Source organism: Paenibacillus sp. FSL R10-2788 (assembly GCF_038003885.1).
Classification (GTDB): Bacteria; Bacillota; Bacilli; order Paenibacillales; family Paenibacillaceae; genus Paenibacillus_AQ; species Paenibacillus_AQ odorifer.
This window is the reverse complement of record NZ_JBBOQA010000001.1, coordinates 6,803,675-6,861,345: the sequence shown is the minus strand read 5'-3', so window position 1 is coordinate 6,861,345 and position 57,671 is coordinate 6,803,675. Positions and strand designations below refer to the sequence as shown.

At 42.3% G+C, this 57,671-nt stretch carries 56 protein-coding genes, 1 pseudogene and 1 riboswitch (1 of these 58 cut by a window edge); of the genes and pseudogenes, 36 read left to right on the top strand and 21 right to left on the bottom strand.

What is annotated here, in order from left to right:
• Positions 1-4: 4 nt before the first annotated feature.
• Positions 5-1,369, top strand: a complete 1,365-nt coding sequence (locus tag NSQ50_RS30480; RefSeq protein WP_076222408.1) for an MATE family efflux transporter — start codon at positions 5-7, stop codon at positions 1,367-1,369.
• Positions 1,370-1,640: 271 nt separating this feature from the next.
• Here NSQ50_RS30480 and NSQ50_RS30475 read toward each other — a convergent pair whose 3' ends face one another.
• Together NSQ50_RS30475 and pdxR are read right to left on the bottom strand one after the other, a co-directional pair.
• Positions 1,641-2,213 (bottom strand): DUF4352 domain-containing protein, encoded by a 573-nt coding sequence (locus NSQ50_RS30475; protein WP_076222407.1) that lies wholly within the window; start codon positions 2,211-2,213, stop codon positions 1,641-1,643.
• 457 nt (positions 2,214-2,670) lie between these two features.
• Positions 2,671-4,101 (bottom strand): MocR-like pyridoxine biosynthesis transcription factor PdxR, encoded by a 1,431-nt coding sequence (pdxR, locus tag NSQ50_RS30470; protein WP_036682366.1) that lies wholly within the window; start codon positions 4,099-4,101, stop codon positions 2,671-2,673.
• A 153-nt stretch (positions 4,102-4,254) separates the two neighbouring features.
• Here pdxR and NSQ50_RS30465 point away from each other — a divergent pair, with 153 nt between their 5' ends.
• Positions 4,255-4,803 (top strand): pyridoxamine 5'-phosphate oxidase family protein, encoded by a 549-nt coding sequence (locus tag NSQ50_RS30465; protein ID WP_076222406.1) that lies wholly within the window; start codon positions 4,255-4,257, stop codon positions 4,801-4,803.
• A 153-nt stretch (positions 4,804-4,956) separates the two neighbouring features.
• On the opposite strand, the gene NSQ50_RS30460 is transcribed toward NSQ50_RS30465, so the two are convergent.
• The 3 genes from NSQ50_RS30460 to NSQ50_RS30450 form a co-directional block, all read right to left on the bottom strand.
• Entirely contained in the window at positions 4,957-5,616 is a 660-nt protein-coding gene (locus NSQ50_RS30460; protein WP_076222405.1) for a hypothetical protein, read from the bottom strand.
• A 135-nt stretch (positions 5,617-5,751) separates the two neighbouring features.
• Complete coding sequence (locus tag NSQ50_RS30455) at positions 5,752-6,327, bottom strand: C39 family peptidase (protein WP_076105127.1); 576 nt, start codon at positions 6,325-6,327, stop codon at positions 5,752-5,754.
• A 267-nt stretch (positions 6,328-6,594) separates the two neighbouring features.
• Positions 6,595-8,070 (bottom strand): DHA2 family efflux MFS transporter permease subunit, encoded by a 1,476-nt coding sequence (locus tag NSQ50_RS30450; RefSeq protein WP_076222404.1) that lies wholly within the window; start codon positions 8,068-8,070, stop codon positions 6,595-6,597.
• A gap of 166 nt (positions 8,071-8,236) precedes the next feature.
• Between NSQ50_RS30450 and NSQ50_RS30445 the strand changes: the two genes are divergently transcribed.
• The 4 genes from NSQ50_RS30445 (at position 8,237) to NSQ50_RS30430 (ending at position 12,965) form a co-directional block, all read left to right on the top strand.
• Positions 8,237-8,791, top strand: coding sequence for a TetR/AcrR family transcriptional regulator (locus NSQ50_RS30445; protein WP_036682356.1), 555 nt, complete (start codon positions 8,237-8,239; stop codon positions 8,789-8,791).
• 70 nt (positions 8,792-8,861) lie between these two features.
• The gene (locus NSQ50_RS30440; RefSeq protein ID WP_076222403.1) at positions 8,862-9,569 is read left to right on the top strand and encodes a DNA alkylation repair protein; all 708 of its coding nucleotides are present in this window, start codon (positions 8,862-8,864) and stop codon (positions 9,567-9,569) included.
• 244 nt (positions 9,570-9,813) lie between these two features.
• Positions 9,814-9,896: riboswitch (glycine riboswitch) on the top strand.
• Positions 9,897-10,043: 147 nt separating this feature from the next.
• The gene (locus tag NSQ50_RS30435; RefSeq protein ID WP_036682353.1) at positions 10,044-11,426 is read left to right on the top strand and encodes an amino acid permease; all 1,383 of its coding nucleotides are present in this window, start codon (positions 10,044-10,046) and stop codon (positions 11,424-11,426) included.
• Positions 11,427-11,801: 375 nt separating this feature from the next.
• Entirely contained in the window at positions 11,802-12,965 is a 1,164-nt protein-coding gene (locus tag NSQ50_RS30430; RefSeq protein WP_256719411.1) for a sensor histidine kinase, read from the top strand.
• 105 nt (positions 12,966-13,070) lie between these two features.
• Here the strand turns inward: NSQ50_RS30430 and NSQ50_RS30425 are convergent, their stop codons facing one another.
• From NSQ50_RS30425 to NSQ50_RS30400, 6 genes are all read right to left on the bottom strand, one after another.
• Complete coding sequence (locus NSQ50_RS30425; RefSeq protein ID WP_076222402.1) at positions 13,071-13,976, bottom strand: DUF5643 domain-containing protein; 906 nt, start codon at positions 13,974-13,976, stop codon at positions 13,071-13,073.
• 23 nt (positions 13,977-13,999) lie between these two features.
• Entirely contained in the window at positions 14,000-15,160 is a 1,161-nt protein-coding gene (locus tag NSQ50_RS30420) for a DUF4179 domain-containing protein (protein WP_076222401.1), read from the bottom strand.
• Positions 15,153-15,695: a sigma-70 family RNA polymerase sigma factor gene (locus NSQ50_RS30415; RefSeq protein ID WP_235219471.1), complete on the bottom strand. Its 543-nt coding sequence runs from the start codon at positions 15,693-15,695 to the stop codon at positions 15,153-15,155. Before NSQ50_RS30415 ends, NSQ50_RS30420 begins: the two co-directional genes overlap by 8 nt.
• Before the next feature lie 224 nt (positions 15,696-15,919).
• The gene (locus NSQ50_RS30410; protein ID WP_076222400.1) at positions 15,920-16,507 is read right to left on the bottom strand and encodes a class I SAM-dependent methyltransferase; all 588 of its coding nucleotides are present in this window, start codon (positions 16,505-16,507) and stop codon (positions 15,920-15,922) included.
• A 37-nt stretch (positions 16,508-16,544) separates the two neighbouring features.
• Positions 16,545-16,823, bottom strand: coding sequence for a hypothetical protein (locus NSQ50_RS30405; protein WP_036682344.1), 279 nt, complete (start codon positions 16,821-16,823; stop codon positions 16,545-16,547).
• 70 nt (positions 16,824-16,893) lie between these two features.
• Positions 16,894-17,358, bottom strand: coding sequence for a VOC family protein (locus NSQ50_RS30400; RefSeq protein WP_036682343.1), 465 nt, complete (start codon positions 17,356-17,358; stop codon positions 16,894-16,896).
• A gap of 158 nt (positions 17,359-17,516) precedes the next feature.
• Between NSQ50_RS30400 and NSQ50_RS30395 the strand changes: the two genes are divergently transcribed.
• From NSQ50_RS30395 to NSQ50_RS30360, 8 genes are all read left to right on the top strand, one after another.
• Positions 17,517-17,951 (top strand): Lrp/AsnC family transcriptional regulator, encoded by a 435-nt coding sequence (locus tag NSQ50_RS30395; protein ID WP_076222399.1) that lies wholly within the window; start codon positions 17,517-17,519, stop codon positions 17,949-17,951.
• Positions 17,952-18,051: 100 nt separating this feature from the next.
• Entirely contained in the window at positions 18,052-19,788 is a 1,737-nt protein-coding gene (locus NSQ50_RS30390) for a sensor histidine kinase (RefSeq protein WP_076222398.1), read from the top strand.
• Between the two features lie 5 nt (positions 19,789-19,793).
• Positions 19,794-21,374 carry a response regulator gene (locus tag NSQ50_RS30385; RefSeq protein WP_306018805.1) on the top strand — a complete coding sequence of 527 codons (1,581 nt, stop codon included), beginning with the start codon at positions 19,794-19,796 and terminating at the stop codon, positions 21,372-21,374.
• Between the two features lie 195 nt (positions 21,375-21,569).
• Positions 21,570-22,490: an ABC transporter permease gene (locus NSQ50_RS30380; protein ID WP_036682339.1), complete on the top strand. Its 921-nt coding sequence runs from the start codon at positions 21,570-21,572 to the stop codon at positions 22,488-22,490.
• 40 nt (positions 22,491-22,530) lie between these two features.
• Positions 22,531-23,412, top strand: a complete 882-nt coding sequence (locus tag NSQ50_RS30375) for a carbohydrate ABC transporter permease (RefSeq protein WP_036682338.1) — start codon at positions 22,531-22,533, stop codon at positions 23,410-23,412.
• 54 nt (positions 23,413-23,466) lie between these two features.
• The gene (locus tag NSQ50_RS30370; RefSeq protein WP_036682336.1) at positions 23,467-25,053 is read left to right on the top strand and encodes an ABC transporter substrate-binding protein; all 1,587 of its coding nucleotides are present in this window, start codon (positions 23,467-23,469) and stop codon (positions 25,051-25,053) included.
• 459 nt (positions 25,054-25,512) lie between these two features.
• The gene (helD, locus tag NSQ50_RS30365) at positions 25,513-27,939 is read left to right on the top strand and encodes an RNA polymerase recycling motor HelD (RefSeq protein ID WP_076140596.1); all 2,427 of its coding nucleotides are present in this window, start codon (positions 25,513-25,515) and stop codon (positions 27,937-27,939) included.
• Positions 27,940-27,953: 14 nt separating this feature from the next.
• Complete coding sequence (locus NSQ50_RS30360) at positions 27,954-28,538, top strand: Crp/Fnr family transcriptional regulator (protein ID WP_036682333.1); 585 nt, start codon at positions 27,954-27,956, stop codon at positions 28,536-28,538.
• Between the two features lie 8 nt (positions 28,539-28,546).
• On the opposite strand, the gene NSQ50_RS30355 is transcribed toward NSQ50_RS30360, so the two are convergent.
• Together NSQ50_RS30355 and NSQ50_RS30350 are read right to left on the bottom strand one after the other, a co-directional pair.
• On the bottom strand, positions 28,547-29,266 hold the full coding sequence (locus NSQ50_RS30355; protein ID WP_076222397.1) for a DUF4386 domain-containing protein: 720 nt from the start codon (positions 29,264-29,266) through the stop codon (positions 28,547-28,549).
• An 80-nt stretch (positions 29,267-29,346) separates the two neighbouring features.
• A complete protein-coding gene (locus tag NSQ50_RS30350; protein ID WP_036682330.1) occupies positions 29,347-29,928 on the bottom strand; it encodes a TetR/AcrR family transcriptional regulator in 582 nt (193 codons plus the stop codon).
• Between the two features lie 293 nt (positions 29,929-30,221).
• On the opposite strand from NSQ50_RS30350, the gene NSQ50_RS30345 reads away from it, so the two are divergent.
• The 7 genes and pseudogenes from NSQ50_RS30345 to NSQ50_RS30315 all read left to right on the top strand — a co-directional run bounded on the left by NSQ50_RS30345 (position 30,222) and on the right by NSQ50_RS30315 (position 35,940).
• A complete protein-coding gene (locus tag NSQ50_RS30345) occupies positions 30,222-31,409 on the top strand; it encodes an MFS transporter (RefSeq protein ID WP_076222437.1) in 1,188 nt (395 codons plus the stop codon).
• A 75-nt stretch (positions 31,410-31,484) separates the two neighbouring features.
• Positions 31,485-31,769: an alpha/beta-type small acid-soluble spore protein gene (locus NSQ50_RS30340; RefSeq protein WP_036682328.1), complete on the top strand. Its 285-nt coding sequence runs from the start codon at positions 31,485-31,487 to the stop codon at positions 31,767-31,769.
• 229 nt (positions 31,770-31,998) lie between these two features.
• Positions 31,999-32,181: pseudogene (locus NSQ50_RS30335) on the top strand (YiaA/YiaB family inner membrane protein); the annotation flags it as partial.
• A gap of 57 nt (positions 32,182-32,238) precedes the next feature.
• On the top strand, positions 32,239-32,475 hold the full coding sequence (locus NSQ50_RS30330) for a YiaA/YiaB family inner membrane protein (protein WP_305953524.1): 237 nt from the start codon (positions 32,239-32,241) through the stop codon (positions 32,473-32,475).
• Between the two features lie 248 nt (positions 32,476-32,723).
• A complete protein-coding gene (locus tag NSQ50_RS30325) occupies positions 32,724-33,800 on the top strand; it encodes an ankyrin repeat domain-containing protein (protein WP_076222396.1) in 1,077 nt (358 codons plus the stop codon).
• Between the two features lie 118 nt (positions 33,801-33,918).
• A complete protein-coding gene (gene hprK / locus NSQ50_RS30320) occupies positions 33,919-34,836 on the top strand; it encodes an HPr(Ser) kinase/phosphatase (RefSeq protein WP_076140599.1) in 918 nt (305 codons plus the stop codon).
• A gap of 222 nt (positions 34,837-35,058) precedes the next feature.
• Positions 35,059-35,940, top strand: a complete 882-nt coding sequence (locus NSQ50_RS30315) for an SMI1/KNR4 family protein (protein WP_036682322.1) — start codon at positions 35,059-35,061, stop codon at positions 35,938-35,940.
• 447 nt (positions 35,941-36,387) lie between these two features.
• Here the strand turns inward: NSQ50_RS30315 and NSQ50_RS30310 are convergent, their stop codons facing one another.
• Positions 36,388-36,825, bottom strand: a complete 438-nt coding sequence (locus NSQ50_RS30310; RefSeq protein ID WP_076105115.1) for a MarR family winged helix-turn-helix transcriptional regulator — start codon at positions 36,823-36,825, stop codon at positions 36,388-36,390.
• Between the two features lie 121 nt (positions 36,826-36,946).
• Between NSQ50_RS30310 and NSQ50_RS30305 the strand changes: the two genes are divergently transcribed.
• Together NSQ50_RS30305 and NSQ50_RS30300 are read left to right on the top strand one after the other, a co-directional pair.
• Positions 36,947-37,534 (top strand): NAD(P)H-dependent oxidoreductase, encoded by a 588-nt coding sequence (locus NSQ50_RS30305; protein ID WP_036682318.1) that lies wholly within the window; start codon positions 36,947-36,949, stop codon positions 37,532-37,534.
• Positions 37,535-37,912: 378 nt separating this feature from the next.
• A complete protein-coding gene (locus NSQ50_RS30300; RefSeq protein WP_036682317.1) occupies positions 37,913-39,325 on the top strand; it encodes an alanine/glycine:cation symporter family protein in 1,413 nt (470 codons plus the stop codon).
• Between the two features lie 137 nt (positions 39,326-39,462).
• Here the strand turns inward: NSQ50_RS30300 and NSQ50_RS30295 are convergent, their stop codons facing one another.
• On the bottom strand, positions 39,463-39,864 hold the full coding sequence (locus NSQ50_RS30295; RefSeq protein ID WP_036682315.1) for a RidA family protein: 402 nt from the start codon (positions 39,862-39,864) through the stop codon (positions 39,463-39,465).
• A gap of 414 nt (positions 39,865-40,278) precedes the next feature.
• On the opposite strand from NSQ50_RS30295, the gene NSQ50_RS30290 reads away from it, so the two are divergent.
• From NSQ50_RS30290 to NSQ50_RS30280, 3 genes are all read left to right on the top strand, one after another.
• The gene (locus NSQ50_RS30290; protein WP_076222395.1) at positions 40,279-40,845 is read left to right on the top strand and encodes a TetR/AcrR family transcriptional regulator; all 567 of its coding nucleotides are present in this window, start codon (positions 40,279-40,281) and stop codon (positions 40,843-40,845) included.
• On the top strand, positions 40,842-41,378 hold the full coding sequence (locus NSQ50_RS30285; protein ID WP_036682312.1) for a DUF2798 domain-containing protein: 537 nt from the start codon (positions 40,842-40,844) through the stop codon (positions 41,376-41,378). The genes NSQ50_RS30290 and NSQ50_RS30285 overlap by 4 nt, the downstream gene beginning before the upstream one ends.
• Positions 41,379-41,650: 272 nt before the next feature.
• A complete protein-coding gene (locus tag NSQ50_RS30280) occupies positions 41,651-42,832 on the top strand; it encodes a multidrug effflux MFS transporter (protein WP_076143902.1) in 1,182 nt (393 codons plus the stop codon).
• A 106-nt stretch (positions 42,833-42,938) separates the two neighbouring features.
• Here NSQ50_RS30280 and NSQ50_RS30275 read toward each other — a convergent pair whose 3' ends face one another.
• The 3 genes from NSQ50_RS30275 to NSQ50_RS30265 form a co-directional block, all read right to left on the bottom strand.
• A complete protein-coding gene (locus NSQ50_RS30275; RefSeq protein WP_036682309.1) occupies positions 42,939-43,829 on the bottom strand; it encodes a diacylglycerol/lipid kinase family protein in 891 nt (296 codons plus the stop codon).
• Between the two features lie 135 nt (positions 43,830-43,964).
• Positions 43,965-44,948 carry a GMP reductase gene (gene guaC / locus NSQ50_RS30270; protein ID WP_036682307.1) on the bottom strand — a complete coding sequence of 328 codons (984 nt, stop codon included), beginning with the start codon at positions 44,946-44,948 and terminating at the stop codon, positions 43,965-43,967.
• 166 nt (positions 44,949-45,114) lie between these two features.
• The gene (locus NSQ50_RS30265; protein ID WP_036682305.1) at positions 45,115-45,723 is read right to left on the bottom strand and encodes a LysE/ArgO family amino acid transporter; all 609 of its coding nucleotides are present in this window, start codon (positions 45,721-45,723) and stop codon (positions 45,115-45,117) included.
• A 281-nt stretch (positions 45,724-46,004) separates the two neighbouring features.
• On the opposite strand from NSQ50_RS30265, the gene NSQ50_RS30260 reads away from it, so the two are divergent.
• The 6 genes from NSQ50_RS30260 to NSQ50_RS30235 all read left to right on the top strand — a co-directional run bounded on the left by NSQ50_RS30260 (position 46,005) and on the right by NSQ50_RS30235 (position 52,074).
• Complete coding sequence (locus NSQ50_RS30260) at positions 46,005-47,795, top strand: helix-turn-helix transcriptional regulator (protein ID WP_038573848.1); 1,791 nt, start codon at positions 46,005-46,007, stop codon at positions 47,793-47,795.
• Between the two features lie 189 nt (positions 47,796-47,984).
• Positions 47,985-48,581 (top strand): sensor domain-containing protein, encoded by a 597-nt coding sequence (locus tag NSQ50_RS30255; protein WP_036682302.1) that lies wholly within the window; start codon positions 47,985-47,987, stop codon positions 48,579-48,581.
• A 23-nt stretch (positions 48,582-48,604) separates the two neighbouring features.
• Positions 48,605-49,210: a YkoP family protein gene (locus NSQ50_RS30250; protein WP_038573845.1), complete on the top strand. Its 606-nt coding sequence runs from the start codon at positions 48,605-48,607 to the stop codon at positions 49,208-49,210.
• Complete coding sequence (locus NSQ50_RS30245; RefSeq protein ID WP_052097389.1) at positions 49,210-49,974, top strand: polysaccharide deacetylase family protein; 765 nt, start codon at positions 49,210-49,212, stop codon at positions 49,972-49,974. The genes NSQ50_RS30250 and NSQ50_RS30245 overlap by 1 nt, the downstream gene beginning before the upstream one ends.
• Before the next feature lie 104 nt (positions 49,975-50,078).
• Positions 50,079-51,317 carry an amidohydrolase gene (locus tag NSQ50_RS30240; RefSeq protein WP_036682298.1) on the top strand — a complete coding sequence of 413 codons (1,239 nt, stop codon included), beginning with the start codon at positions 50,079-50,081 and terminating at the stop codon, positions 51,315-51,317.
• Between the two features lie 97 nt (positions 51,318-51,414).
• On the top strand, positions 51,415-52,074 hold the full coding sequence (locus tag NSQ50_RS30235) for a uracil-DNA glycosylase family protein (RefSeq protein ID WP_235219470.1): 660 nt from the start codon (positions 51,415-51,417) through the stop codon (positions 52,072-52,074).
• 22 nt (positions 52,075-52,096) lie between these two features.
• Here the strand turns inward: NSQ50_RS30235 and NSQ50_RS30230 are convergent, their stop codons facing one another.
• Positions 52,097-53,011 carry a phosphatidate cytidylyltransferase gene (locus NSQ50_RS30230; RefSeq protein ID WP_036682294.1) on the bottom strand — a complete coding sequence of 305 codons (915 nt, stop codon included), beginning with the start codon at positions 53,009-53,011 and terminating at the stop codon, positions 52,097-52,099.
• Between the two features lie 95 nt (positions 53,012-53,106).
• Between NSQ50_RS30230 and NSQ50_RS30225 the strand changes: the two genes are divergently transcribed.
• Both NSQ50_RS30225 and NSQ50_RS30220 read left to right on the top strand, forming a co-directional pair.
• Positions 53,107-53,667, top strand: a complete 561-nt coding sequence (locus NSQ50_RS30225; protein WP_036682293.1) for a hypothetical protein — start codon at positions 53,107-53,109, stop codon at positions 53,665-53,667.
• Complete coding sequence (locus NSQ50_RS30220; RefSeq protein ID WP_076140608.1) at positions 53,664-54,419, top strand: class I SAM-dependent methyltransferase; 756 nt, start codon at positions 53,664-53,666, stop codon at positions 54,417-54,419. The genes NSQ50_RS30225 and NSQ50_RS30220 overlap by 4 nt, the downstream gene beginning before the upstream one ends.
• 59 nt (positions 54,420-54,478) lie before the next feature.
• On the opposite strand, the gene NSQ50_RS30215 is transcribed toward NSQ50_RS30220, so the two are convergent.
• On the bottom strand, positions 54,479-55,753 hold the full coding sequence (locus NSQ50_RS30215) for a sensor histidine kinase (protein ID WP_036682290.1): 1,275 nt from the start codon (positions 55,751-55,753) through the stop codon (positions 54,479-54,481).
• Positions 55,753-56,430, bottom strand: coding sequence for a response regulator transcription factor (locus tag NSQ50_RS30210; protein WP_036682288.1), 678 nt, complete (start codon positions 56,428-56,430; stop codon positions 55,753-55,755). Before NSQ50_RS30210 ends, NSQ50_RS30215 begins: the two co-directional genes overlap by 1 nt.
• Positions 56,431-56,690: 260 nt before the next feature.
• On the opposite strand from NSQ50_RS30210, the gene NSQ50_RS30205 reads away from it, so the two are divergent.
• Both NSQ50_RS30205 and NSQ50_RS30200 read left to right on the top strand, forming a co-directional pair.
• Positions 56,691-57,434, top strand: coding sequence for a polyphosphate polymerase domain-containing protein (locus NSQ50_RS30205; protein WP_036682286.1), 744 nt, complete (start codon positions 56,691-56,693; stop codon positions 57,432-57,434).
• Positions 57,427-57,671, top strand: partial view of a DUF4956 domain-containing protein gene (locus tag NSQ50_RS30200; RefSeq protein ID WP_036682284.1) — the 5' portion only. 436 nt of this gene lie beyond the right edge of the window; the window shows 245 of its 681 coding nt (coding positions 1-245); it begins with the start codon at positions 57,427-57,429; the stop codon falls past the right edge of the window. Before NSQ50_RS30205 ends, NSQ50_RS30200 begins: the two co-directional genes overlap by 8 nt.

Below are 57,671 nucleotides of genomic sequence, written 5' to 3'. Positions count from 1 at the left end.
ATACATGTCAGAGAAAGAAGATTTCTACAAAAGTGTGTATAAAATCGCTGTGCCCGTTACGCTTCAAAGCTTGCTGATGGCATTGCTTAATTTGACGGATCAATTGATGGTTGGGCAGCTGGGAGATGTGGCAATTGCCTCGGTGGGGATGTCGACCAAAATATACGGGATCATCGCGGTTGTCTTGGCCGGTTTATCGACGGGTGTATCCATATATGCAGCCCAGTTTTGGGGAAATAAAGATTCCAAAAGCGTCTCTCAAGTACTGGGTCTCGGACTGATCACTGGCTTTGCGTTCTCGTTCCTGTTCTCTGCGGCTGTCTTTATCGATTCGCCGCTCTTTCTGAGCCTATTCACTACAGACATGAATGTAATAGAAGAGGGTTATATCTTTCTCCAGATAATGTCGATCGGTTTTGTGCCTGTCATGCTCACGATGATGTATTCCGCGATTTTACGCAGTACTGGCCATGCCAAATGGCCGATGTATGTAAGTCTAATTGCAGTTGGCTTGAATATTATACTGAATTACGTACTTATTTACGGTCATTTCGGTGCTCCTGCGCTTGGTCTGAAGGGCGCTGCCATTGCTACTCTTATCTCTAGGGTCTTCGAATGCTTGTTGATCATTGGTGCCGTGTACCGGTATCGTTTACCGGGAGCTGTCGGGTTAAAGAACTTATTCATTGTTCCTAAACCGCTCATTCGCAAGTTTTTTGGAACGACCTATCCGCTGCTACTGACTGAATTAATCTGGGTATTGGGCGAAACAGCATATGCGATTATTTATAGCCGTATGGGGACGATGGAAATGACTGCGATGACCATTACCTTCCCACTTCAGGGTCTTTGCATTGGCCTATTATCGGGTCTGGCTAGTGCAGCAGGGGTAATGGTTGGCAACCGTTTGGGTGCGAATGAATCTGATATCGCACTCGATCATGCGAAAAGGTTCATTCGTCTAGGCATCATTATCTCTCTGATCGTCGGGGTTATCATTGCGGCAGGCTCGAAGCTGTATGTCTCTGCGTTCAATATCTCCGAGGACGCTAAACAAATGAGCATGTATATCGTTATCGTGTTTGCTGGATTTCTTTGGGTCAAAGTATCCAATATGATTATAGCCGGCGGTATACTAAACAGCGGAGGAGACAGCAAGTTCGTATTCGGCATGGAGTCTACCGCAACGTGGCTGATAGGAGTCCCATCCGGGCTGTTGCTGTCATACATTTGGAAGCAACCTGTCTACCTTGTGTATCTCGTCATCTCGCTGGAGGAGGTTGTCCGCTTTGGCATCGGCTACGCCCGGATTTACTCCCGTAAGTGGATGAGAAATTTAGTTAGCGATCTGGCTGAAAAAGCTATGTAACATACGACCTGATTGAATCGATGCGGAGGATTAATCTCCCCCTAAATTGGATATCTCTTCACTTAACAATGCAAGAGGTACTGCCTCAAGGTAGTGCCTTTTGCATTGTTTTTTAAATATCCAGTTGTTAACTGCCAAATATCTTAACCACTACGTTTTAAAGCACTAGTTACTTCGTTGACGGTTATTTTGATCATAAAGTAGAATTTTTACGTCGAAGAAGTAACAAAAAACCACCAACTTACATTGGTGGTTTACGATCCATATAGTATTATTTCAATTCAATCTGTCCTTGCTCGGTTCCCCAGAACCCAGTTTGGACATTTAAAAGAAATCCAGTCATATCTTCTGGGATTTCAAATACTACATTGCCTGTTTGAGCCAATCCAGGATTGATTCCTTCATATAAAAAATAGTCTCCGGAAGAAGTAATCAACGTTGACGGGTTATACGTAACTTCATCTTTTAGGAGTTGAAAGTATGATGAGTCTGTGGTAATCATTTTTTTACCAGCATTTTTAACAGTTACATTTACTACTAGGAAAATACTTCCGTCAGCACTAGGTGAGTAGGATAAGTAATTTCCATCTTTAATTTCCTTGGTAGTAGTTACCTTGTTAACTTTAAAAACAACATCGCCAACTTGTAATTCTTCTCCTTTTTTTGCTAGTTTTTTCGCATCTTCTTTTGAGGTGCCCTTTGTTTCTACAGAGTTTGCGGTGGTATTAGATTTGCTAGTTGTGTCGTTTGAACTATCCTTATCTTTAGCAAATATACCAATGACAATGATTAGTACAATTAAAGCGATGAATCCCAGACACCCGATTTTAAAAATCTTTTTCAAATAAAACCCTCCCAATTAGGTAATTTGAACCATTATGTGTACTATAAATATATCGGAAATTCCAGAAAATTCTTTATAAGGATTATGCTTTTTTTGAAAAAATTGTTTATAAGGAAAGTTGAGTAAACCGATATGCCTTTGAGTAGTTTCTTGGTAAGTTTTTAATAGTATTAGTGCAGTGTTTGAATATTTCTCGGGAGCCGTAGATGAGAGAAAGATAGGCCGCACTCCATGAAGGAGAGCGGCCTATTTCTTTTTACATTTACTTAGGTTACTTACGTCTTCTGAGATAGGCCCAGATCACAAATACTGCTGCTAGAGCAATAATGGCGCTAATGGTGATAGACCTTGTTAGGTGATTATTATCGTCCGCGTAATACGCGGAAGCAATGGTTTCATAAATCTAAAATAGTCTATGGACTGTTCAACAAATTTTGTGAGTGCTGCGGAGATGATTTTATAGGATCAGCTCCGCAAGACGATGAATGCCCTGCTCAATCGCTGCCTCATTTACTTTTGCAAACCCTAATACCCATCCTTTTCTTTTGCTATCCAAACAATAGGGTCCAAGAGGGTACACACGTATTCCATGTTGTAGGGCTAACTTTGTCACAGCTTCTTCGTCGAATGTTTCCTCAGCTTCTAATAACATATGTAATCCAGTTTCTACTCCACTGAGCGTGAAGCGCTCCCCTAAGCGGCTAGCCATAATAGCTTTTGCCATGACCTCGTGTCTTCGACGGTACACATTTCTGACTCTTCGCATATGGCGCATAAAATGACCATTTTTAATGAAGTGGGTTAGTGTTAGCTGATCCATAATCGGAAGATGACGGTAAGTCAGCTCCTGCACCTTCGCTAGCTGAGCAATTGCCTCGACTGATCCAACAATAGCCGAAATACGAATGCCTGGTGCAATCATTTTAGAGAAACTCATGAGATACAAAGTATTATTAGATGCCTGACTAAACAGCGTTGGCAGCGGCTCCCCGCGATATCGAAATTCACTATCATAATCGTCTTCAATGATCCAAAATCGTTCTTGAACGGCCTTATGCAGCAATTGTTGCCGGCGGGGCTCCGACATAACGACCCCTACTGCGCACTGGTGGGAAGGGGTGGCAAAGACCAGTTTGGATTGCGGGTGAATATGCTCAACCACTAGACCATACTCATCAACAGGAACGGGTACCACATTCATACGGCGGTATTTCATTGCCATCCAAGCAGCTGGGAAACCTGGATCTTCTACTGAGACAGTGTTCCCATCAGCTAAAAGTGACTGTGCGATTAAGTCAATACTATGCTGAGCTCCTGAGGTCAACAGAATCTGATTGGTTTGGACATGTATGCCCCGTTCAAGTGATAAATAACGCTGTATTTGCTCACGTAATGGTGTGTACCCGTAGCAGTTACCGTAAGCCCAGCTTGATAAATCCATTTCAGCGGATGCCTGGAGCAGCGATTGCCGCCAGTTTTTTTGAAATTGTTCATCCAAATAGGGTTCATGGGGACTGAAATCAATATCCACTTCTAGCTGTTCTTTACCTCTGAACCAGTCATGTAATTGATCAACAGCTGAGTCTAGCAAGGAGAGTGACGGAGGTGTGGGGCCCTCTGTTTCTATTTCCTTCGTGGACATAGTGACTTGCTTCCACGTACTAACTCGCGTCCCTCCCCGGCGGGAGGTAACTGTATAACCTCGACTTAACAATTCCTCATAGACGATCTGTATAGTTGAGCGGGAGACACCTACGATGTGCGCAAGTTCGCGGGTAGGAATCAGTAATTCTCCTGGTGCCCAGACTCCGCTAGTAATATTATGAATCGCTTGATCAAGCAATTGCTGCCAGATCGGTCTCTTATCATTGCGAATTACTTTCATCATCGTACATACCTCCAAATAGAAACTCCAATCATAAAAAACGAATTATGGATTGCTCTAAACAGCGAATTTTGGATATTTTAATGCAATCCATTCATTGATATACTACCGTAACAACGCTGGTATCCGCAATTTAAATAAAAGGAGAGATTCGATATGAATTCGGTTCGTTACAAGACCAGGGAATGCTTAGATCAAGAGAAGATTGAAAGGTTCCTTCACCAAACGAGATTAGGTTATCTGGGGTTGGTTGATGGGAACCTCCCTTATGTTGTGCCACTTAATTATGTATGGACTGAAGGGAAACTGTATATTCATGGGGCTGGAGATGGAAGACGTAATCAGGTCATGCGTGATAATCCGGAGGTATGTTTTACGGTATGTGAGGAATACGGAACTATTACAGACCCGGTACCAGCCAAAATGGATACAGCTTATATGAGCGTAATGATTTTTGGACAAGCAGAACCGATTTCAGATTTGGATGAAGCCACACACGTACTTCAGGAATTGATCAATAAATACGTACCGGGTTATTATAATCGCCCCTTGTCCAAGCAGCATGTGGAAAAGTATAGATCGGCTGTATTTGGCGGTCCGGTTCAAGTTTATCGGGTAATTCCGTATCATATCACGGCAAAAGAAAGTCCTATTGAAGCAGAAAAAATGTATAAAAGGGGCATGGGTACTGGACGAGATGTTTAGCCGCAAGATACCATTACAAATGGTGTTATGCTAACGAGGTCTTTGGCAGCCTTTATGTCCTAATCATATGGGGAGAGGGAGGCTTTTTAGAGGTACTATCTATCAAAGTAGGCCGCAATCCAATGAAGGAGGGCGGCCTACTTATTTTTACATTTATTTAGGTTGTTTACGTCTTCTGAGATAGGCCCAGAACACAAATACCGTTACTAGAGCAATAATGGCGCTAATGGTGATAGACCTTGTTAGATGATTATTATCGTCCGCATAATATGCGGAAGCAATGGTTCCCGACCCATCCTGCTCGTCATCGGAAGAATCGTTCTGCATCGTTTGTAACACATCAATTAAATGCCCGGGTGCTTGAGGCTCCGAAATATTGCTTAGTCCTTTTGTTTCTGCTGATGAGGCTCGTTGTGGGGCGATGATTAGTTCCTGATTGTCTTTCTTGAAGGCAGCTATATATTCGTCCCGCTCACGGATAAGTGTAGGCTCACTCACTTCACCCTCAGCTTCTAGTGAATGAATAGCATAGGCCAAAGTATCAGGATTTCCTCCAAACTCAGTAACTTGATAGGACCCGTTTGAATCCTTTTGAATGATCATTTTAGATTTGGGTATTCCGCCCGATAAAATAAGAAACTCCCAGTTGTCTTGGGGTGTGACCGTTTCAATCAGACTATCGGAAGCCGCCCTAAGCTTAGCACCATCAATAAAATGAATCTGCATTCCTTGACCTACGGTAATTTCACTAATCTCTGCTTCATTGTTGTAACCATACCCTTCAGGATCTTTAGATAGCCCTTCTTTAATCAATGTTAATCCTTCTGTATTTGCAAAAGAAACAACATCTTCAGTTACGGTCTGAGCCCATACAGGTGAGAAAAAAGTCAGAAATAAAACGAATGAAGTTACAGTTAACAGCAGCGTTTTCTTAATGGGAAGCCCTCCTTAAATATATTTGTTGAAGCCATGAAGTCCCCATCTCCAGGTTCTATCGTAGCTGGAGCCACCTTTAATGTTGGTGTATAACATGGAGGTTTTTGTGCCCCCACTCGGGTTCATGTGTTGAATCCAATCATTTCCACTATATGTGTCGTACCCATAGATAACTACTGCGTGCCCGCCACCGGTAGCACTATTCCATTTCCAGCTTACATATATAGGACTGCCAACATTATCAATCTGGTTTTTTACATCGCTGTAAGATAGTGCTCCTGTATGATTCCAACTGGAGACACCATAATCATGAATGCCTTCTTGAACAGTTCCATAAGATTCACTCTCGTCTGTTGTACAGCCGGAGGTTCCCTTCACATGATCATAAAAAGAACATTGGCTTACAGAGATTCCGTAATATTGAAGTATGGTAACGCTAGTCGCAGCCCAGCACCAATTATTCTTAGCTTGTGTAGCTGTAGGGTAGCCAATTAAATTAGTCGCATATGCTTGGGAAACAAAAGAAAAAAGAAAGACTGAAACAAAGGTTCCAACAAGCATCAATCTCTTTTTTAAAGATAGTTTCATGAATGGAATCAGCTCCTTATTATGGATTAATATTCCTTTTAATAACACTATTAAAATACCATATATTAACTTATGTGTAAAGTTTAAATATTTTTTCGTTTTTATAATAGATTCTACACATTTGATATGGAGAGGGGGATACTGATATGGATAAGGAAATATTGATGCTCGTAGGAATACGTGCTCCAATGATCCAAAGCAAGCCATTCATAACAAAAGCCACTCCGCTAAGGAATGGCTTTTCTTCATATACACTGCAATTACTAGTTACAACGGAGGTTCTTCTTTGCTAACTAGGTTTGCTTTCTTTTCAATCATGAGCTTGTTTTTCGTGGGCATAAATAATGTTATAACAAATGCGGCAATGGATAAAATCATCATGAAGTAGTAGGCGTCACTTGCCCCAAGAATCGATGTAAGGGATTTAAAGATCTCAGGAGTAGCGGAGGGATTATTCTGCATCAGTGTAGTTGCATGACTGGTTGCCTGCACTGTATAAATTGTAATTACGACAGCAGTACCAATGGCCCCGGCAATTTGGCGAACGGTATTATTCACAGCTGTACCATGAGTGCCGAGTTGTTTGGGCAACGCATTTAGTCCGGCTGTATTGAGTGGCATAGTAATGAAGCTTAATCCAATTCGCAGGCCTATGGTACGAATCATTAGATAAGTATACGTGGTCGATTCAGATAAATCTGTTACCGCCCACATAGATGGAATAATAAACAATAGGCCAATGATGAACAGCGGTTTCGCACCGAAACGGTCGTATAATTTACCGGTGACGGGTGACATGAACGCATTTACGAGTGCGCCCGGCAACAATAGTAGTCCTGCATCAAATGCTGTAAACCCGCGACCATTCTGCAGATAAATAGGCAATAAGATCATATCTGCGTACATCATCATTGTGATTAATACGTTAATAAGAGATGTCATCGTAAACACTTTATTTTTGAAGACCGACAGGTTTAGCAGTGGATCATCCGATTTGATTTGTCGAAGACAGAATACGGCTGTTACCACGACCCCAATCCCTAAGGTTAGGATCACGATTACATCATCCCAGCCTTTACTTCCTGCACTACTGAAGCCGTATAAAATTAAGCCGAATCCGACGGTTGATAAAAGAACACTTACCACATCAAGCTTCGACTTAGACGTCTCAGATACATTCACTAAATACTTGAACGCCAACGCTATAACAATGAGGACAAGTGGAATAAGCCCGATAAATAACCAGCGCCAAGAGTGGTATTCGACAACAAAACCCGCGAGCGTTGGCCCAATAGCAGGAGCGAATATCATCGCCAGCCCAAGCAGTCCCATAGCGCTGCCACGTTTTTCAACGGGGAAGATGGCGAGCACAACACTCATCATGAGCGGCATTATAATCCCTGCACCGGCAGCTTGGATCATCCGTCCGATTAAGAGTAGACTAAAGCTCGGCGCTGCTGCACAAATTATAGAACCGATTAATAAAAATGACATGGCACTTATAAATAATTGCCGTGTTGTAAAACGTTTCATTAAATAGGCCGTAATCGGAATCAAAATCCCGTTGATCAGCATAAATCCTGTTGAAATCCATTGTACGGTTGTTGCTGTGACATCAAAAACATCCATCAAACTACTTAAGGCGACATTTAAAAGCGTCTGATTGAGTGTGGATAAGAAACAACCAAGGATTAAGATGGTTAATAAGATCCCTTTATTTATGTTCTTAGTGTCTTCTTGCATGTTGCAGTCCTCTCTTCATTGCTTTTTCGACATAGTGTCAATAAAATAAATCATATCAGGATTTAAAAAGTATTCCTATTTGCAATTTTATTGAAAATGTCGACTAATCGACAGAATAGGCAAATTAGTTGATGAAAGGCCATTTAAACGATAATAGAGGGATGAAATGACTGAACATAAAAGAGTTGACCCACGAGCCATTCGCTCAAAAAAGATGTTGAAAAACGCTGTTTTTTCATTATTGTCCGACAATGTGGAGATTTCGCAATTGACCGTCCAAAAAATCGCCAACCGCGCGGAACTAAATCGCGCAACGTTTTATTTGCATTATGAGGATATTAACGATTTATTGCGCCAGATCGTACATGAAATCTTCGATGACCTATCCATGAAGGTTGAACCGCTATTACAAATGAAGAGCAACAACGAACAGGAGCAGCTGATCACCTTTTTAAATTATTTTTTTGAATACCGGAAAGTTTTTGCTGTATTGATTGAGCATAAAGGCTTCAAAAACCACTTGACCAACCTGTTAAAAAATACTGTCGAAAAACGAAGAAACGCGAGGAACATTGACTCTACTAAGGAGGTAGTCTCCGTTGATATTATTGCAGCCTCACTACTGGGGATTATTATGTGGTGGATTAAGGATGGCAACCAATATAGCGCTGAATACATAGCGGGGCAAATTACCTTGATGTATAAAAGAAGATATTTATAAGGGCATTTATGATATATTCAAGTAAAGTTTGAGTCCCTAGCCAATATTCATAAAAAAGGAAGTGCGAACAATGGATTTAGAAACGGTCATGCAAGAGCTTGAAGCTCTCGGCAAGGAACGCACCAAGAAAATATATCTATCCAATGGCGCGCACGAACCGCTTTTTGGTGTGGCCACAGGCCAGATGAAGCCTATCTTCAGAAAAATAAAACATAATCAACCCTTGGCCGAGCAGCTTTATGCTACGGGAAATTACGACGCTATGTATTTTGCCGGGGTGATCGCGGAGCCTAAAGCAATGTCAGAGTCGGATTTTGAGCGGTGGATTGCTGGGGCTTATTTCTATATGCTATCGGACTTTGTGGTGGCAGTAACGTTGGCGGAGACGGATATTGCGCAAGAGGTTTCTGATAAATGGATTGCAAGTGATATAGAGTTGAAAATGTCGGCGGGCTGGAACTGTTACTGCTGGCTGCTCGGAAATCGCCCGGACAGTGAATTTTCCGCAGAAAAATTGGCCGCTATGTTGGAGCTTGCTAAAAATACGATTCATGATGCCCCTGAACGAACGAAATACGCAATGAACAATTTCATCTACACTGTGGGCGTATCCTATCTGCCGCTTCATGATAAAGCGGTTGAGATTGCAAAGGAAGTTGGCCCGGTGGAAGTCCATACCGGTAGTGCAAAAAGCAAGATTTTGAATGCTTCAATTAATATTCAAAAGGCAGTTGATAAATCGAAGCTGGGCTTCAAACGAAAACATGTAAGGTGTTAGTCAGTCATGGAGTGCTAAGGAGAGCGTATTGAAGGTTGTGCCTGCAGACAGAAGAATTGGCGGCTTGGCTGACAAGCCCTTAATTGTGTGCAATAAAAGTTAATGGAACAATAATAAAGCGGTAATTAATGTTATTGACAAAATATTTGACAATGATTAGTATTGAAAAATATTAAAAATGAAGTTAGCGACATAAAAATTAAATAATTCGCAAGCTATGATTGCTATGGATCACACTATAGCAGGAGCAGCTTCTGGAGAGACCGTGGGGGAATCCCCCGGCGCCGAAGGGTTCACAATCTCAGGCAAAAGGACAGAAGAGTACTAGATAATTCATTTGTTATTCTGATCATCGTCAGAATAAATAAATGTATTTTATTTATTATTCTTATACCTAAGAGATTGGAGCGTATCCAATCTCTTTTTTGTTATCATTTTCACTTGTTATTTTTTTCACATAAGGGGGGGTTCGAAATGGCAGCACAAGAATTAAAGAGAGATTTAGAGAATCGACATGTTCAGCTCATTGCGATTGGTGGAACCATCGGTACCGGATTATTTTTAGGATCTGGAAAAGCTATACAGCTGGCAGGACCATCGATCATTTTTGCTTATTTAATCGTGGGTATCGCTATTTTCTTTGTGATGAGGGCATTGGGAGAACTTCTGTTGTCAAAAGCAGGTTATCAATCTTTTACAGACATTGCCGAAGACTATCTTGGACCGCGGGCGGCGTTTGTAACTGGATGGACCTATTGGTTTTGCTGGATCATGACGGCTATGGCCGATATTATAGCTGTTGGGGTCTATGTACAATATTGGTTTGATATCCCGCAATGGATACCCGCAGTCATTTGTTTAATTATTTTATTAGGACTCAATTTATTAACTGTAAAAAGCTTTGGCGAATTGGAATTTTGGTTTGCTTTAATTAAGGTAATCACTATTCTCGCGTTAATTGCCATAGGGGTAGTTTTACTGGTGATTGGATTCAAAACAACTACCGGAACGGTTGCGCTCAGTAATATTTGGGCACATGGGGGAGTATTTCCAAACGGGATTTCCGGGTTCTTACTTTCATTTCAAATGGTTGTGTTTGCTTTTGTGGGTGTGGAATTGGTGGGGGTATCAGCAGCGGAAACATCCAATCCAGAAAAAACTATCCCATCGGCGATTAATAAAATACCTTTGCGAATTCTATTTTTCTACGTGGGTGCTATTATTGCCTTATTATGCATCAACGCTTGGACAGAACTAAACCCGGCAGAAAGTCCTTTTGTTAAAACATTTAGTTTAGTGGGGATTCCGATTGCCGCGGGGGTTATTAATTTCGTTGTATTAACTTCAGCTGCTTCCGCTTGTAACAGCGGGATGTTCTCAACAAGCCGGATTCTATACAATCTAAGCAGAAATGACCAGGCTCCAGCCAACTTTGCAAAGCTTAATAAAAATCATGTGCCAAGTAATGCTTTATTCATATCCACGCTTGTCTTATCTGTAGGGGCTTTGTTGAGTAAGCTGATTCCGGAGACGGCCTTTGGCATCGTGACAACGATTAGTGCCATTTGTTTCATCTGGGTTTGGGGCGTCGTTCTAATTTGCCATTTGCGATATAAAAAGACGAAGCCGGAATTGCAGGCCAAATCAAAATTCAAGGCACCGTTCACACCTTTTGTGAATTATGTTGTTCTAGCCTTGTTTGCAATCATACTCATAATTATGCTGTTTGCTGATGAAACTCGTCCGGCATTATTGTTGACGCCTTTATGGTTTATTTTATTATTTGTTTTGTATTCGATAAATAGAAGAAAGAGGGAAAGAGATAATAAAATAATCAGGACCGAAACACCTCTCTAGTTTATGAGGAAAGCTTTAACCGGCGCAGAAGCCGTGGTTATATTCAACCGCGACTGGGCAGGGAGCCCTTGCCGGTTTCAAGCGTTCCTACATGGACGTTTGCTTAAAGAATATGCAAAGTTAAACAGAAAACCGGAAGATACTGTTAAAATGGTATCTCCCGGTTTTTTAATTTTTTACAAACTATAATATCATCGAGTTTACAGTTTTTTTCAGTTATTGTTTATTACTATTTCAACTGATATAATTCTTATTTCGACAATAAGTTTACAAGTAAGATAACTATCGTAATGGTAAAATCAATTTAAAAGTGGTGAATTCATGAGAGAGTTCTACAGTCGGGTGAATCGAAAAACCTATTACATATTAATGTTAATGATCATCGTTCTTATGATGTTTGGATTGATACTATCTACCCTAGAGTTAGATGGGATTGATTTTGGTTATATCATTCATTTTTTATGTGTGGCGTTTCTAACGGTTTGTTTATGGATTTACCCTAAGCATGAGACACATACTTTTAGAAAGATTATCATTCTATTTGGATTTGCGTATTTTTATACGCTATTCTTTTTATATCCTCAAACATGGACTACCTATATCCTCATTTGTCTTATTCCTGCACTGTCTATTCTATTTTTTGATTTAAAATTGTTCTATTTTTCCTTCATTATAAATGGGGTACTAATGGTAATTACATTTGGCTATATCCTCTTGATTGATAGAGGGGATTTATATACATATTTACATTATGATATGCTAGGCAATTTCATTAATATAATAGCGGTTCAAGTGTTATTATTTTTCATTTTTCAAATATCATTTAAACGGATGAAAAAACAGCAGCTTTATTATGAACAATTACAGCAATCTGAGCGTTTAAAGATGGTTGGACAATTAACAGCTGCCGTTGCGCACGAAATTAGAAATCCAGTGACAGTGGTTAGAGGTTTTTTGCAGTTTTTTGATGAGGATCCTTCATTTGATGATCCTATGAAAAGAAAATTTAAATTAATGATTGATGAATTAAACACAGTAGAACAGATTATCTCGCAATTTCTAACCCTTTCAAAGCCAAATGGAGAGCAAAAATTAGAAAAAGTAGATGTGAAGGATGTACTTGAAAGTGTTACAGGATTGCTCCATTCCTACGCAATGTTATCTGATAATCAAATCGTTACCTACGTAGAAGAAGATTGCATGATTTCTATTAATAAAATTGAATTTAAGCAGCTGCTTATTAATATAATAAAAAATGCTTTAGAGGCTTCGGAAGTTGGTAAATCTGTCTCTATTATGGCGAATAGGAACAATAATTTTATTGAGATAACAATCATCGATGAAGGAAGCGGGATGTCAGAAGCAGAGGTTAAGTCGCTAGGCACTCCTTTTTATTCATTAAAAAGTAATGGAACAGGTTTAGGATTAATGATTTGCTTTAATATCGTAGAAAAATACGGCGGGGAAATTTATTATAGTAGCTCTGAAGGTAAGGGGACAACAGCTACTATCCGCTTTTTAGCTATAAATGATCAGTAATACGGAACCTTCTTTCAATTGAACAAAGGGGATTACCTCAAGCCTTCGGCGGAGAGGTAATCCCCTTTTCCTAGATATATATGTTTATGTTTGCTGCGTTAACGATTATTTTAGAGGGATTTTGATCTCCAGTTGCTTGTTATAATTTTTAACTACATTGCCTTTGGCATCTAATTTATAAGCCCCGGTGTTGCCTTTTTCAAATACGGCTTGATAAGGTCTGATAACTAGATATTCAGCGGCTGAGCGAGGTGCTTCGAACAATAAATCTTCAGAAACCGTATTTTGAGTTGCTGCAATAGAATCTCTTGCAATAGATTCTAATTTATTGCCCAGATTATCATAAATGTCATATCCTAAAGCCTGGCCTTGGGTGGCAACCCCTTTAACCGCTAAAGCGATACGCACAGAAGTCTCTCCCGCAGCAACACGGGTGGTTTTGATTTCAAATTGGTTGTCATTCTTTATAGCAGGCAGCTGAATATTACGCACTAATCCTGCTTGCTTGAGGGAAAATTTAAGTACATACGGGTTTTCGATTCCGTTAAGCTTCACATAGATACTCAATTCAGAGGAAGCCAGGCTTGCCTTTTGTTGCTCGGTTAGCCATCCGGTCTGCAATACAACAACCGCCTTGTTGGCATCTCCGTCACTGATCCAGCGTGGTGTTTTTAAATCGATGCCTCCTGGTTGAGCGAGCTTGGCGTCTATTCCCACAATAGTACCTTCTGCAAGATAGGGTTCGCCTTTATCATTTAAGGTTACTCCTGCGAGCATTCCTGAAAATAGCGATCCCTCACGGCTCAGGTCGATCTTAATATAATTACCGTCAAACTGTGCACTGCCCTTTAAAGTAAGCTGATCGTGTGAATCGGCCACTTTTGTTGTATTCAGGGAAGCTTCAACAGCGGGTTGGGCACTGGATGCTTGAGTTAAAGCTGGCATTCCCAACGCTCCTAGGCATACAGCAGCACTTAAAATTACAGACATCTTCTTAGTCATTTTTTTCATGATATTATCAAGCTCCTTAATTTTTATTTAACTAGCACGTTTATCTCTAGACCGTCAATATAATGCTTCACTGGGTTTCCAGAACTGTCTGTTTTAAATGCTCCATTCTTACTTTGTGGGTTCTCAAACTCATAAAGATAGCCACGGATTGTGAGCATATTAGGGTGTTTCTCAAATGGCTCAGTAAGCAAATCGACATTAAGTGACCTATTGGAAGTCGAGAGGACTTTCTGCGAAATATCTTTCAGCACCTGTCCTTGTTGATCCTTTACTTCAAAGCCCACTAAACTCAATGCTGTATGATCTTCGTCTGTATCCTGTTCCAGCATGAGCGACAGGCGTGTCGTTAATGGACTATATTCCAGCTTTTTCAGGATCAAACTCCATCCTCCAACTTGTGCGCGTATATCAGGTGTGGAAATTTTATTAATCGTAGCCTTCCGCGCAGGAATTTGGAGAACAAACGGTTCATCAATACCGTTTAAGTCAAGGGTTACGGTCAATACAAATCGATCAGGAAAAGGTTTGTTGGAGATCCCCGAATTCGAGGAATCCACTAGTCTAAAAATAGCTGTGTTGCTTTCAGCACCTTCTATCCAGCTTAGAAACGGCATAGCTTTCCAGAGACCTTCTGAAAATTGCTCCAGGGAAGCCCCGTCGATCAATACTTCTGCAGAGGTTATCGCACCTTCCGCTAGAAAAGGCTTCCCATCCGCTCCAATCGTTACTCCGGCTAGCTTACCTTCCAGTTCTTCTCCCTCACGCTTCACCGAGAATGCCAACCGGCTGCCATCAAATACAGCCTCTTCGGCAGACAAGGTGATCCCTTCATGCGTATCACTGCTGTTTAGACGGGAAGTCAGTCCCAGACGCTGGGCCGCTTGTAATCCTATATCTTCTGCCCGTTCAAAAATACCACCTATCAAGGGAAGCTGCTTGAGCGCATTGGCCAACGTAGGCGGATAGATAGCCGTTAGCATAACACTTAACAATATCGCCGCAGTCACAGCAGCTGTGATTTTTGGATAAATCCGCTTTTTCTTTTCCTTTTCCACAGGATCCTGGACAATGGTGGCCAGCGATGCATAAATCGAATCCTGCCGTGATCGTAGTAAAGGAGGAAGCTCCTGTATATTAGCTTTCCCTAGCTCCCTGATCTGCTTTTCTAAATTGTTATTATTCATTAGCAAGACCCTCCTCCGGCACAGGATGTATCTGTTTGGACAACAATCTCCGTGCGCGATGGAGTCGCGCCCTGACCGCTCCCTCGGAGATGTCGAGCACATCTGCAATCTGCTTAATGGATAAATCGTCATAATAAAAAAGCACGATAGCAAGCCGCAGGGATTCGTCCAACTGATTAATGAAGCTTTGCAGGTCTACGTTGCCTGAATCTTCAAAATGCACATAGGAAACGACCGGTTCCTCGGGAATTTCCGCCACAGCTATAGTTCGTTCTCGCATACGAAGTAACTGATTGCATTCATTAATCAGGATGCGTATAACCCAGGTTTTGAAAAACTTAGGCTGCTTAAGGTTGGCCAACCCTTTATACACCTTCAGTGTTGTTTCCTGAAGAGCATCCGCGCAATCTTCATCTTTTAGCAGAATGGTTTTGGCTAATCTGTACAACTGGGATTCCAGTTGCCTGAAAAGACGGGTAAACGCCTCGTGGTCGCCTTTCTGCGCTTTTTTGATATCCAGTTCGTTTTCCAGCAAATGATTTTTCCTCCTTGAGGGCCCTCTGTATAATTAGATGGAGAAGACATACAAAAAGTTATATTTAGGATAAAATTCATTCTCCTGGACAAATCACTTACCTCGGTAGTGGTATAAAGTCCGTGCAATTCATTGTTTTTGGCAAGGGGAGTTTCAAGTGGATAAACTGAAAAAAATCCAGAATTACCACCTTAACTGAAAAGAAGTAGTGGGGTAATCCTGAATTAAAAAGTGTATACATATACCTTGGTACGCAGTGTGTCCGTGCATGTTATGGTACGGACAGGCTGCATGCCTGGAAGGGCAAAACAAATGCTAATAACCACCGCACCCGGCAGTAGCTCACGCTTGAACTTTTCCGCCAGCGGTTTCATCGCTCCGGGAAATAAGTAACAAAGAACAATATCCGCATGCTCGTAAGAACTGCTATAAATATCCCCACGTACATAACGGAGCCTTCCGTGGAGTAGATTCTGGCCTTTGGCTGCTCGCAGCATACGTGTGCCGAACCTAGTAAGCAACTGGGATGTCCATAAGGGAATACTGGAATTTTCAATGCCTGTCAGCCTTTTGCCTGGACATTGGCGAATAACATCCATACCAAGTGTTCCCCAACCCGATCCCGCCTCCACAATGCTGCTATATCCCGGAATCCGATTCACCTCAACGGCAACAGCCGAGCGTACAGATTTTGACGTAGGCATCGGCGATATCCCGTTCCTCCAGCTCACCAGCACAATCGACACCATGGATAACAAGGCTGCGAAGGCGATGAGCCAAGCGATGGCTTGAATCACAATCAATACGATCATTCCTTCTTCATCTGCTAGAAGTTGGCTTCAAATTCTCTTACTTTCTCCCAGCATTTCGTTTATCAACTTGATATTTATAAAGATCCTGAATTTCCTTGCTTTCAATATCTTGACCTACATAAAAAATCAGAGTGGGATCATTTACTGGATGGGCATAAGAAAGGTAAGTGCGATGTATAAAATCAAAATCCATCTTACCCAGCTGGAAATCGATTTGATATTTATCTTCTAAATAGATTTCAAATTGCTTTTTTAAAGCCAGAGACTTCCACGGAAGTCCAAAGAATAAAAAGTAGACTCCTATAAGAAATATCAAAAAAATTAAGAGGAAAAGCGACTTTTTACTGAGAATGGTATGTTTTATAATTCATAACCCTCCCTAGCGTTTATTCTACATGAACTTTGCTGGACATATCAAAATCAACCTCTTCAAGAAATTCAATAACTTCTCCATTGGGACTGTGAATGATCGCGTTTTTTATTAGAAGAGGCGGTTCGCCCAGAGACAGAGAGTCCGGTGCTATAAAAGCTTTTGCCCCATGTGCCAGGGCTTTTTGATACATCTCCTCTACATTATCTACATAGAAGGCAAGATGTAATAACGCTCCGTGCGCTATATCTTCATCAGACAAGGCTTTTTTTCCTTGAGCGGCGATGACTGCATCATTATCAAAAATCTCAATGCAGGTTCTGCGGTCAGGTGAAATCAGCATGGAGGCTTCTTTGATCTGAAAGGATGGCAGACTCCAATGATGACCTAGCTTAAATCCTAAAACGTCAATATAGAATGAAATAGTTGCTTTATAGTCTTTGGCTTGAATTGCTACATGTGCAAGGCCTTTTACACTCATTTATAATCGCTCCCAACTTTAATATATATTTATTATAGTTGTATTAAAATATGATATATATATATAAGATAAGTGTTTTGTAGTAATATGGTTATTAAATTTAAGGTATTTTAGTGGAATCAGTTTATTTTATAAAATGGGTCTAGGAGGCGCTTGCTATGGAACAACTTATAGATGACATTGATAAAAAGATTATGCAATTACTTCAGTACAATGCCCGAATGTCCATTTCACAAATCAGCAAAGAGGTTTCGATGTCACAACCCTCTGTTAAAGAACGAATGATCAAGCTGGAGGAAAGGAATATCATTTCTGGGTATCATACAGCTTTTAATCTACGAGATCTGGATCGGGGCACAACTACGTTTATTCTATTAAAAACAGAACATTGCCAAGAGATTACGGATTTTTGCAAAAATGCTATGGAAGTTACCGATTTATATCGGATTAGCGGTGAATATAATTATCTCATAAAGGTGCAAACCGCGTCGATTGAGGAGTTAGCTGAATTCCAAGACAACCTTATAAAGTTGGGACCTTCAAAATCTCATATCAGTCTGAAAAATATATTGGAAAACAGGGTGTTGCTCTAAAGCCCATTTTCCAAACACAATATCTAGTAACCGCTTTCATTGCATTGTAGAATGGATGAAAACAACGTTAGCATTGACTCGGATACAAGGGAGCATGGGTATGGAGAGGTTTTTATTTAGTAAAAAGTATATTCCGTTCACCTATAAGATGATGATACCGTACCTCATTCTAGTATTGCTGACAGATGTATTGGTGGGTTATATAGCTTATACGATGCTCGTAGAGTCCAGAACGGAAATGGCGGAAACGAATGTCCGGACAGCTTTGAAGCAGACGAGGAACAATATCGAATATCAGACAGATGAAATCAAACGAATGACTAACTCGCTGTTTCTCAATACGAATTTTCAGAATGCTCTGCAGTTTAGGGGAGATGCATTGGAAAACATGCTCAAAATGAGGGATGACATCGTTCCTTATATGAAAGCCCCTCTGCAATTGTATGGGAACAATCTGAGACTTGTGCTTTATACCGCGAATGAGACGATGCTTGAAATCCCCGGTGATGATATGTCTGTACCTATCGGTAGAAGCGATTATTATATTCTTTCTGATCAGGTTATTGAAAATAAGGAATGGTTCAAGTCGATCGTTGCCAATAACAAAGACAGCTTGTGGCTTCAGGCGGACAGCGACAGTGAACTAAGCAATATTTCGTATTTCCGCAAGCTGGTTTCTTCCAAGGGAGGCCCGTCGATTATTGGTTATATTCGCGTCACGGCGAGAATTGACGAGCTTTTTGGCAATTTCGATACTTTTCCAATTGAACAGGGCATAGACCTTCGCCTAGTGGATAGGGTTAGTGGATTAACGCTTTATGAACAAGGTATTGTCGATGAACATGCGAAGCAAGATGCTTATCTGATCATTAGTGAAGATATTCCGTTGTCTGACTATGCTATCGAGGTACGGGTGCCGCGTGCATACTTAAATAAAGATGCTAGCCGAATGCAGAAGGTGATCACCACTGTTTGTTTAATCAGCTTTTTAGTCATGGCGGTGATCGGCCTCCTCGTTGCCCGCATATCAGGCAAAAAAATTAAGCGAATCGTATATTTGGTCCGGTCGTTTCAGGAAGGGAATTTTTATAAAAGAATTGGGTTTGCCGGGAACGATGAATTTGTCTACATTGCTAATAGTTTTAATCAGATGGCGACTAGCATCCAGGACTTAATCCAGAACGTCTATGAGCAAGGTATTCAGAAAAAGCAAGCAGAACTGGATGTGCTTCAAGCTCAGATCAGTCCGCACTTTTTGTACAATACATTGTCGACCATTGGCAGCTTGGCCAATTTGGGCGAAGTTGAGAAGGTTACACAGATGGTACAAGGTCTTTCTAAATTCTATCGCCTCACCTTGAATGAAGGACATGTCTATATCTCTCTTGAAAAAGAGCTGGAGCAGGTAAGGATGTACCTTGAAATTCAGAGGGTAAAGTATGCCGATGCTTTTGAGGTTTATTATGATATTGATCCTGATATTTTACAGGTTCCCATCATCAAGCTGATTTTGCAGCCATTTGTAGAAAATATATTCAAGCATGCTTGGTTTGGGGAGACGATTGCGATCCGGATTACCGGAAAACGGCTGGGTGAACGCATCGAGCTTAAGGTCATCGATAACGGAATTGGTATGCGGGCGGACACACTGCGAAATATGCGTTCGAGCTCATTCCATTCGAGCAGCTATGGACTGAGAAACGTGGAGGAACGAATCAAGCTGAGATACGGCAATGATTTCGGCATTCATATCGGCAGTTACTTTGGGGCAGGAACGACCGTTCAAATTATCTTACCGGTGGATAATGCGGAAATCCGGGAAGTTATGGGGGAGTAAATAGTATGGCGATGGAGATCAACGTTCTGCTGGTGGATGATGAAGTGATCGATTTGGAATGGCTGAGACGGCGGGTGGCGGGCAGTGATCATTTGCCTTTGCATAGCGTGAGAACGGCAACGAGCGGTTTTTCCGCTTTAAAAATGATGGAGCAGCACCGCGTTGATATCATTCTCTCCGATATCCGCATGCCGATTATGTCAGGTGTGGAATTTGCCCGGAAAGCGAAGGAGATTAACCCTGAGGTCCATCTGCTTTTTATTAGCGGACATCAGGATTTCAACTATGCCAAAGAGGCGATTCAATTAAATGCCTCCGGTTATTTGCTTAAACCCGTCGATGATGACGAGTTGAATAAGACGCTGACTGAACTCTGCGCCAAGATTGAGAAGGAGAGGAAGCAGCATATTTCCTTGTCGGAAACACTGACGCTTGTGAATCAGGAGCTGCTGCTGCGCTGGTTTAACGAGACTGCCCCGGGGCAGGTCGAGACGCACATTCACAACGTTCTCACGTTATACTTACAAGGCGCGTCGGCGGTCGCCATCGTCGAGATCGACGATATGGCACGGAAAATCCAAACTTGGACGGAAGAAGAGCGGAGTTTATGGAGCAGCACCGCCAATCAGTTTATCCGGAAGTTCGCGCAAGATCAAAATTTAGGCATGGTCATCACAACCTATGACTATCATTTTGTGATCCTAGCTGCGGTTCAGGAACAATATTTTACCGCTTTGATGGAAGAGCTCATTCGGTCATTCTATCAGGAGTTCTCCTGTTCAATTACGATTGGAAGAGGGATGTACACAACAGAACTGGGTAAGCTGCATGATTCCTATCGGCAAGCTCAGGCTGCTTTAAGTATTAAATGGATTGTTGGGAAAAACAGAATCATCCAAGATGCTTCGGAATGGAGCCCGAAGGAAAAAATCGCCTCAGATTTAGAGGTTATTGTGGACCGGATGCTTAAAGCGATGCTCGACTACGACCTTACCACCATTGATGATTGTTTGCTGAAGCTGTTTGCCGGGGACAGTCCGCTCTCCCAGAAAAACGACATCTACGATATCATTATTCGAATTACCTCCAAGCTTCATGCCGATCTGCAGCAAATGAACGAGCATCTATACGAGATTTTAAATTGGGATTCGCATCATCCCTTTGTGCTGTTTCAGTTCGAAACGGTGCATGATATTCTCTCGTGGCTGAGAAGAAGGTTCTTTGAGTTGTCGGAGCTGCTTTATTTGAAACGGCAAAGACAAAAGCGGAAGTTAATTGATGAAATCACGGAATATGTGAAAGAAAGATTAGATCAAAAAATAACGCTGAACGAAGTGGCCGCCCACTTCGATTTTACGCCTAACTATCTGGGTCATTTGTTCAAGCTTGAAACCAACAGTTTATTCAGCGATTTTTTAAGTGAATTACGGATGAAACGGGTATGCGAGCTGCTCGAAGATCCGACTAAGAAAGTGTATGAGATTGCGGAACAAGCCGGATATAAAAATATTATTTATTTTAACAGACAGTTCAAGCACTACATGGGCATGTCGCCCGGCGAGTACCGGAAGAAAAATAAAATCTAACAAAACAGCGGTGAAATGAAAACCCGGCGATGATTTTTCTGTTATTGGAGAATCGCTGCCGGGTGTTTTTGGTTTATCCGCTAACCTTTTTTTGTCGAATCGTTGAATTAGTATTATGTTTAGTTGTTTCGCTGAATTATCTAAGCGTCTTCGCCCTTTTATAATGAGAGATATAGAGAAGAGAGGGGTGCAAAGATGAAAGGGCATACATTTTGGAGCGATTTGAAAAATTACAGGGTTCTCTTGCTGATGCTGGCTCCGGCGGTTGCTTTTTTCCTTCTGTTTGCCTACGTCCCGATGGCGGGTATTATTATTGCCTTCAAGCATTACGATTACGCGGGCGGTATTTTTGGAAGTGCCTGGAACGGACTCGACAACTTCCGCTTTTTCTTTGAATCAGGCGATGCTTGGCGGGTAACACGAAATACAGCACTATATAACATTGCGTTTATCGTCGTCAATAACAGTTTGCAAATTTTTGCAGCGATTATGTTGTTTGAGGTCGGTGGTAAATGGTTCCGCAAAATCACACAATCGGCGTTGTTCCTGCCTTACTTTATCTCATGGGTCGTTGTCGGAGCGATTGCTTATAACCTGCTCAATTATGATATTGGCACCGTGAATGCTTTGCTCAGAGGTATCGGACTCCAGCCTGTCGATATTTATAATACGCCTTCCTATTGGCCGTATATCCTGGTTATAGTTTCTGCATGGAAAAGTCTCGGATACGGAACGGTAATGTACTTGGCTGCGATTACGGGGATAGATACAGAAATGTATGAAGCGGCCGAAATTGATGGGGCTAATATTTTTCAGCGAATTATGAAAGTAACCATTCCAAATTTGTATCCGACGATTATTATTCTGGTGCTGCTGGCGGTCGGAAATATTTTCCGTGGTGATTTCGGGATGTTCTATAATATGATCGGCAACAACGGCTTGCTGTTCTCCTCGACAGACGTTATCGACACTTTCGTATTTAGGTCACTGATTACTTCGAATGATATCGGCATGTCAGCTGCAGCTGGTGTTTTCCAGTCCGTTCTTGGCTTTGCGACGATCATGTCAGTGAACTATGCTGTCCGTAAATACGACAAAGACCGCGCTCTGTTCTAATCGTATCAGGAGTTAAGTCTTTCATAATGGAGGTAACGATATGAAGCAGCTCGATCGTAAAATATTTTCAGGTATTGGTTATGTGTCCCTGATTTTTCTCTCAGTTTTATGTATTTTCCCTTTTATACTTGTCGTATCTTCATCCTTTACGGAAGAAACCAAAATCCTAACGGATGGTTATCAATTTATACCGACGGCCTTCTCAACCGAGGCCTACAGCATTTTGTTTAAGTATCCCGAACAGATGATTCAAGCCTATATAGTGACAATAGGGGTTACTATACTCGGCACGGTGCTTGGCTTGTTTCTGACTTCGATGACTGCTTATGCGCTATCCCGAAAAGATTTTAAGTGGCGCAATAAATTTTCATTCTTCTTTTTCTTTACGACTTTGTTCAGCGGCGGTTTAGTTCCGTGGTATCTGCTTATGGTCAACTACCTGCATATGAAGGATACGCTGATGGCCTTAGTGGTTCCGATGATGCTCAATGTCTTTTATATCATTGTTATGAAGTCTTTTATGGGCAGCATTCCGGAAGCGATTGTAGAATCAGCAAAAATTGACGGCGCAGGCGACTTTAAGATCTATGCTCGTCTAATCCTGCCGCTGTCCAAGCCGGCGTTAGCTACCATTGGATTGTTTCTAGCGCTAGCCTACTGGAATGACTGGTACAATGCATTGCTGTTTGTATCGAATGAAAACTTGATGCCGCTTCAATATTATTTGTATAAAATGCTAGGCAATATGGATGGCATGCGCAAAGCGATGATGGGTGCAGGGGCAGTCGTAACGACATCGATCCCAACCGAGAGTTTGAAAATGGCGATGACAGTTGTGGCCACTGGCCCGATTTTGCTGGCTTATCCATTCGTGCAGAGGTATTTTGTCCAAGGTTTGACGATTGGTGCTGTGAAAGGATGAACCCGGGGACACTCGGTTTATCAATATAATTAAACACAAGGGGGAAGGCTTGAGATGCTGAAGAGAAATAGATTGATAATGCTAGCGCTCGTTTTAACCTTCGTAATGATTCTAAGTGCATGTGGTGGTGGAAACAACAATGCTAATACTTCTGCACAGGCTACAAATAATGCGTCAGAGGGGGGAAGCGACACTACGAACACCTCAGAACCTGCAACTACCTCAGACACCCTTGATACCTCAAAAGAAGTGAAGCTGAAAATGATTTTTGTTGGCCCTAAACCGATAGACTATGATAGCGTTTTTGCTGAGATTAATAAAAAGCTGAAAGAAAAAATTAATGCTACTGTAGAGGGCGAGTTCCTGGATTGGTCGGACTGGGCGCAAAAATATCCGTTGAAGCTGGCAGCAAATGAAGATTTTGACCTCATCTATTCGGCAAACTGGGCTGGCTACAATGACCAGGCGTTGAAAGGCGGATTCCTGGAATTGACTGATGAGCTGCTTACCAAATATATGCCGCAGACTTTAGCAGCCATGTCTGATGTGAGCTGGGATCAGGCTAAAGTAAACGGCAAACTGTACATGGTTCCACAAAACAGAGGGGAATCCGTTGAAAAACTGATTTTGTACCGTGAGGATTTGCGTAAGAAATACAATCTTCCTGAGATCAACAGCCCAGAAGCGTATGCCACTTACTTGAAAACCATAGCGCAAAACGAAAAAGGAATTACACCGTTCACTCCGGAAACAGGAGACTGGAAATTTCATAATTTGGACCGTGTATTGCTGAAGCAGCAAAACGAATGGAATATGTTTGATCTCGACCTTCCGTTTGCTTTCAAATTGACGGATGAAAAAGGGCAAGTATTTAACGTATATGAAACCCAAGAGTTTAAAGATCTACTCGTATATTACAAAGATCTTGCTGATAACAATGCATGGTCGAAAAACGTCCTTAACAGTAAAAATGATCATCAGGCCGATTTTAAAGCAGGCAAAACAGCATCGATTACACACAACAACGGAACACTTGGAGCACTTATGGCTTTGATGCGCCAAGAGAATTCCCCTTATGAAGTAGCTTTGGCTGACATCAACCAAGGCAAGAAGAAATCAGTGGCAATTTCAACACAAAACGGTACTTCGATCCACGCTACTTCCAGAAATGTGGAACGCTCCTTGATGTTCCTCGATCTGATGCAAAATGATAAAGAACTGCACGACCTGATGATGTACGGCCTTAGCGGTGTACATTACGAAGCGGTTGGCGATGACAAATATAAAGCACTTGAAAAGAATCCGAACTTTATGGGCTTCTCTAACTGGAACTTCAACTCGCCACTTAACCGTGACAATGAAGCATTCCCGCAAGAAGCAAACGATCTGGCTAAAGGCTGGGAAGCAAATGTCTATCACTACGCGCTTGAAACCTTTGTATTCGATAACAGCAAAGTGAAAACGGAAATTGCCAACATTGGTAACGTAATGCTCCGTTATGCGATTCCGCTCGAATACGGCGTAATTAAAGATATCGATAAAGGTCTTGAAGATCTGAACAAGCAACTGAAGTCCGCTGGCATTGATAAAATCCAAACCGAACTGCAAACTCAAATTGATGCTTTTTTGGCAAACAAATAAGATAAGGAATAAGGGAGACCTAACAGTCATCAAATGGCTGTTAGGTCTCCCTGTTTAATTGAACTCATCCGCGGGTGAAGTCGCTATCGGACACAGCGGACCCCACAGTCGCTATCAGCCTAAAACATGCCTAGAATGAAGCTCAGGATAAAGAATAGCTGCACTGGAGTCCGAAAGTCTGCTTTAAAGGCTGAAAATCAGTAAACTCAGGAGAACGGATACTCTTTGTGAAAAGGAATAAAAAAGAAGAACCAGCATGAGCTGCCGGTTCTTCTTAATATATAATTTGCGCACAACGAAATAACGTGATAATATGAGAAGATCACTGTTAATACGTGTATTTTAGACAGATTTACTACATCTTATTTATACATTAATAATACCATGCGGATTAGCAGTTTGTCAAATTTGTATTTTTGCTTCTTGATAACAACCTTGAAAAGGAGCGTGTTAGTAAAAATGTTAAACGAAAAAGATTGGCAGGGAGAACAGAAACGGCTAGATTTGGTCACGGAAGAATTGCAATCAAAGATTGGCGAGCTGGAACCGGAAGTGACAGGATTACGTGAACAGGTGACGGACATCCGCAAGCAGTTTTGGGAGGAAGTTACGGTCAATACGAGCACACATGAGGATTTCGAGGAGACCTTTTACAGTATAAAACAGCAGGAAGCATTGTTGTCTGAGCGGGAGCGTAGCCACCGCCAACGGATGCAGCGTTATAAGAACATGAAACGGCTGCTGCCGTCACCCTATTTTGGACGAATGGACTTTCAAGAAGATGGATTGAACTCTAATGAGCAAATCTATATCGGGGTGGCGTCTTTCATCGATGCAGAAGGTGTCAACTTTCTGGTATATGACTGGCGGACACCTATTGCAAGTATGTATTATGACCATTCGCCAGGCGCCGCCTCTTACGATACACCCGGAGGACAAATTTCGGGGACAATGATGCTGAAGCGGCAATACCAGATCCGTCAGGGTCAGCTTCAGAACGTGTTCGATACGAGCTTAACGATCGGTGATGAATTACTTCAGCAGGTGCTTGGTAAGGGTGCGGATTCACAAATGAAGAGCATCGTGGCGACTATTCAGAAGGAACAGAACGCTATTATCCGCAACGACAGTAGCCATATGCTAATTGTGCAGGGGGCGGCGGGCAGCGGAAAAACATCCGCAGCGCTGCAACGGGTAGCCTATTTACTATATAAACACCGTGATAGGCTCAAGGCAGATCAGATTGTTCTTTTTTCGCCTAATCCGATGTTTAACAGTTATGTATCTACGGTGCTTCCCGAGCTTGGCGAGGAGAATATGCAGCAAACAACCTTTCAGGAGTATGTTGATTATTGGCTCGGATCTACGGTTCGTTTAGAGGACCCGTTCGAGCAGATTGAATTTGTACTGACGTCCAAAGCTTCTCCAGAGTATGAAGCGCGCCTAACTGGAATGCAGTATAAAGCTTCAGAAGCTTTTCTGCATGCTCTGCAAAACTATGCGTTGTGGTTAGGGAAGGAAGGGATGTTGTTTCATAGTATCCGTTTTCGGGATCGCGAGTTGATTACTGCGGAGCAGATGAAATCACAATTTTACAGCTATGATAGCTCCATTCGTTTGGCTAATCGCATCGTTTTATTGCGTGAATGGCTACTGCGTCAGTTGGCTTCGCTGGAGCGTCAGGAACAGGAGGCATTCTGGGTTCAAGATGAGCTTGATTACCTCGATACCGATCAGTATGCCGAAGCTTACAGTGAGATACTTAAGAAATATCGGCGGGAAGAAGCCGTCTTTGATTTTACGACTCAGTATCTTGAGAACTATGGGGATTTTCCTAATCAGGATCAAGGGGAAGAGAATGTTTTTGACTTTGGTCTGCAGGAAGAAGAACTGCTGCGCCGCATGATTGTGAAGGAGCACTTTAAACCGCTGAGACGGGATACCAAACGGCTTAAGTTCATAGATACGATTGGGTTATACAATCAGTTATATAGCGACGATGTCATTTATCGAAGAATGACGAACGAGACTGAGGTACCTGCTCAGTGGCTGGAAATTTGTAAGCAAACGAAGGAAAAGCTGAGCCGCGATGAACTCTTTTGCGAGGATGCGACTCCATTCCTGTATTTAAAAGAACTTGTCGAGGGGACTCGTATGAACACAGAGGTGCGGCATCTGTTTATCGATGAAGGCCAGGATTATTCGCCGTTCCAATACGCGTTTCTCAAACAGCTGTTTCCCCGCGCGCGCATGACTGTGCTCGGCGATTTCGGCCAAGCGATTTTCCCGCAAGCAACGAATTTGCACGAGGTGGATTCGCCTTTGATCCGGCTTTATGGGGAAGATGAAACGAGCCTGATCCGTCTAATTCGAAGTTATCGATCAACTCGTCAGATTGTGGAGTTTACGAAGGCGTTGCTGCCTAAGGAGGAGATCGTACCTTTTGAAAGAGAGGGTGAGAAGCCGTTCCTAGTGAAGGCGAGTAGCGACGTAGAGCGGGCGATAAGAATTAAAGAGGATCTCGCGGCGCTGATGGCTGAAGGGCTCGACTCTATTGCCGTTATTACCAAGACTGCAGCTGAAAGCCGTGCGGCCTATGAAGAATTAAAGAAACAAGGATGCGAAGCTCTGCGGCTTATTACGAAGGAGACGCTCACTTTTGAGAAGGGCATTTTAGTAATTCCCGCTTATCTCGCAAAAGGGGTTGAATTCGACGCCGTACTGATTTATGATGCTTCCACACAGACGTATGATCGGGAAAGCGAACGCAAGCTTTTTTATACAGCCTGTACGCGTGCGATGCATCGGCTTCTGCTGTACACAACGGGTGATTGGTCACACTTTATTCAGCGGTTAGAGGTATCTTTATATGAGGTCGTGCAATGAGATTGGAGAGATAAATGAAAAGCATATTGTATAAGTATATGAGTAAATTTACATCTCTTAACGAAATGGAACAGCAGGATATTGTTGAAGGTATTCCTATTGAGGAATACAAGAAGGGAACGGTACTCCTTAGACAAGGAGACGTTCCCTCAAAATGTTTTTTTGTGTTAAAGGGATGTGTGAGGCAGTCCTCGGTAGATGAATCGGGCAAAGAAGTCACATCTAATTTTTATACGGAAGAGCAAGCGGTTTCGATTTTTAATCGGCATCAAGAGAGTAGACCCTCAGCGTACACCTTAACCTGCCTAGAAGACAGCATATTGGTGGTTGGTGATCTTAATGCGGAACAGGATATGCTCCATAAACACGCTCAGCTGGAAACCATGATACGCAAAATGGTAGAGGAAAACCTGGGTGAGGTTCAGGATGAGTTGACTTCCTTTATTGCTTCCAATCCTGAAGAACGTTACAAAGCCTTGTTACAAAAAAGACCTCATTTACTTACCCGTGTCCCCCAACATCAACTAGCCAGTTATTTGGGGATTACGCCAGAGTCATTAAGTAGAATTAAGAAGCGGGTTCATTCCGGTGATGAATAGCAAAATCGTTATACACTTTTGGGGATTTTTCCACCTCTAAGCAGTAGCCATATCCCAAAGCCTAGTTCTCCTACAATCATAGGAATAGTAAAAATAAAATTAAGTGTTGTAATGACTGCCTCATATTGTGGGAGAAACATTTTGCTTAGATGAATGATAATATAGCCTATTGAAGCAAGCAGCAGCAGGATGCTGATTACTTTAGGAATGACATCGGATTTTAAAGCCACATAGCCCACTATTAACAAATGCCCGCCAAAAACGATTAACCCCATAGACCAAATGAATTGAAATGCATCCAGAAATAACATCATAAATGCTTGAGTTTGTTCGATTGTTAATGTGGAAAAGCCATTTGTGTTTCCCGTGAGCAGCAGCACAAATATCAAGGTTAAGATAGAGATTGCCAATATAGCGGAATAGGTTAAACGGAGCCATGCGCCGAGTAATGAAAGATTTTGGTTGACGGGTTCTAGAAACATATAAAACGCCCAGGCGACCAGAATGTCAGCAATCATAATGATGATCCAGCCCAAGATTTCCCCTTTGAAAAGGTTGTTGGAAGATACGATGTTAATAAATGTGGCACTGGCATCGCCTTGCACAACAAGAGTCCCATGGACAAAGCCATATGAAAAAAATGAAGCAATGGTCATGATGATCAGTGATATTCCAGCTGTTAAAGCGGACTTGCGCTGATTCGACAGGTCTTTTTCTGAGATAGCCATAAGATAGCCTCCTAAAGGACTTTTATTTCATTGTAATTAGGAGTACTATGTCGGGCATTGACTTAAATCAAGACTCTGAATCAATCAAGCGAAGTAAGTATCATTGTTATCGCGTTATCAACAAAGGATCGCTCCGGGCGGGATTTCAAGAGTACAGTAAGCCCTATTAGCGATACGATTAGTGCTTGTGCCAAGGCCTTCGCATTTACACCACCCTTAAGCTCACCTGATTGTATACCGCGTTCAATAGTTTCTTGAAATATGACCGATAGATACATTTGATGTTCTCTTGTAAGGATCTCGAATTTCTCATCATGAGGTGCCAGTTCGACCATTGTATTGATGCAAAAACATCCTCGGTTCACACTGCCTGAATACTCCTCCGCCACCACATCTTCAAAAAAACTACGAAAGGCTTTTTTCACGGATGGATTGCTTTGAAGTTGGGCTCGGACACGAGAAGCATGGGACATCGTATATTTACGTAGCGCAGCTTCGAACAATTCTTTTTTGTCTCCAAAAGCTGAGTATATACTGGGGCGTTGGATGCCCATTCTGGAAGTTAAATCACTTAATGAGGTAGCCTCATATCCCTTCTCCCAAAATAGCTCCATAGCTGATTCTAATACTTTTTCCTCGTCAAATTCACGGGTTCGAGCCATTATAACACCCCTCTTTATATTTGATTTCAATAATTGATTACCGAACAGTATTTTATAATACTAGAACTAGTCGTATAAATTGTCAAATGAAAGTCGGTGGCATCAAATATTTATGTTGACATCATTTGTTTTGTGAGATAAATTTACTGAGCACAATAACATACTGATCGGTATGTAATGTGTTTGCGATTTAAATTTAACAGAGAAAGGGTGTGTCCAAAATGCAAGGGACTAAAGAGAAGCTTTCGTCACAAGAGACGCATACGCCATCTGATTCTATTCATGCTTCCTCGATGCCTCGTTATATGACACTTTTGTTTGCCGTTGTCTGCGGGATGTCGGTTGCAAACATCTACTTTGCACAACCGTTGCTTGATCATTTGTCGAGAGAATTTGGTATTGATTATTCAACCATTGGTATTCTTATTACTATCACGCAGATTTTTTATGCAGTGGGGCTGTTACTGCTCGTGCCACTAGGAGATTTACTGAATCAGCGCCGCCTGATTATCGGCCAGATGTTATTATCTGTGGTGGCTTTGATTATCGTGGGTACTGCCTCTTCCAGCACGGTACTATTCGTAGGTATGGCCTCAGTGGGACTACTCGCTGTTGTAACACAGACGCTTGTTGCGTTCGCGGCGACAATGGCTGCCCCTGCCGAACGCGGGCGAGTCGTAGGCATGGTCACAAGTGGAATTGTGATTGGAATACTTCTTGCGCGATCCAGTTCAGGAATACTTACAGATCTTGCAGGTTGGCGTTCCGTATACCTTGTTTCTGCTGCTTTAATGCTTTGTATGGTGTGTACATTATTTAGGGTGTTGCCAAATGTGGAACGTGAGGTAAAAACACTGTCATACGCTCAGCTGCTTAGTTCAGTGTTTATGTTGTTTGTGCAAGAGAGAGTATTGCGTATCCGCGCTATTCTGGCTTTGCTGATTTTTACTGCTTTCAGTATTCTGTGGACTTCTGTGGTCTTGCCTCTTAGTGCTCCGCCGTTATCACTTTCACATACTGCAATTGGGGCATTTGGTCTGGCGGGAATTGTGGGAGCATTAGCTGCTGCGCGGGCGGGAAAGCTAGCTGATCAGGGTCATGGACAGAGAACGACAGGCATAGCATTACTTCTATTGTTGATATCATGGTGGTTTATCAGTTTTACGGAGCAGTCGCTGTTGGCATTGGTCGTTGGTATTGTTCTGCTTGATTTGGCTGTGCAGGCGGTGCATGTCACCAATCAAAGTATCATACTTACCTTGCGCATGGAGGCACGTAGTCGGCTCACCGCAGGGTATATGGTTTTTTACTCCATTGGAAGTGCTACCGGATCGATTGCCTCCACTCAAATATATTCTCACTATGGCTGGAACGGGGTATGTTGGCTTGGAGCTTCTGTTAGTGCTGTGGCTTTTTTATTTTGGGCTGTAACCTTGCGTGCTACGAATGCCGCGTTGCAACGGCGCCCTGCTTGGAAATAATCGGGGCAAGTCAATAAGGGTGGAGGTTCCGTTTTCCGGGCATGTTATTTAAAACAGGTTTGGGAGGGGATAAGGATGTCTAGAAGAAACAGGAAATATGCAGTGCCGGGAGCCAGCCGCGGAATGCAAATTTTTAAAGCGGAAGTGATGCGGCGCGAGGGGTATGATGTAGATCCGGAGCGGCCTGATGATGTGAAATACGAAGTCGCAAAAGAACTGGGTGTCCCTTTGGAGCACGGTCAAAATGGTCATTTGAGCACAGAATCGGTGGGCCAGATCGGCGGTAAAATTGGTGGATCGATGGTCCGCGAAATGATTCGTCTCGCACAGCAGCAATTGGTGGATCAGGAAAGGCAGTAGCATTTTTCTAATATATGTTGCAGAGATCGCGGGAGGCGGTTTTCGTCCTATATTGTACGGGACTGAGGCCGTCCTTTCGGTGTTTGCGTTATTTTATAATTGTATAGTAAAAAAATTCCTGAAATTCCCTAAAACAACCTGATTCATGGTAGAATTTTACCGATGTTCCACGGTATAGTGGAGAAGGATATATCATCATTCAAGTCTGTAGTGGGAGAGGAATTATCAGATGAATCAGAGATATCGCAAACGCAACACGGCTGCTTTTACGGGGGCATCGTATTTTGCATTGGGGGCAGGACTTTTTCTATTCTGTTTGGGAGTGTACAACGACACTTGGGAGCTAAACGTAAAAGGGTATTATTTGCTTTGTATGGTGTTAATTACGATTTCCTGTATCGTTGTGCAAAAGGTGGTCAGGGACAATACAGAGGATAAAGAATTTCGTTTGGATAACCCTAAACACAGGATGAGAAACACAGGGGCCTTCACAATTATGGCTTTTGTGGGTTTGATTATCGGGTATGCGATGTTTTTTATTGGTCTTTACAATGCTCCATTTGAATTAAATGTAAAGGGGTATTACATAGCTGTTATTCTCTTGATTTCTTATAGCGCTATTGGCGTTCAGAAAGTGACGCGGGATAACGCGGAAGATAACGAGATTCTTGCCGAGCAAGAGGCGAGACGGGACATCCAAGGATAAAGAGGGATATAGCCAGCTTTCTCGCTGCCAACAGCAAGCTGCTTCAACTTTACTTACCATCATAAATTGTAAACAGGAGCTTCGTGTATTAACGGAGCTTCTTTTTATTTTTTTGAATAGCAGCAAGAATCTTGCCGATCTAAATATTATGAGGACTATTTGTTAGAACAACATCCTTAGTTTGGATTGTTTTTTACTATACGGTTCTCTATACTCTTCATAATACTTGAAGTAGGAGTGGATAATGGATGATCCGTCTGAAGGATATAGGGAAGTTCCAGGAACTGCCGCAAATGGCCATGCATATTTACAATGGAAACATTCCGGAATTAGAGGCTGCCATTAGAGCAGGCTGGGATATTGAAGAGGGCATCGTCCTTAGCCAATATACTACGTTAACCCCGTTAGATTTGGCGCTTATATCAGAGAGAATGGATGTCATAAAGCTGCTGGTACAGCACGGTGTAAATCTGAATGTGAAGAATAATCCGGCTTTTTTGCTCGCGGTTCGCTATTGCAAAGAAGATATCGTCCGCTATATTGCAGCACAAGGGGCTAAACTGGACAAGCTTAATCAGGTCAAGTCAGGTGCATATTCGCAGGCCTACTATGGCAACAAAAACAATATCCCGCTCATACATGAGCTAGGATTAGATATTAAGCAGCATGGTGGGGGCGTATTACGCAAAGCGGTGTCAGATCATGACCTTAAGACCGTTACTTATTTACTGGATCATGGGGTGGACATTAATTACAACAAATCCGATATGGTCTATCCTTATCAAGCGACTCCGTTAACAGTTGCCACGAGAATTGGTAATCAAGCGATGGTACAATTTTTGATTGAACGTGGCGCAGACGTTACCTTGGCAGAAAAAGATGGCGATCGCCCGTACACCATTGCAGTGAGTAATAAGAATACAGCTTTGGCTGACTATTTGAAATCGTTAGAGCCGGCTGAATTTCATGATATCGAGAACAAGAAGTTTGAGCTGAGAAAATATAAATTGTCTGATGAATTGGTTAGCTTTCTTACTGGAAAAAATCTGCGAATTGAGCTAACACAAAATGAATATGAAATTAGATATATCGACTTTTTCACATTAACTGATACCATTGAAATGAAAATCGGCCGGCAAAAGCTGCTCCGTCTGTCAGCCGATATAGATAATTACTCTGATCTGCTGCTTATGTGGAATCCGAAGAAAAAAGGCCTGATCGGCTGTTACGACGTGGAACATCAGACGTACGCGGATTTATGTAGTTTTGCAGAATTTCTCACGCAGCCGGAGATATACCTTATTAATTTTCTTGAAGGAACATAGTTGTTAATATCTCTTGATCTGCCTATTTCTTTTGCAGGAATCATTCTATTCGTCGTTGAATATATCCCGGTAACCGTATTACGTATTCAAAATACGTAGCCACAGGAGGAGAACAACATTGAAATCGATTACCGTTCAAAGCCTTACGGAAACGTTTAAGCTGGAAGTGCTTGCGGGTGCTAGCTGCATGGACCGTGAGATTACTCGCTCAAAGACACATAGACCTGGCCTGGAGTTCGTGGGTTACTTCGATTTTTTCCCCATGAAGCGAGTACAAGTATTGGGCCGCAAAGAAATCAATTATCTGCTAAAGCTAAGCGTTGAGCAACGCAAGTTACATATTGGCAATATTGTTAAGTATCATCCCCCATGCTTTATTGTGACGACGGGTCAGCAGGAGATTCCTTATTTGACTTTATTCTGCGACCAAGAAGGTATACCACTACTTCGAACGGAAGAGACGACGTCAGAGTTCATCGCAAAGATTGATACTTATCTGGTGAAGGCGCTGGCGCCTGAACTTTCAATTCATGGAGTGTGTGTGAACGTGTCCGGCATAGGGGTCCTATTGAGAGGCAAGTCCGGGATCGGAAAAAGCGAAACCGCTCACACGCTCATTAGAAGAGGTCATCGGTTTGTGGCCGATGATGTAGTTGTGCTTAAGAAGCTGGGACCGGCTACGCTTCTTGGCACACATAATGAAACGACCCGTGAATTCCTAGCGCTGCGCAGTATTGGTCTGATCAACGTTGTACGGCAGTACGGGCGTAGAGCTTTTCAGGAAGAGACACGAATTGTACTCGACATCGAGTTGTCACCATGGCGGGAGAATTCCCTGAACAATGAGCTCGAAATCGAACCTCAGTTCACAGACTATCTTGGCGTGCAAATTCCGCATATTGAAATTCAGCTTCAGCCTGGCCGTGACGTGGCTGGCCTGATCGAGGCGGCTGCGAACAATTGGTACCTTAAGCAGCTTGGCTATAGTGCCGCTGAAGAGTTCCTGCAGAGGATCGAAAACGGGATGCAGTCGTAAAGGCAAGATAGAAGGCAGCAATTATAGTTACCCATAAATAAATGGTTTTCTGTATACGAAAAACAGGCCGCAGATAAACGCTGCGGTCTGTTTTTCACAGCAAAAAGGGAAGTTGTCTTTTGATTGATATGGCTAGGACATGCGTTATTGGCTGGGCATAGGTTAGAAATGGTATAATTTCTAATAGGTATTTTGAGTGATCGTTAATAGGAGGTATTAATGATGAGTGATGAGTTATTGGCAAAATTGGATGAATGGCATGAGGAAGATGAATTTCAAGAAATCGTGGATGCAATCGCGGAAATTCCTGAAGAGGAAAGAGATTATGTTCTAACTAGTCATTTGGGCAGGGCGCTTAATAATCTCGGTCAATATGAAGAGGCTTTAGAGCAGTATTTGAGCATTGAAGAAGAGGGTGAAGGTGACCCGCTCTGGCATTACCGTATCGGGGTTTCTTATTATTATCTGAAAAGATATGACGAAGCTTTAAAAGCGTTTACGATTGCCGATCAGCTGGAGCCTGATGATGAAGACACATTGGAGTTTCTGGGCTGGATCAAACGTAAATTGGCTAAAAAAGCTGCGAGAAAGCCTGTAAACAAACCTGCAAAGAAGCCTGTAATAGCGTTGGATACCACTAATTTCTGGGATGACAGCGAGTATGCGTTCTCAGAATATATCTCTGATCCGCCTTCAGATGCGTTGATTACTTCAGTACAAGAAGAGCTGGTTTTCAAGCTGCCTGCTTCCTATGTGGATATGATGAAGTTACATAATGGGGGAATTCCTCATAACAATCGTTATCCGATTCCGGGAACAGGAGAATTTATTACGATTTCTGGTATCCTCGGAATTGGACGAGATAAGAATAAGTCGCTGTGTGGAGCTTCAGGCAGCCGGACTGTGATTGAAAATGGACGTTATCCTGAAGTTGGCGTGGTGATTTGTGATTGTCCTTCTGAGAATGAAGTGGTGATGCTGGATTACCGCGAATTCGGGAATGATGGCGAACCTGAGGTTATTCATGTAGATCGGGATAACAAATACAAAATCACACGTTTGGCTGATAATTTTGAGACCTTTATCAGCGGACTGGTGAAATAGTCTATTTCGCTGGCTAAGAATACTTATAATCAAATCAAGGCATTCCTTAAGAGGAGTGCCTATTTCTATTAGGTGATTATAAGGGGAGCGTCTTTCGGACTCAGCTGACCTTAAATGCAGCTTTTTCGCATATTTGAAATGCCAACGGACCGCATAGCAGCTATTGGCATAAAAAACACCCAATATGAACCCGATTCATAGGAATAGCGTCGCTGGAGTCCGAAACTACGCACAAAAGGCTAAAAATATGCCAATAACGTCATCTGGATCCGAAAGCCTCAGTGGACGAATACGATTCGGCGATTTAGCTGAAGGTGGGGCTGATTCGAAGTCGTTGGGTTTTACTAGCCAATAATCGGTCTTGAGTCAGCTAACCAACGACCCAAAACACAGAGCAGCGGTGCCCCCATTAATGGGGAACCGCTGCTCTGCTGTCTTTTTCTCGGATCATTGCTGGGTGCTAAACACCTTAGATTGCAGGATATCGAGGGCATGGTTAATCTCGGCTAATTCCTCTGGGGGAACCTCTTTAATCCGGTTCAGAAAACGTTCACCGATCCGTTCAAAAGCCTCGTTCATCATCGCTTGTCCAGCATCAGACAACCGAATCATTTGCTTACGCCGGTCCTCGGCGACATCAAGCTTCTCACACAGGTTTTTTTCTGTTAATTTCTTGAGCTCACGGCTGGTATTCGGCATAGAGATATTCTTACAATCGCTGATTTGGCTGAGGGTAACAGGCTGGCTAACCGCAATATATTCCAGAATACTATATTGAACGGGCGTAATGCCTTCCGGTCTAACATCTTTGGTAAAGTCAAATGTTACTTCATGGACTGCTGTCGTAAAGGTAACAATTTTCTGAAAAAACGCTTGTTTGTCCATAAGGATCACCTCTTATTGTAAACCTTAACAAAATAATTATCATAATACAATTATCATTTGACAACTAAATAACGGTTGTGATACCATTTTGTTATCAAATGATAATTAAAGAGGTGGAGCAATGAACGTTTTAGTCATCTATACACATCCGAATCATAAAAGTTTAAGTTATGCTTTTTTCAATAAAGTCATTCAGGGAAGTAATGAGAATCAAAAGATCACGAAGATAGAGGTCCTTGATCTTTACGAAGAGCAATTTGATCCTGTGCTGGTCTTTAATGAAAATAAACGTAGAAGAGACATGCATATTGATCCCAAGCTCGAGAAGTATCGGGAGCAGATTCGTCAGGCCGATAAAATTGTGTTTGTGTATCCAATCTGGTGGGGACGTCCCCCCGCGATGTTGCTCGGTTATATTGACCAAATGTTTGCTTCTAATTTCGCTTACAGAGAAAAGGGTGGCCTCATCCCCGAAGGGCTGCTGAAAGGAAAGTCAGTGGTTTGCATTTCCAGCATGAAGGGGCCGACCCTCTATCCTTTATATTGGCTGAATAATTCCCATAAAGTGCTGATGAGAAAAGCATTATTTCAATATTGTGGCATCAAGAAAGTGAAGTTTTTCGAATTTGGGAATATGGAGAGTCCGAAAGGGAAACATGATAAGAAGTTAAATCAGGTGTACCAATATTTTAAAGCTGTGGCTAATTAATACCTCGAAAATATCTGCTCTATGATTATTCAAGATAACACTGGAAGTGGATGTCTCAAGCGATCCCATAGTTGGATGGTTCAAAACAACGGTGGGATCAAACCAAATGTTCTCCACGATATAAATACGCGCATACATTGTAGTCATACATTTCTTGCACCGGATGCTTTTTCATTTTTTTTATAATACCTAGATGAATCTAAAGGAGCTTGTGTACTCAGATGAAGATGGAGAAATAGCTCTCACACCGGTGTAAGGTATGGTGTCGCTGGCTAATTTTTTTTGTTGGCTTTTGAAATAAGGGCTGTTATATTTGAAAATACTATGTAACTTAAGGTTCAGCAACTGGGTATCGACACAATGGAGAGGCGGATTCACATGCAACAAATGTTAGACAGTATGATTAGCGCAACAAATGACTTTCTTTGGTCGAAAATTTTGGTGGTTCTGCTTATTGTTTGTGGAATTTATTTCACCATTCGATCGAAGTTTGTTCAGTTTGGCATGTTTAAAGAAATGTTTAGGGTCCTTAAAGAGTCCAATGAAAGGTCAAAAGATTCCATTTCGTCGTTTCAGGCTTTCTGTATCAGTATGGCAGCAAGGGTTGGGACAGGGAATATTACAGGGATCGCAATTGCTATCGCAATAGGTGGACCAGGAGCTGTTTTTTGGATGTGGGTCATAGCTATTATTGGATCAGCGTCCGGATTTATTGAAAGTACTCTGGCACAGGTGTATAAAGTGAAGGACAAGACTGGATTTCGTGGTGGTCCCGCCTATTATATGGAGCAAGGCCTGAAAAAACGTTGGATGGGCGCGGTATTTGCGGTTTTGATCACGTTATCCTTTGGTCTTGTATTTAATGCAGTTCAATCCAATACGATTACAGTGGCCTTTGAGAATTCATTTGGCACTAATCGGGTGATTCTTGGACTTGTAGTCGCTGCTGCTTTTGCGGCTGTTATCTTTGGTGGGGTTAAACGTATTGCTAGAATGTCCGAATATATTGTAGTGGTAATGGCAGGGATCTATATTGGGGCCGCTGTTATTATTATGTTAATTAATATTACGGAAATACCGGCGATTCTGGCGCTTATTGTGAAAAGTGCTTTTGGATTTGAACAAATCGCGGGGGGATCTTTTGGGGCAGTCATTCTGCAAGGGGTGAAAAGAGGACTATTCTCCAACGAAGCGGGGATGGGTAGTGCTCCAAATGCTGCGGCAACTGCAACAACTAGTCATCCGGTGAAACAAGGGCTGATGCAAGCGCTGGGTGTACTTACAGACACGTTACTTATTTGTTCGAGTACTGCTTTTATTATCTTGTTATCTGATGCGTATAAACAGCCAGGGCTGGATGGAATTAAGCTGACACAAGCGGCATTAAGCGAACATATTGGTTCGTGGGCCTCTGGATCCCTAGCGATCATGATTTTGTTGTTTGCTTTCAGTACGTTAATCGGAAATTATTATTATGGTGAGACCAATATAGAATTCTTGAACTCCAATAAAAAAGTATTACTATTCTATAGATACAGCGTCTTGGCGATGATTATTTTTGGCTCCGTAGCTAAGGTTCAATTGGTATGGGATTTGGCTGATTTATTTATGGGCTTCATGGTCATCGTGAATTTGATCGCTATTCTTCTATTATCTAAGGTGGCCTTTGCCGCCCTACAGGATTATAAGCGCCAGAAGCGTGCAGGCAAGGACCCTGTCTTTTATAAAGATAGCATAGAGGGTTTGGAGAACGTGGAATGTTGGGACAATTCTTCAGATATAAAAACATAGTAGGGTAAGTATTTGAGGGCTCAGGAAACTGAGCCCTTTTTGGTATAAAGGGGTAGTTAGAAAAACGAGCCTTTAGAATCGCTTCTAAGGCTCGTTTGGTGTACAGAAAATTAAATTACTCCCTCTTGATTTAGGGTTTAACCAGCAGCCCATACATCTAACTCAATTTTTAATTCAGGTAACCCTAATCCTTTAATATAAGCAATTGTCATTGAAGGAGGTGTCATGCCGAATACTTTATTCCAAATTTCATAGAAATGGTTCCAATCGATTTCTTCCGTAGCCCAAATGTTGATTTTGATTACATTATCAGGTGTTAGCCTTTGAGAAGAAAGGACTTCAACAATATTACTCATCGTATTTGTTACCTGTTGGTTAAAATCTGTAGGGATATGATTGTTTTGATCGATTCCAATTTGGCCAGAAAATACATACATTTCAGCATTTCTACTTATTTTTGTTACATGACTATAGTTACCAACCGGTTTAGCAATATTCTCTGGATTATATCTTGTAATAACATTATTATTTAAGTTCATTTTGTGAATTCTCCTTTAAATAGAAGATACATACCGATATCTAAGTTATATATCTCCGCTGTTTTTTAGTTTCTTTTAATTTTTGACAGACCTATCCTATCAATAATTAATTCTAGAAAAAAACAGCAGTAGAATACCCAATACCAAAAGATAGATATTTTAGCGATCTCTTTTTCACCGGGTATTCCTCCTTCATATTTAAAGTAAGATAAGTTTCCTCAGAATGATATCATTAATCCAAGTGATACTGCAACAATTCCACTTTCGACACAATTTTCTAAGCTTTTTTTGCTGTTATAAATGAAAATAATGAAATATTTTTTGAAAAAAAAGCAAAAAAGACTTACATTATTCTTTTTTATATTGTTATAATAACAAACAGACCGGTTGGTATGTTAGGGGGAGTACGTTATTGTGGATACAAAATCGCTAATGATTGAGACGGCGACACTTCTTTTTCAGCAAAAAGGATATAAAAATGTAGGCGTGAGTGAAATTTTAAAAGCCTGTAATGTGACCAAAGGAGCGCTTTATCATCATTTTCCAAATGGAAAAGAAGAACTATTAATTGCTTGTTTAAAGGGCTTAAATGAAGCAATTACGATAGATATTGAGGATATTTTTAAAAAGCATTCATCGACGTTAGAAGCTACACAATCCATGATTGACAAGTTAGTTCACAACTTAGAAACTGAGGGCACGATTACCGGATATACCTTTAGCAGTATTGTCAGTGAAATGGCTACGGTGAGTGAACCTGTTCGCCAGGCATGTAGCTTGCTCTATGAGAACATGGAACGAATTTACTGCGATAAGCTTGTAACTGAAGGTTATTCGCAGGAATCAGCCTCCGATATGGCTTTGTGGATGACGGCTTCGATTGAAGGGGCGATGATGTTGTGCATAACGCAAAAATCTACAACTCCCTTAAAAACTATCGCCAAACTATTACCGACAATATTGAAAGGAAGAACATCATGAATCAAGAAGCAAGATTACCAAGAAACGGTAAGGAGGGGGCATTATATGGTGCAATCATTTGTACACTGACGGTACTGTTTATGTCTTCAATAAATATCATTTTAGGGGTTGGAGAATTTAATGGTGAGGTTGCCTTAACGATTCTTAAGGTGTTTCCGATCATTTGGGTAATTGTCATGATTATTGAGCCTGTTGTTATTGGCCGTATTGCCGAAAAGCTGACAGCTACATTCACACAACCCACAGATAGCTTCAACGCCAAAATCCTATTCCGTATCTTGTTCACCGTACTAGGGATGTCATTTTGTATGACGTTTATTGGAGACATTATCGGAAACGGGTTGAGTTCTCAAACGTTTAATCACTTCTTAGCCAATTGGCCAAGAAATTTCCTAATTGCACTGTTCGCTGAAAGTATATTAATACAGCCGTTTGCAAGATTTGTGATGGTAAAGCTACATGCTTCTCAGGACAAAAAGAAATCCAGCGCTGTTGGCGTAACTATACATGGATTATCAGAACAAAATTCCTAACCTAAATAAGCTCTCAGGCGAAGCGATTCGTTTGAGAGCTTTTCTATTACCGTGTATAATGATGTTTTGGTTGAATAATTGAAACTCAAATCTTTGCCCGATATCTTTCGGGTAAGCCCTCCTATATAACAATGAAAGCATAACAATGAAAGGTGATTTTCTAACATGATGATCTATAGTCGTCTTGCCATAATGATGCCCCCATTTCCCTAGCTAGGCTCATATTCTTGTAGTTGTTCGAGGATATAAGCTTGTAGGAGGGCGAAAATAAGATGAAAAAATATGCAGCACCATCGTTACTTTTAATGATTGTTCTTGTGGCTTTTCCGCAAATTAGTGAGACGATTTACACCCCATCGTTACCGGATATCGCAGTAGCACTTGGGGCCACCAATAGTTCTGTACAGTTAACGTTAAGTATATATTTTATTGGATTTGCTTTAGGTGTTTTTAGCTGGGGTTGGTTGTCTGACTTCATCGGGCGGAGATCTTCCATGCTGGCTGGACTTCTTGTATACGGTATGGGAAGCCTGATGTGTTTTTACTCAGAATCCATTCATCTGCTGTTAGTCAGCCGGTTTATACAAGCGTTTGGAGCAGCAACAGGTTCGATTATTACCCAAACCATTCTTCGTGAGAGTGTCTCCGGGAATAAACGGCATGTTATGTTTGCCCAAATCTCGGCGGTCATTGCTTTTACTCCCGCAGTAGGTCCGTTAATTGGCGGATGGGTGGATCAAGCTTTTGGTTTTCGAGCGGTTTTCTTTACATTAGTGATGATGAGTGTGTTGTTATTTATGTATGCTTTTTGGAAGCTGCCAGAAACCACTGATGTTTCCATGAGAAAAAAGGTGGCTATTCTGCCTATAGTCAAAAAAATGCTCGCATTGCCACGTGTATTGGTGTTTGGATTACTAATTGGAGGCATTAACGGAATCTTGTTCAGCTATTATGCTGAAGCTCCTTTTATATTTATTGAACACTTTCAGATTTCGCCAGGAGTCTATGGTTTTCTCGGCATTATTGTGGCTTTGGCGTCGATTGTAGGAGCAATGATCTCCAAAAGGTTATTAACCCTCTATGCCCCAGAAAAAATAATCCATATCGGCTGTCTAGTAATGGCGGGCGGAGCCTTGCTATTAACAATCGCAAGCAGTCTTGTCTCGTTGCCGGATATGATAGTGATCGTATGTATTCTAATAACGCTGTTTGTCCTATTAATGGGTGCAGGGATTGCTTTACCTAATTGTCTAAGTCTTGCTCTTGTTCAATTTCAGGATGTTGTAGGAACAGCAGGCGCAATATTTAGCTTGGGCTATTATTTGCTTGTTAGCTTGGCGACGTGGGGAATGAGCACTCTCCATAATGGTTCATTACTGACGATGCCTATTTATTTCTTAGGGATTAGCGGCGGAATGTGGTTATTAGGCAAAAAATTTATTGTAGTGGAATAGAAATAACTTCTTAGTCATTTGATTAGTAGGAAGATATGGATCGGGGCGTCCATAAATTAAGGGCAGCAGTCTGGAACTTTTTGAGTTCCGGACTGCTTTTTGTTTGTTAGTCCACTTCTGGCACAATGACTTGGATATGACGAGGGAGAACACTTAGTGTAATAGGCAAAGTTGGACCTTCTTCGCCATCTACATTGGTTCTTACGGTTTCTGGAGAGCTTACACTTACATTGTGGGCTGTGAAATAGACAACGTCTTTATGATCTTTGAGGGTACCCAGCAGTAAAGATATACTGGCTGTAATGGTATTGAATATACTGAGGTCCAAAATAATAAAACAATGAAGCAGACCGTCGTCAACCGCAGCATCCGGTATTAGATTCTCGAACCCGCCGACTGAGTTGGTTAATACGGCGAGAAAGAGTAAGGAGTCTCCTTGCCATATTTGTTCATCATGGTGAATGACAAGGGGGTGGGCTGTAGGGCTTGTAAGTTGTTTAAGACCTTCTTTCAAGTATGCCAATGAGCCGAGTTTGGTTTTATCTTCGGAGGATACAGAGGATAATGATCCGGCAATTGAACCTACAGCAACAACGTTGCCGAATAGGCGGTCATTTAAGCGACCGATATCTACGTTTTTTAGGTTAGAGGAGGCAAGGGTTTGAATGGCTATTTCGGGATTCAGTGGAATTTGTAATGCACGGGCGAAATCATTAGCCGTTCCTAAAGGAACCACACCTAATATTGGGTGGTGTTCCTGATCGATAAGACCATTAATGGTCTCGTGAAGCGTGCCATCCCCGCCGATAGAGACAACCAGGTCATAACCTTCCTCACAAGCAGTGATGGAATAACGAGTGGCGTCTAGTTCTTTTGCCGTCTCGTTGATCGTAACGGAGTAGTCTTTGTCACTTAGGACTCTTGTTGCGTATCTGACATATTGGCTGGCTTCCTCTTTACCGGATGAGGGGTTAATAATAATCATAGCTTGCCGCATAAGGATAATCCTCTCTATTGTGATCTAATAGAAGTTTATTCTTACCATTACCCCAAAGTAGGCCAGCGGAACTCGTTCTCATAAAAAAAGGTGAGCAAGATTGACCTAAGTCATCCTGCCCACCTGTGTATTCAATTAATAGACTTTATCTCCATTAAAAATGGAGTTCTTAACGATAACGTAATCCACATTACGGATAGCCTCTAATTTATTGCCACCTGCATAAGAGATGGAGGATTGAAGATCCTGCTCCATTTCTCTTAGGGTTTCTGCTAAAGCCCCCTTATGCTCAACCGCAATTTTCTTACCTTCGACGTTCTTCTTTTCACCTTTTTGGTATTCTGAAGCGGAGCCAAAGTATTCTTTATAGAGCTTCCCAGCGATTTCGATGGTTTCACCCGGAGATTCTTCATGACCAGCAAATAGTGAACCAATCATGACCATAGAAGCGCCAAATCGTACGGATTTAGCAATATCACCGTGTGTGCGAATGCCTCCATCGGCAATAATAGGCTTGCTTGCAGCCTTGGCACACAAGCGTAGTGCAGCTAACTGCCAGCCGCCTGTACCGAATCCAGTTTTGATCTTAGTGATACATACCTTCCCTGGTCCAATCCCAACTTTAGTAGCATCAGCCCCAGCGTTTTCTAATTCTCTAACGCCTTCAGGTGTTCCTACATTTCCTGCAATAACAAAACTGGCAGGCAGGTATTGTTTAATATGTTTGATCATCCGAATGACTGCTTCGGAATGGCCATGTGCAATGTCAATTGTAATGAATTCCGGAACCAGCTGTTCTTTGGATAATTGTTCGACGAAATCATACTCTTCTTCTTTAACTCCGACGCTGATGGATGCGATTAATTCACGGGAGTGCATGTCTTTGATGAAAGACGTACGTTTCTCCGGTTCAAAACGATGCATAATGTAGAAATAGCCATTTTGCGCCAAGGAGATAGCGATCTTCTCATCAATGATGGTTTGCATGTTGGCAGGTACCACCGGCAATCTAAATTTATGCCCACCGAGGGTGACTGATGTATCACACTCCGAACGGCTGTTTACGATACATTTTGCAGGAATTAATTGAATATCTTCATAATCGAATACTTCTTTCATAATTTACACCTCTAAATGCGAACATTATAGTATTTTGGTTTGTTAATTGTTCGTCCAAATTGTAATGTACCTCATTCTGCGCCGTAAGTCAAAATTCTAGTACATTATGGTGTAAATTGGACATAATTATACGGCAAATTCGTGTACGGCATTCTTTTTCCTCCATTTAAAAAAGCTTGAAGGCAATATAAGCAGCAACGGTCCAGATAATGATCGCGGAGATCTTATTAATGATCCGCATGATTTTGCCACTTGAGTCGATTTGTCCTACGGTTTTTCCGGCTACAGCCAGCCCAAAGAACCAAATCCATGACACTAGGATAGTCGCGCCAGCAAATACAACTTTGTCTACACCTGTGTAACTAAGCGAGCTAGTGCCGATAACGCCAATAGTATCCAAAATCGCATGTGGATTTAATAAAGAAACGGACAGCGCGAACAGGATTTGTTTTTTGGAGGATAAAGGGGTTGCGTCTTGCGCTGACGATGCCGGTGTACTTTTCCAGATAGACCATCCCATATACAAAAGAAATAAAAGTCCTACAGCAAATAAAGCGGTCTGCAGAACGGGGATGGCAAACACAAGGACTGAAACACCTAATACGGCTAATAAAATAAGCAGGGTATCGCATAAAGCGGCTGTAACAATAACGGGAATGGCTTTTTTAAAATGTGGCTGCGAGGCCCCTTGGTTAAATACAAAGACATTTTGTGCGCCAAGTGGAAGAATTAATCCAAAGGCTAGTGCAATGCCATGAAGTAGTGCGGCTAACATAGTTATTATTCCCCCGATACTGGTCATACGTTATAAAATTTACGGACCTATTGGTTTGATTGGTTTACTACAATTTTATGGACAAATAATATGTACTATCATACAGTCTGGGCTTTGCTTTAAAAAGCTGCTTATTCAGAGGGACATTGAATGATCAATTACACTAATTACACCATTAGTAAAAATGTCATCTCAACTCATGACTTTTTGTAACTAGTGAGTCCTTAAGGGGTTACACTATAATAAAGATTAAGTCAGCAGAGTATATAGGGGGAAATGTCTTGTTTAATCTGGTCAAACAGTGGTTCTGGTACGATTGGCTCGTCCTCCTGTTTCGGATTTGTTTTTCTACTTCTTTTTTGGTCACCATGTGTTATCTTTCGGAGGATTTTACGATTCCGTTCTGGATCGCGTTTGTTTGGGGCGTGGTCTCTTTTTCTGTGCCTTGGTTTTGTTTGCAGCTGCACTACAAGTATTATCTGATGGCGGAGATCCTCTTTTCGGGTGGACTTTGCTTATATTTGGCTGCTTTGTTTCCTGAATCGTACGTAACTTTTCTGCCTATCGCTTTTATGATTGCCAGCAATAGTGCAGAGAAGTCCTATCGTTGGACAGCTCCGATCACGGTCATTTTGATTCCAATTATGTTATCTAGATTGTCACAACAAATGGATGCTGTATCAATGATTTTTAACATGGGTTTAGTGTATACGCTTGGGTTCGCTTTTCATTTACTAGTGGTGAATCACAAGCAGGGTAGAATTATTAAGGAGCAAAATGCTGTTTTAGAGCAGTATATCTCGCAAGTTGAACGTATGACACTTCTGGAAGAACGAGATCGTTTATCCAAAGATCTGCATGATACGGTGGGGCATTCTTATACTTCAATTATTATGGGGCTAGAGACTTTACGTTCGGAGGTGAACACCTCTGAAGGAGAGCACAAAATAGATGCCTTGTTAAAGCTAACCCGCAATGGCTTGGATGATGTTCGGCGATATTTGCACCATGTGGGCGCTTCGGAGGATGCAATGACGCTTATGCAGTCCCTACAGAAATTAGTGGATGACTTCCAGACCTTCTCCAAGGTTAAGATTCGCTTAAGAACATTCGGAGAGCCGTATACAGTATCTAAGCAGGCCCAAATGGCACTATACAGATGTTTGCAGGAGTCGATAACCAACGCTGCACGTCATGGTCACGCCACTGAAATTGTCATCAGCTTACATTATGAAGAGAAGTTGATTCGGCTGGATGTGCAGGATAATGGATTAGGCACTGAAGATTTAAAAGCAGGATTTGGTGTCAATGCGATGAAGGAGCGTGCCTCCAACTTGCAAGGACAGGTGTATTTCTACTCTAAGCCAGGGGAAGGAACCTTAGTGACCTGCAGTTTACCAAGGCTTGAAGAGATACAGGAGGAAACGGTTCGTTTATTGCTGGTGGATGATCAACCCTATATCCGCGATAGTCTGCGAATTATTCTAGAGCAGGAGCCGGATTTTGCGATTATTGGGTTAGCTGAGAATGGTGAACAAGCAATAAGCCTCTGCGAGCAGGAACAACCTCACGTGGTGCTGATGGACTTAAATATGCCAGGCATGGACGGTGCAGAAGCGACTAAGCTTATTAAGCAAAAGTGGCCAGGGGTACGAGTGTTGATCCTGACTACTTTTCAAGAAGCAGATATGGCAGTCGAGGCACTGCAAAATGGGGCAGATGGTTACTTGTTAAAGTCTACCGAGCCGCAGGAGCTGTTCGAAGGAATACGTCTCGTACATCGGGGCGTAAAGATGATTACACCCGATATTACGAATGTATTAATTGATCACTATGAGATGCATCCAGCTTCAGAGGCGCCGCCGACGGAGAAGAATAATGAATATGGGCTGACCTCGCGTGAGCTGGAGATTCTAGAATGCCTCTCGAAGGGAATGCGTTATAAATCTATTGCCGCTAAACTATATCTGTCCGATGGAACGGTGAGAAATTACGCGTCCACCATCTATGCTAAGCTCGGGGTACGAAACCGTGAGGAGGCAGTCGAGAAGGCTTTTGGCATTTCGGATTAACGCTGACTAAATCTAAATCAGTTAAAATTGAGAAACACCTTATTGTTTGCTTTCCCTTGTGGGAGTGGGCAGTAGGGTGTTTTTTTTGTCATATGACATTATGGCACTGGTCGATTTTACACCAAAAGCACTAGCATAAGAGTTGCTTAGATATGAACAATTTTTTATTGCAGAGAGGGAGAGAAAAGCATGAATCAAATGATACGGAAACATGTGAGAAATTTCTGTTTCTTATTAATTACTTTTGCCACAGGGCTATTTTACTTTTGTTTTTATTTGGTGGGCATTACCTTTGGAGTTGCGATGTCCTTCACCTTAGTGGGGATTCCGATCCTCTATTATGTTTTGCGTTCTACCGAGACTTTTTTACAGTATGAGCGAATTCGAACTAAAGTCTATACGGATATCTCCGTTCGCACGCTACCAACCCGATCTCACGAAGAAGGCAGCTTGTGGGAAAAGGTGAAGATGGAGTTGCAGGATAATCATAACTGGAGAGCGATTATAGGGTTGATGTTGCAACTTGGCATCGGCATGGTCAGTCTCATTTGTGCCACTCTTTTTTACTTGACCCCTATTATTCTCCTGTTGTCACCTATCCTGTATTTATTAGATGTATCCTCTATAACGCTATTTGGGATTGAAAATAAAACATTCAACATCTCACTTTTCTTCATGTTGTTAGGTGCAGTGTCTCTATGGATAGGTGCTTATCTCGGAAACAGTCTGGTAAAGATGATCGGCAGGTATACGCGGCGTTTAGTGAAGGATTTTGCTAGAAGATAAACTCAAACAGGAAAGAAGGAAAAATGATGATAACCTCAGTTCCATTTATAAAATTATTCTCACAATCCCTTTGGATGATGTGGGAGAACATATTTGCTGTCATCACCAAATTTCGTAGTCAGTCCGTGCGTAGATACGGGATATGTAAATTGGTAGTGTTGAAATATCACGGAGAAATTTTGGTCTGCCAAGATGGGCAACGGATACTTCCTGGAGATTGGGTGGGTGAGCTTCATTTGGACAATCGCCAGATCGTGCAGCTGACACGGACGCTTGGTGCAGATCGGGCCGGAATTCGTACGGCACGCATGCTTCGCGAGGCTATGAAGGAGATCAGTCGTGATCTAGACAGCAATCCGGAACTAAGCAAAGTAAATGCGCTAACCGGGATTACGCTGCTTCACCGGGGGATTATTCATGGAATAGGTTTTGAGCAGCGCCCCATCAAGTCCAAATGGCAGCGGCACTGGTTCGGGATATACCTTCGTTTCTTACTGCGCATGCTGCATCCGGAAGGGAAACATCGTGTAGAGGACAGCACAGAGAAGTTATCTCCCATGATGCTTGTGCTTAGTAAGCAGTCCTTGAAAGCGCGGTTTGCCCCGCGTAAGACAGAGGCGGCTTCCTAATGTGGGCCTTCATAATTTTAGCAGTGGATGTGATTGTTCTTTATATGATCGTTCCTTTTGCACTTACCCGAATATTGGGATGGGGGGTTCACTCGGACGTAGGTGCAGAGAAGGAAATTGCCTTTACGTTCGATGACGGTCCGGATCCTTGTTATACACCTGAACTTCTAGATCTATTAAAAGAGCATGGCATAAAGGCGACCTTCTTCGTATTAGGCAAAAAGGCAAAGCAATATCCGGAATTGATCGAGCGTATGCACAGAGAAGGACACCAAATCGGCATTCATAATTATACTCATACACCCAACTGGATCCACTTCCCCTGGACCAATAGACGGAAGCAAGTAGATCGCACAGCAGACATTGTTGAGCGAATTACAGGAGAGCGGCCTATCTTTTACCGCCCACCTTGGGGGCTTCTTAATTTAGGGGATTTCTTTTTGCTAAGAGAATCTTATCGAATCGTATTGTGGTCTGTCATGGTCGGAGATTGGAAAGCTTCACTGAGTGCAGAACAATTAAAGGATGCCTTAATAAAAAAAATAAAACCAGGCTCAATCATTGTTCTACACGACAGCGGAGATACACCGTGGGCAGATGAAGAAGCGCCCTTGAATATGATCACTGGATTAGAAGAAGTCTTAAAAGAAATGGATAAAAAGGGTCTGAAGTGTCTTCGGATGGATGAACTGCTGAACAAGGAAGTTAGTCATAGTAGAGAAGCTAGATCCAGAGTCAAACATCGGGGGCAGATTGATCTGTAGCTATTGAAATTTCTCAATCATTTTTTATATGGCAAGGGCTATGGTAACATTTAGAGTAAAGCGGTCCGTACCTATATAAATTGTTGAGAAAAGGATGGGGTAGCATGTTGAATGCTTCTTACTGGTTAACCAATATAAGATTAGAACAAGGTTATGTTATTGAGGATGGGCAAGTAGCGGGTACGAATACGAAGATTTGTCATCTCCGCATTGACGGGGATAAGATATCAGAAGTTGTTGGAGCAGACATAGAGCTTCAGAGCCAGCTCCCGAAATATGACTGTAAAGAGTTGTTGATGTTGCCTTCTTTCGAAGAAGCACATATCCATTTAGATAAAACGTATTACGGTGGACCATGGAGAGCGGTAAAGCCTGCGTCCAGTGTTTTCGAACGGATTGAGGAAGAGAAGGTATTATTGCCTAAGCTGCTGCCCATGGCGAGACAACAAGCAGAGAGCATCCTGACGCTTATTCAGGGGTTTGGTGCCACACATGTGCGTAGCCATTGCAATATTGAGCCTGTCAGCGGTTTGCAGCGATTAGAGGCAACTGTACAAGCATTAAATACATTCGCGGGCACAATTTCAGCTGAAATTGTGGCGTTTCCCCAGCATGGCCTGCTGCGCTCGGATTCTGTGCAACTGGTAAAACAATCTCTGGCAGAGGGGGCAACCTTTGTAGGCGGAGTAGATCCTTATACGGTGGATGGAGATATCGAGAAGTCACTTCAGACGATGGTGGAACTAGCAGTGATGAGTAATGCCGGCATTGATATTCATTTACATGATGGAAAAGAAGCGGGAAAGAAAACACTGACGCGGTTAGCTGATCTGACGGAAGAAGCTGGCTTGCAAGGAAAGGTCACGGTCAGTCATGCGTTCTGGTTCGCAGGAGCTCAGCAGCAAGAGGCAGAAGAGGTAGCTAAACGGATGGCATCACTGGGTATGACTATTGCATCCACAGTGCCTATTGGAAGAATGATGATGCCACTTCCGATGCTGCATAGCCAAGGGGTAAAAGTGAAGCTGGCAACAGATAGCCTTACCGATCACTGGTCCCCTTTTGGTAATGGAGATCAATTGGAAAAGGCAGGACGTTACGCGGAGTTGTACGGCTGCAACGATGAATTGGCATTATCTCAATCCCTCGGATTTATAACAGGAGGATTAACACCCCTTGATCCAAAAGGCGAGCAGGTATGGCCAAAGGTTGGCGACACTGCTAGCTTTGTGCTGTTGCATGCCAGCTGTTCGGCAGAAGCAGTAGCCCGAAGAGCGCAGCGCCAAGCTGTCTGGTACGAAGGCCGTCTGGTGAGTGGTTCGATAACAAATAGAGACCTGTGAGGCAGATGATATGCTCCTCTCTAACTATCTGCATCAGTATAAATCGGCGATCCTCTCACTCCCGAAGGGTACAGTGCTAACTAAAGAGGATCTGCAGGTGGATAAGCTTCTAATGGAGCGTAATGGCAAGGTGGAAATGTATTATGCCCCCCATAATGAATACATTAATCCTTCTGCTAAGATGATCATTATAGGGTTAACGCCCGGGTTCACACAAATGGGCATAGCGATACAAGAAGCGATCATAGGTCTGGAAGCTGGTTTATCAGATGAAGAGGTATGTAGGACAGCGAAGGAAGCGGCGAGATTCGCAGGCTCCATGCGGAACACGTTAATTCATATGTTAGATACACTTAAACTGCATCAACACTTGAACCTAACCTCTTGTGAAGAACTATTTCAGCAGCAGCAGACGATCCTGCACACCAGCTCTTTATTGCGTTTTCCTGTGTTCGTGGATAAGAAAAATTATAGTGGGACCCAGCCCAAGCTACTTTCAAATTCATTCCTCAGGGCGCAGGCATTATCTTCCTTGCGTGAGGAGCTGAACATACTGAGCCGGGCCTTAATTATTCCCTTAGGAAAAACAGTGGAAAGTATACTTCAACTCCTTGTGTCCGCAGGTGAGCTAGATAAACAACGCTGCTTATGGGGATTTCCCCACCCCTCGGGCGCCAACGGACATCGATATAAGCAGTTCGCCAGCCATCAAGAACAGATGATGAAGATACTGCATAATCATTCATGGAAGGGCTGATTCAAGCTCACAATCAGATAATTTACATGAAGTCGAAAAAATAACGAATGACATGAAAAAAGACCGGTGAAGTGTAGGTCAAGCTATCGATCCGGCTTAAATGGCTTTGCTTCAAAGCCACGAATTTATCGCCATCGCCGATTAGCAGATCCCGCTTTAACACGGAAACCGTTAAACTGCCAAAGAAGCCGCTCAAGCTGACCAACATGCCTGACAGTAACCCGAAGATTGGGTTGAGCGGCGTCAGGTAGGGATAGATTAGATAGGAAACTCCTGTCGTGATGACAAATGCGAAAGCGAAACCCTCCCAAGTCAAATACGGATTGGCGGTGGGAACTATTTTACGCTTCCCTACATAAAGTGATGCCAGATAGTGGACCACATCATTGAGCTGCGTTAGCACTACTAGAAAAAGTACAAGCCCGGCTCCATACTCCGGTGTAGCAAATTGAAAGTAGGCCAAGTGACTAAGCCCGAATACCATCAGCATTAGCCCCCATTGCGTGGAGCTGACACTACGCATAAAACCAACCGTGCCTTTATTAATCATTCTGGGCAGTGGTAGGAGCAAGAATACATAAACTGGGATGAAGACAATAAACATTCCGTACCACTCGATATAAATCCAGTAGAACTGTAACGGAATGGATAAGTACGCCCACAGAAATAGCCTGCGGTCGGATTTTCGTGATTTCATCATGGAGAAATACTCCTTCAGTGCAAAGAAGCAGAGCACCATGAGAGAAAGAAGAGAGACGACGGGATTAAATAGGGTAGCTAGGCAAAAGATAAAAAGCATTCCCCACCACGTCTTGATGCGAAAGCCAATGCCCGTATAATCTTTATTTGGCTGTAGCTTCCCTATAACTACATACATCAAGTGAATGGCCGATAGGGCCGCAAAGATAAGAATTATAGTTAATAAAGAGCGGTCGATAACTGATCACCAACTTGTCCTAGAGTAGATTCCATTAATGGGTTCATATGTTATTATGAAGGAAACGTTCAAACTTGATAAGGGGAAAATTGTAAATGGCAGCAGATCCATCGGTCTTTATATTACTGACGAATACCGGGACGCTTTTTACGAAGCTCATTCAAGGCTATACAAAAGCACCCTATAATCATGCCTCGATCTCCTTTAATCGAGAGCTTTCCGAGCTGTATAGCTTTGGCAGGAAGCATCCGAGCAACCCCCTGAATGGAGGGTTTGTGAAGGAGGATATTAAGACAGGTACGTTCAGCAAATATCCAAATACAACATGTGTCCTATATGAACTTCAAGTTACAGCCCGCGAAGTGGAGAAAATGGAGCGGGTCTTGCAAGTCTTTATCCGAAGCCGTCAAAAGTATCTCTATAATATTCTCGGCGTAATTGGCATTGCCCTGAAGGAGCCTGTCGAATTCAGCAACTCTTATTTTTGTTCGCAATTTGTAGCGGAAATTCTAGAGCGGTCGGGTATTAAGTTATGGAATAAGCTGCCTGCACTCGTTACTCCGGATGATTTTCGCCAAAGTGATCGGCTGAGATTGGTTTACCAAGGTAAATTAAGTGAATATGAACCTGAGCGCCTAGGAGGAGACGAAGGATGAATAGCAAAGAAATATTTTCTAATCGGGTAGATTCGTATGTGAAATATCGGCCGAGCTATCCTGGAGAAGCCATTAATTATTTGTACAATACTATTGGGCTCCAACCCAATTGTGATATTGCTGATATTGGTGCAGGAACAGGAATATTCTCAGCATTACTTCTGGAGCGCGGGAGTTGTGTGACTGCCGTTGAACCCAATCCGGAAATGCGTAGAGCTGCGGAAGAGAAGTTCGCAAAGGATAACCATTTCTCTGTATCGCCGGGGTCTGCTGAACATACAGAATTATCTGACCAGTCGATGGACTTTATCGTATGCGCCCAAGCGTTTCACTGGTTTGACAGGGACGCAACGCAATTGGAATTCAAGCGGATTCTAAAACCTGGCGGAAAAGTGGTTCTGATATGGAATTCCCGACTCACTTACGGTACCCCATTTCTGGAGGAATATGAGCAGCTGCTGCAGACCTTCGGGACGAACTACACTCAAGTTAATCATAAGAACATTACCCCTGAGATCCTTAGTTCCTTTTTCAAAAAAGGACAGATGCAAGTAGCGCATTTTAGCAATCAGCAGGTGTTTGATTTGGAGGGCTTAAGCGGGCGGCTTCGATCGTCTTCCTACACTCCGGTCCCCGGAGATCCAAGCTATGAGAATATGATGACTGAGCTGCGGAATATATTTGAACGAAATAACCAGAGTGGGCAAGTGTTTTTTGATTATAAGACCGAAATTTATTGGGGCGAAGTGTAAAATAAATAAAAAGACTCAAACCTTAGTGATAACAGGGTTTGAGTCTTTTTTATTTGTAGTTATGAAAGATGTACGTAAAACGTGGTGGACTCGCCGACGAAACTTTTGGCATAAATTTTTCCTTTATGCTGTTCAACAATGGATTTGGCAATCGCCAGTCCTAGGCCATATCCCCCTTGTTTACGCGCCCGGGAGGCATTTGTACGGTAGAATCGGTCAAAGATGCTCGCTAAGTGCTCCGGTGCAATGCCCTCCCCCGTATTAGTGACTGCTAACACCATGTCATTATGCTGTTTTTTAAGGGATAAGGTGACTGAGCCTTTAGGGTTCGAATATTTTACAGCATTGTCCAAGAGGATCATAATCACTTGTTTGATCTGTTCACTATTGCCTAGCACTGTCAGATCAGGCTCGATGTCATATTCAAGGGAGATATGCTTCTCAAAGATTACAGCTTCCATCGTTAAAATGATATTTTCAACCACGTCGCTCAGATTGAATTTCGAATAAATCATTCTCGATCTGGAATCGTCCATCTCGGTCAGGTACAGCAGATCATTGGTCAGGCTGGTCATTCTCTCTGTTTCCGATTTGATATAGTGCAGCCACTTGGACTGATTGTGAATGGTGTCATCACTGTTGGACAGGAGAACATCCGCATTGGTGTTAATAATGGTCAACGGCGTCTTTAACTCATGGGAAGCATCCGCAATAAATTGTTTCTGTTTCTCAAAAGCCTCCTTTACCGGCGCAATTGAACGATTAGCAAAAAAGCGGCTAGCGAAGTACAAGATAATCAGCATCACCGAACCAACTACAGAGAAGGTATAGATTAAATTGGTGAGGATTTTTTGCTCTGCAGTGATGTCCAGAAATACAAGCATCGCCCCATCACTCGTATGCTGGATGTTGAAGATCCATTTGCTGCTATCCAAGGTGAACCTTCCGGTATCTTTACCGGCACTTAGCGCTTCTTGCAGAGCCGTATTATAAAATTCATCGTCCATAGTAAATTTGGAATCTTTCCCTATGAGGTTCGACGCTGTATCTATCTTCAGCATAAATGAGACTGACCGTTCAGGAGGTGGAGTCCCGTTATCCATACGTTTATTATCAGCATGGGGTAACTGGGAACTTCCCTTAGTTGAGCCCATTCGTCCTGTATCACCACCGGGAGACTTGTAGTTTTCCATGATTCTGTGAAGATCCATCTGAATATTGTTTTGGACATCTTGGTACGTAATTACATAAATCGAGATGAAGGCCACCAGCATGATCACCGAGATAGTGACTAAGTTAACAATAAGAAACCGATTTCTGAGCTTCGTGAACATTAGGTCGTCACCTCTAATACATACCCTACGTTTCTGATCGTACTAATACGTACGGTCGAATTTAAGAAGGTCAGTTTTTTTCTCAAAAAAGAAATATACACCTCTACATTATTGTGCTCAGCATCAGAATCGAAGCCCCACAGCTTCTCAATAATTTGTTCTTTGGAGGTTACGGCTTGTTTCCTCAAGATAAGAAGCTCCAATAGTTCACATTCCTTTAGATTGAGCTTGATCTCTTTGCCACCCACGGTAAGCTTCAGATTGGATGTATTCAGTTCAATATCCCCGAACTTTAAAGCATCATCCGGTATCACCTCGCCTTTACGTCTTAGTACAGCCCTTATTCTTGCCAATAAGATCTCTGAGGAAAAAGGTTTGGCGATATAATCGTCAGCCCCATAGTCCAGCCCAGTGACCATATCTGTAATCTCACCCTTTGCAGTAAGCAGGATAACGGGAGTGGGTATCCCCTTTTTTCGCAGCATCTTGAGGACGCTAACCCCATCCATCTCAGGCAGCATAATGTCGAGCAGCAGCAAATCATAGATTCCACTCAGTGCATAATCCAGACCCGACCTGCCGTCATGGACTGCATCCACCGAATAATTATGTTTTTTTAATATTTGAGTTAAGGCTTCAGCGAGATGAAGCTCGTCTTCTACTATTAATATTCTCATGGTTTTGCCATCCCCTACATAGAACCAGTATTTGTTATTGAGGTCATTATATCAGTATTACCTTTATTGAACCTTAATGAAGAGAGACAACAGCGGCCGGAAGTCCAACATACACCGCAGTTACGATGTACACCTGTGTTAAGGGAATGTAAAAGATAATCAATAATTTGTAAAACCATTTAAGATTCATTAAAGGTTTGGGATCTAAGATACATTCATAAGCACACGAGACAACGATAAACAGAAAGGATTGATCACATATGGCGATTGAGGTATTCAACCGTTATGAGAACAAATATTTGTTGGACAACGAAGCCTACTATAAATTTTATAACCAATTGCTTGAATACATGGAACTGGACGATTTCAACAAGCAACATGAGTTTTACTCCATAACCAACTTATATTATGACACGGAGCACAACACCCTGATTCGTAACAGTCTTGCGAAGCCCAAGTACAAAGAGAAGCTTCGTTTAAGAGCTTACGGTGTTCCAAATCAAGATACGAAGGTGTATCTGGAAATCAAGAAGAAGGTATTTGGTCTTGTTAATAAAAGAAGAACGTCGCTTAAATTAAACGAGGCTTATGATTTTGTCGCCACCGGTATGGAACCGGAATTCAAGGATTACATGAATAAACAGGTGATTGAAGAGATCAAATATTTTCTGACACGCTATGATTTGCAGCCCAAGGTGTATCTGTCTTATGACCGAAAAGCGTTGTTCTGTAAAAACAATCGCGATCTAAGAATTACATTCGATACAAATATTCGCAGCCGCCGGTACGATCTGAAGATGGAGCAGGGTGTTCATGGCGAACCCTTGCTGGAGCCGGGGCAGTGGCTTATGGAAGTAAAGGCTGAGAACACGATTCCGGTCTGGCTGGCCAGAATGCTCTCAGAGCATCAAATGTACCGTACAAGCTTCTCTAAGTACGGCAACGAATATAAAAAAATGCTGAAGAACAGTAAAACAGAACGGGAGAGTGCCCTCTATGCTTGATTCATTATTTACCGTAGCAACTAGTACAGAGTTAACGTTTACCAACGCACTGCTAACTATTTTTATAGCTATTGTTCTTGGCGGAATCATTAGCTACACCTATATGAAGACGAATGCCAGCGGCTATTCGCAAAGCTTCACACTGACGATGGTACTGCTGCCCGTAATTGTGGCAATCATCATTTTGCTTATCGGCAGTAATGTTGCCAGAGCTTTCAGTCTTGCCGGGGCGTTCTC

Bases quoted from the DNA above. Each gene is read 5' to 3' on its own strand.
- NSQ50_RS30370 (WP_036682336.1), top strand. From the start codon at position 23,467: ATGCTGAAGAGAAATAGATTGATAATGCTAGCGCTCGTTTTAACCTTC.
- NSQ50_RS30275 (WP_036682309.1), bottom strand. From the start codon at position 43,829: ATGCGGCAAGCTATGATTATTATTAACCCCTCATCCGGTAAAGAGGAA.
- NSQ50_RS30450 (WP_076222404.1), bottom strand. From the start codon at position 8,070: ATGCAAGAAGACACTAAGAACATAAATAAAGGGATCTTATTAACCATC.
- NSQ50_RS30455 (WP_076105127.1), bottom strand. From the start codon at position 6,327: ATGAAACTATCTTTAAAAAAGAGATTGATGCTTGTTGGAACCTTTGTT.
- guaC (WP_036682307.1), bottom strand. From the start codon at position 44,948: ATGAAAGAAGTATTCGATTATGAAGATATTCAATTAATTCCTGCAAAA.
- NSQ50_RS30350 (WP_036682330.1), bottom strand. From the start codon at position 29,928: ATGGCTCGAACCCGTGAATTTGACGAGGAAAAAGTATTAGAATCAGCT.
- NSQ50_RS30325 (WP_076222396.1), top strand. From the start codon at position 32,724: ATGATCCGTCTGAAGGATATAGGGAAGTTCCAGGAACTGCCGCAAATG.
- NSQ50_RS30375 (WP_036682338.1), top strand. From the start codon at position 22,531: ATGAAGCAGCTCGATCGTAAAATATTTTCAGGTATTGGTTATGTGTCC.
- NSQ50_RS30355 (WP_076222397.1), bottom strand. From the start codon at position 29,266: ATGGCTATCTCAGAAAAAGACCTGTCGAATCAGCGCAAGTCCGCTTTA.
- NSQ50_RS30315 (WP_036682322.1), top strand. From the start codon at position 35,059: ATGAGTGATGAGTTATTGGCAAAATTGGATGAATGGCATGAGGAAGAT.
- NSQ50_RS30215 (WP_036682290.1), bottom strand. From the start codon at position 55,753: ATGTTCACGAAGCTCAGAAATCGGTTTCTTATTGTTAACTTAGTCACT.
- NSQ50_RS30360 (WP_036682333.1), top strand. From the start codon at position 27,954: ATGAAAAGCATATTGTATAAGTATATGAGTAAATTTACATCTCTTAAC.
- NSQ50_RS30245 (WP_052097389.1), top strand. From the start codon at position 49,210: ATGTGGGCCTTCATAATTTTAGCAGTGGATGTGATTGTTCTTTATATG.
- NSQ50_RS30305 (WP_036682318.1), top strand. From the start codon at position 36,947: ATGAACGTTTTAGTCATCTATACACATCCGAATCATAAAAGTTTAAGT.
- NSQ50_RS30395 (WP_076222399.1), top strand. From the start codon at position 17,517: ATGGAACAACTTATAGATGACATTGATAAAAAGATTATGCAATTACTT.
- NSQ50_RS30300 (WP_036682317.1), top strand. From the start codon at position 37,913: ATGCAACAAATGTTAGACAGTATGATTAGCGCAACAAATGACTTTCTT.
- NSQ50_RS30210 (WP_036682288.1), bottom strand. From the start codon at position 56,430: ATGAGAATATTAATAGTAGAAGACGAGCTTCATCTCGCTGAAGCCTTA.
- NSQ50_RS30340 (WP_036682328.1), top strand. From the start codon at position 31,485: ATGTCTAGAAGAAACAGGAAATATGCAGTGCCGGGAGCCAGCCGCGGA.
- NSQ50_RS30410 (WP_076222400.1), bottom strand. From the start codon at position 16,507: ATGATCGTATTGATTGTGATTCAAGCCATCGCTTGGCTCATCGCCTTC.
- NSQ50_RS30255 (WP_036682302.1), top strand. From the start codon at position 47,985: ATGAATCAAATGATACGGAAACATGTGAGAAATTTCTGTTTCTTATTA.
- pdxR (WP_036682366.1), bottom strand. From the start codon at position 4,101: ATGATGAAAGTAATTCGCAATGATAAGAGACCGATCTGGCAGCAATTG.
- NSQ50_RS30385 (WP_306018805.1), top strand. From the start codon at position 19,794: ATGGCGATGGAGATCAACGTTCTGCTGGTGGATGATGAAGTGATCGAT.
- NSQ50_RS30465 (WP_076222406.1), top strand. From the start codon at position 4,255: ATGAATTCGGTTCGTTACAAGACCAGGGAATGCTTAGATCAAGAGAAG.
- NSQ50_RS30310 (WP_076105115.1), bottom strand. From the start codon at position 36,825: ATGGACAAACAAGCGTTTTTTCAGAAAATTGTTACCTTTACGACAGCA.
- NSQ50_RS30430 (WP_256719411.1), top strand. From the start codon at position 11,802: ATGATCATCGTTCTTATGATGTTTGGATTGATACTATCTACCCTAGAG.
- NSQ50_RS30220 (WP_076140608.1), top strand. From the start codon at position 53,664: ATGAATAGCAAAGAAATATTTTCTAATCGGGTAGATTCGTATGTGAAA.
- NSQ50_RS30380 (WP_036682339.1), top strand. From the start codon at position 21,570: ATGAAAGGGCATACATTTTGGAGCGATTTGAAAAATTACAGGGTTCTC.
- NSQ50_RS30225 (WP_036682293.1), top strand. From the start codon at position 53,107: ATGGCAGCAGATCCATCGGTCTTTATATTACTGACGAATACCGGGACG.
- NSQ50_RS30250 (WP_038573845.1), top strand. From the start codon at position 48,605: ATGATGATAACCTCAGTTCCATTTATAAAATTATTCTCACAATCCCTT.
- NSQ50_RS30280 (WP_076143902.1), top strand. From the start codon at position 41,651: ATGAAAAAATATGCAGCACCATCGTTACTTTTAATGATTGTTCTTGTG.
- NSQ50_RS30425 (WP_076222402.1), bottom strand. From the start codon at position 13,976: ATGAAAAAAATGACTAAGAAGATGTCTGTAATTTTAAGTGCTGCTGTA.
- NSQ50_RS30330 (WP_305953524.1), top strand. From the start codon at position 32,239: ATGAGAAACACAGGGGCCTTCACAATTATGGCTTTTGTGGGTTTGATT.
- NSQ50_RS30420 (WP_076222401.1), bottom strand. From the start codon at position 15,160: ATGAATAATAACAATTTAGAAAAGCAGATCAGGGAGCTAGGGAAAGCT.
- NSQ50_RS30445 (WP_036682356.1), top strand. From the start codon at position 8,237: ATGACTGAACATAAAAGAGTTGACCCACGAGCCATTCGCTCAAAAAAG.
- NSQ50_RS30265 (WP_036682305.1), bottom strand. From the start codon at position 45,723: ATGTTAGCCGCACTACTTCATGGCATTGCACTAGCCTTTGGATTAATT.
- NSQ50_RS30400 (WP_036682343.1), bottom strand. From the start codon at position 17,358: ATGAGTGTAAAAGGCCTTGCACATGTAGCAATTCAAGCCAAAGACTAT.
- NSQ50_RS30205 (WP_036682286.1), top strand. From the start codon at position 56,691: ATGGCGATTGAGGTATTCAACCGTTATGAGAACAAATATTTGTTGGAC.
- helD (WP_076140596.1), top strand. From the start codon at position 25,513: ATGTTAAACGAAAAAGATTGGCAGGGAGAACAGAAACGGCTAGATTTG.
- NSQ50_RS30240 (WP_036682298.1), top strand. From the start codon at position 50,079: ATGTTGAATGCTTCTTACTGGTTAACCAATATAAGATTAGAACAAGGT.
- NSQ50_RS30480 (WP_076222408.1), top strand. From the start codon at position 5: ATGTCAGAGAAAGAAGATTTCTACAAAAGTGTGTATAAAATCGCTGTG.
- NSQ50_RS30295 (WP_036682315.1), bottom strand. From the start codon at position 39,864: ATGAACTTAAATAATAATGTTATTACAAGATATAATCCAGAGAATATT.
- NSQ50_RS30285 (WP_036682312.1), top strand. From the start codon at position 40,842: ATGAATCAAGAAGCAAGATTACCAAGAAACGGTAAGGAGGGGGCATTA.
- NSQ50_RS30440 (WP_076222403.1), top strand. From the start codon at position 8,862: ATGGATTTAGAAACGGTCATGCAAGAGCTTGAAGCTCTCGGCAAGGAA.
- NSQ50_RS30345 (WP_076222437.1), top strand. From the start codon at position 30,222: ATGCCTCGTTATATGACACTTTTGTTTGCCGTTGTCTGCGGGATGTCG.
- NSQ50_RS30390 (WP_076222398.1), top strand. From the start codon at position 18,052: ATGGAGAGGTTTTTATTTAGTAAAAAGTATATTCCGTTCACCTATAAG.
- NSQ50_RS30435 (WP_036682353.1), top strand. From the start codon at position 10,044: ATGGCAGCACAAGAATTAAAGAGAGATTTAGAGAATCGACATGTTCAG.